This is a genomic window from Frankia torreyi (assembly GCF_000948395.1).
GTDB lineage: Bacteria > Actinomycetota > Actinomycetes > Frankiales > Frankiaceae > Frankia > Frankia torreyi.
Genome location: NZ_JYFN01000053.1, coordinates 1 through 46,354, shown reverse-complemented (window position 1 = coordinate 46,354; position 46,354 = coordinate 1). Strand labels below are relative to the sequence as shown.

Annotated in this window: 32 protein-coding genes and 3 pseudogenes; 8 read left to right on the top strand and 27 right to left on the bottom strand. The window is 73.5% G+C overall.

Features of this window, described 5'->3' with window-relative positions:
* Both FF36_RS24405 and FF36_RS33280 read right to left on the bottom strand, forming a co-directional pair.
* Positions 1–195: pseudogene (locus FF36_RS24405) on the bottom strand (IS701 family transposase); the annotation flags it as partial.
* 140 nt (positions 196–335) lie between these two features.
* On the bottom strand, positions 336–1,811 hold the full coding sequence (locus FF36_RS33280) for a DUF262 domain-containing protein (RefSeq protein WP_157871737.1): 1,476 nt from the start codon (positions 1,809–1,811) through the stop codon (positions 336–338).
* Positions 1,812–2,044: 233 nt separating this feature from the next.
* Here FF36_RS33280 and FF36_RS24400 point away from each other — a divergent pair, with 233 nt between their 5' ends.
* Both FF36_RS24400 and FF36_RS24395 read left to right on the top strand, forming a co-directional pair.
* A complete protein-coding gene (locus FF36_RS24400) occupies positions 2,045–2,668 on the top strand; it encodes a TetR/AcrR family transcriptional regulator (protein WP_339325621.1) in 624 nt (207 codons plus the stop codon).
* A gap of 124 nt (positions 2,669–2,792) precedes the next feature.
* Positions 2,793–4,388 (top strand): DHA2 family efflux MFS transporter permease subunit, encoded by a 1,596-nt coding sequence (locus FF36_RS24395; RefSeq protein WP_044887500.1) that lies wholly within the window; start codon positions 2,793–2,795, stop codon positions 4,386–4,388.
* A 156-nt stretch (positions 4,389–4,544) separates the two neighbouring features.
* Here the strand turns inward: FF36_RS24395 and FF36_RS24390 are convergent.
* From FF36_RS24390 to FF36_RS24370, 5 genes and pseudogenes are all read right to left on the bottom strand, one after another.
* Positions 4,545–5,108 (bottom strand): annotated as a pseudogene (locus FF36_RS24390) (hypothetical protein); the annotation flags it as partial.
* 551 nt (positions 5,109–5,659) lie between these two features.
* On the bottom strand, positions 5,660–6,727 hold the full coding sequence (locus tag FF36_RS24385; protein WP_044887498.1) for a lysylphosphatidylglycerol synthase transmembrane domain-containing protein: 1,068 nt from the start codon (positions 6,725–6,727) through the stop codon (positions 5,660–5,662).
* Positions 6,728–6,873: 146 nt separating this feature from the next.
* A complete protein-coding gene (gene dxs, locus FF36_RS24380; RefSeq protein WP_044887497.1) occupies positions 6,874–8,844 on the bottom strand; it encodes a 1-deoxy-D-xylulose-5-phosphate synthase in 1,971 nt (656 codons plus the stop codon).
* A gap of 157 nt (positions 8,845–9,001) precedes the next feature.
* Entirely contained in the window at positions 9,002–10,675 is a 1,674-nt protein-coding gene (locus FF36_RS24375) for a class I SAM-dependent RNA methyltransferase (RefSeq protein ID WP_082122194.1), read from the bottom strand.
* Positions 10,672–12,771 (bottom strand): APC family permease, encoded by a 2,100-nt coding sequence (locus FF36_RS24370; RefSeq protein ID WP_044887496.1) that lies wholly within the window; start codon positions 12,769–12,771, stop codon positions 10,672–10,674. Before FF36_RS24370 ends, FF36_RS24375 begins: the two co-directional genes overlap by 4 nt.
* A 119-nt stretch (positions 12,772–12,890) precedes the next feature.
* On the opposite strand from FF36_RS24370, the gene FF36_RS24365 reads away from it, so the two are divergent.
* Both FF36_RS24365 and FF36_RS24360 read left to right on the top strand, forming a co-directional pair.
* A complete protein-coding gene (locus FF36_RS24365; RefSeq protein ID WP_082122193.1) occupies positions 12,891–13,598 on the top strand; it encodes a potassium channel family protein in 708 nt (235 codons plus the stop codon).
* 2 nt (positions 13,599–13,600) lie between these two features.
* The gene (locus FF36_RS24360) at positions 13,601–14,296 is read left to right on the top strand and encodes a potassium channel family protein (protein ID WP_044887507.1); all 696 of its coding nucleotides are present in this window, start codon (positions 13,601–13,603) and stop codon (positions 14,294–14,296) included.
* A 21-nt stretch (positions 14,297–14,317) separates the two neighbouring features.
* On the opposite strand, the gene FF36_RS24355 is transcribed toward FF36_RS24360, so the two are convergent.
* The 4 genes from FF36_RS24355 to dut all read right to left on the bottom strand — a co-directional run bounded on the left by FF36_RS24355 (position 14,318) and on the right by dut (position 17,011).
* Entirely contained in the window at positions 14,318–15,055 is a 738-nt protein-coding gene (locus FF36_RS24355) for a DUF3159 domain-containing protein (protein WP_044887495.1), read from the bottom strand.
* Between the two features lie 46 nt (positions 15,056–15,101).
* Complete coding sequence (locus FF36_RS24350) at positions 15,102–15,488, bottom strand: OB-fold nucleic acid binding domain-containing protein (protein ID WP_044887494.1); 387 nt, start codon at positions 15,486–15,488, stop codon at positions 15,102–15,104.
* 163 nt (positions 15,489–15,651) lie between these two features.
* Positions 15,652–16,365, bottom strand: a complete 714-nt coding sequence (locus FF36_RS24345) for a DUF3710 domain-containing protein (RefSeq protein ID WP_044887506.1) — start codon at positions 16,363–16,365, stop codon at positions 15,652–15,654.
* Entirely contained in the window at positions 16,346–17,011 is a 666-nt protein-coding gene (gene dut / locus FF36_RS24340; protein WP_044887493.1) for a dUTP diphosphatase, read from the bottom strand. The genes FF36_RS24345 and dut overlap by 20 nt, the downstream gene beginning before the upstream one ends.
* Before the next feature lie 295 nt (positions 17,012–17,306).
* Between dut and FF36_RS24335 the strand changes: the two genes are divergently transcribed.
* Both FF36_RS24335 and FF36_RS24330 read left to right on the top strand, forming a co-directional pair.
* The gene (locus FF36_RS24335) at positions 17,307–17,615 is read left to right on the top strand and encodes a DUF4235 domain-containing protein (protein ID WP_044887492.1); all 309 of its coding nucleotides are present in this window, start codon (positions 17,307–17,309) and stop codon (positions 17,613–17,615) included.
* Between the two features lie 72 nt (positions 17,616–17,687).
* Positions 17,688–18,206 (top strand): gamma carbonic anhydrase family protein, encoded by a 519-nt coding sequence (locus FF36_RS24330; protein WP_044887491.1) that lies wholly within the window; start codon positions 17,688–17,690, stop codon positions 18,204–18,206.
* On the opposite strand, the gene FF36_RS24325 is transcribed toward FF36_RS24330, so the two are convergent.
* Positions 18,189–19,391, bottom strand: coding sequence for a sigma-70 family RNA polymerase sigma factor (locus tag FF36_RS24325; RefSeq protein ID WP_242419509.1), 1,203 nt, complete (start codon positions 19,389–19,391; stop codon positions 18,189–18,191). The two genes, FF36_RS24330 and FF36_RS24325, sit on opposite strands and share 18 nt — an antisense overlap.
* A 435-nt stretch (positions 19,392–19,826) precedes the next feature.
* On the opposite strand from FF36_RS24325, the gene FF36_RS24320 reads away from it, so the two are divergent.
* A partial coding sequence (locus FF36_RS24320) for an MFS transporter (protein WP_242422805.1) occupies positions 19,827–21,095 on the top strand: 1,269 nt, incomplete at its 5' end.
* A gap of 28 nt (positions 21,096–21,123) precedes the next feature.
* On the opposite strand, the gene valS is transcribed toward FF36_RS24320, so the two are convergent.
* Complete coding sequence (valS, locus tag FF36_RS24315; RefSeq protein WP_044887489.1) at positions 21,124–23,760, bottom strand: valine--tRNA ligase; 2,637 nt, start codon at positions 23,758–23,760, stop codon at positions 21,124–21,126.
* A gap of 180 nt (positions 23,761–23,940) precedes the next feature.
* Between valS and FF36_RS24310 the strand changes: the two genes are divergently transcribed.
* Positions 23,941–24,747 (top strand): inositol monophosphatase family protein, encoded by an 807-nt coding sequence (locus FF36_RS24310; RefSeq protein ID WP_044887488.1) that lies wholly within the window; start codon positions 23,941–23,943, stop codon positions 24,745–24,747.
* A 63-nt stretch (positions 24,748–24,810) separates the two neighbouring features.
* Here the strand turns inward: FF36_RS24310 and FF36_RS24305 are convergent, their stop codons facing one another.
* The 14 genes and pseudogenes from FF36_RS24305 to FF36_RS38905 form a co-directional block, all read right to left on the bottom strand.
* Entirely contained in the window at positions 24,811–27,741 is a 2,931-nt protein-coding gene (locus FF36_RS24305; protein WP_044887487.1) for a helix-turn-helix transcriptional regulator, read from the bottom strand.
* Positions 27,742–28,550: 809 nt separating this feature from the next.
* Entirely contained in the window at positions 28,551–28,958 is a 408-nt protein-coding gene (locus FF36_RS24300) for a hypothetical protein (RefSeq protein ID WP_044887486.1), read from the bottom strand.
* Between the two features lie 117 nt (positions 28,959–29,075).
* Positions 29,076–30,365, bottom strand: coding sequence for a non-hydrolyzing UDP-N-acetylglucosamine 2-epimerase (gene wecB, locus FF36_RS24295; protein WP_236705548.1), 1,290 nt, complete (start codon positions 30,363–30,365; stop codon positions 29,076–29,078).
* Positions 30,366–30,629: 264 nt separating this feature from the next.
* Entirely contained in the window at positions 30,630–30,809 is a 180-nt protein-coding gene (locus FF36_RS24290) for a hypothetical protein (RefSeq protein ID WP_044887484.1), read from the bottom strand.
* 32 nt (positions 30,810–30,841) lie between these two features.
* The gene (locus FF36_RS24285; RefSeq protein WP_044887483.1) at positions 30,842–31,048 is read right to left on the bottom strand and encodes a hypothetical protein; all 207 of its coding nucleotides are present in this window, start codon (positions 31,046–31,048) and stop codon (positions 30,842–30,844) included.
* Between the two features lie 213 nt (positions 31,049–31,261).
* Positions 31,262–34,045 carry an aconitate hydratase gene (gene acnA / locus FF36_RS24280; protein WP_044887482.1) on the bottom strand — a complete coding sequence of 928 codons (2,784 nt, stop codon included), beginning with the start codon at positions 34,043–34,045 and terminating at the stop codon, positions 31,262–31,264.
* A gap of 308 nt (positions 34,046–34,353) precedes the next feature.
* Entirely contained in the window at positions 34,354–36,273 is a 1,920-nt protein-coding gene (locus tag FF36_RS24275; RefSeq protein WP_044887504.1) for a glycosyltransferase, read from the bottom strand.
* A complete protein-coding gene (locus tag FF36_RS31725) occupies positions 36,270–37,202 on the bottom strand; it encodes a class I SAM-dependent methyltransferase (protein WP_052681391.1) in 933 nt (310 codons plus the stop codon). Before FF36_RS31725 ends, FF36_RS24275 begins: the two co-directional genes overlap by 4 nt.
* Positions 37,202–40,186: an O-antigen polysaccharide polymerase Wzy gene (gene wzy / locus FF36_RS40125; RefSeq protein WP_199865486.1), complete on the bottom strand. Its 2,985-nt coding sequence runs from the start codon at positions 40,184–40,186 to the stop codon at positions 37,202–37,204. The genes FF36_RS31725 and wzy overlap by 1 nt, the downstream gene beginning before the upstream one ends.
* A gap of 171 nt (positions 40,187–40,357) precedes the next feature.
* Positions 40,358–41,656, bottom strand: a complete 1,299-nt coding sequence (locus FF36_RS24260) for a glycosyltransferase (RefSeq protein WP_044887480.1) — start codon at positions 41,654–41,656, stop codon at positions 40,358–40,360.
* The gene (locus FF36_RS24255; RefSeq protein ID WP_044887479.1) at positions 41,653–43,101 is read right to left on the bottom strand and encodes a glycosyltransferase; all 1,449 of its coding nucleotides are present in this window, start codon (positions 43,099–43,101) and stop codon (positions 41,653–41,655) included. The genes FF36_RS24260 and FF36_RS24255 overlap by 4 nt, the downstream gene beginning before the upstream one ends.
* Positions 43,102–43,375: 274 nt before the next feature.
* Positions 43,376–44,713 carry a nucleotide sugar dehydrogenase gene (locus FF36_RS24250; RefSeq protein WP_044887502.1) on the bottom strand — a complete coding sequence of 446 codons (1,338 nt, stop codon included), beginning with the start codon at positions 44,711–44,713 and terminating at the stop codon, positions 43,376–43,378.
* A gap of 55 nt (positions 44,714–44,768) precedes the next feature.
* Positions 44,769–45,905, bottom strand: coding sequence for a non-hydrolyzing UDP-N-acetylglucosamine 2-epimerase (gene wecB, locus FF36_RS24245; protein ID WP_044887478.1), 1,137 nt, complete (start codon positions 45,903–45,905; stop codon positions 44,769–44,771).
* Positions 45,906–46,000: 95 nt separating this feature from the next.
* Positions 46,001–46,354 (bottom strand): annotated as a pseudogene (locus FF36_RS38905) (hypothetical protein); the annotation flags it as partial.

Here is a 46,354-nt window from a genome sequence, read left to right as displayed (position 1 = left end):
GTCGGCGTCCCACGCGTACTCGTTCAACAACCGCTGCATCTTCTGCGGCCCGGACTCACGGCTGAACTCCGCCAGCGTCCACCCGTTCTTCCGCTCGGTCCGAGACAACAACCCCGCCACATACGCCCGCGCCTGCGCCCGGGGCTGATCAGACCGGAAACAGCCTTCCACCCGGCCGAACAGCTCCTCCAGCCCNGCCTCCCACATCGCNACATCCACCTCGGATACACTCTGAGCCGCGGCCACCGCGGTCTCTCCCTTTGTTCTCACAAAACATGGAGAAACACACGGTGGCCGCTCTTCCGTCCACACCACGCCGCACTCGAAGCAAGAGATCACACACCGACCACTGTCGCTGTAGTACTAGGAAGCTTTCGAGGGACTCCGTCGGGCTCGGAATGAAGAGCCGGGCCGCAGCCCATAGCTGCTGGACGTTCCGGGCTCCGCGCGGGAAAAGACGGTGCACCGCGAGCGCCGCCGTCGACTGTTCGACGAGCAGCTCCGAAAGATCGTTTTTTTGTACCGTTTACCAGTAAAAGCGGAGATCTGGGCTGTAGCCACCACCAGGAGCATAGAATGATCTTCCCGACCGCCTCGTTCGTGCGGAATCGCACGGCGCTCGGAATCTCCCTCACCGATCGATCCATCGACTTGACAAGTTCCTGCACCGACGTTTCTTCATGACCCGGCCGGACCAGAGCACAGAGAATGCGGCTCACCTGGGTGAAGCTGCCCTTGAACACCGTTGGACCACCCACAGCCGCACGCCAGTAGAAACGGCGGAGCAGGATCCGATTCCGTTCGGTAGGTTCGGGAAAGTGCGCAAAGAATCGAACAAGTACGACGAGCAGGGCCTTGTATGTCAGCAGGGAGAGATGCGGCACACCGGCGTCCCGCTGCAGAAATGCGACAGCTCGCACAAGCGCCGCCTCGCTCTCGGCATAAGCCGATTCCTGCGACTCGCCGGGGAAATCCGATGTAACCCGCCGGTCACCATCAGCAAACTCGCCACGTATATCACGCATAGGATCAGGGCCACGCCTGGCGCGTATCGAGTGCAGTACCGTGTTTGCATCAATTAGGCCGAACCCGGTCTGCGCGTCAACGCGCTCAGCGATCCGCGACAGCGAGAGGCGTTGGGCCGAGCCCTCTTCTGGACCGGCAAACAGAGCGGAGAATATCTCGGCCCGACTCAACCTTTTGCCGAAGTTGTTCATTCGGTCAAAGATGTCGGTAAGGACTTCCTCGTCGTCCTGGCGGACCAGGTAGGCTGGGATCTTGTACTGGCGAAGCATCGTTGCAATACGTTGCGCCACAGGAAAATACTCTCGGGCACCCCGACCCGAATCAGAGAACCAGCCAATCAGCTCTACGAGATCAAACAAAATCGGTAGGGGTATGTAATAATCGTCCATCACCCTGGGGCGATCAACAAATTTCTGAGCCTTGAGGTCGTAGTGCACAGAGAACGGGCTGTGCCTGTTCCCCTCGGGATGCAGCGCGTTGGCAATACTCGTGATGCGCTGCTGACCATCGACGACCCAGAAGGTGTTTTCACCTTCTGGGGCTGCAATCCGCAACTCCCCCAGCGTGACAGACTCGACACCAGAATGCCGAACCCAAAGCAGCAAGCTGCCGATTGGATATCCCTTGATGATGCTGTCGAAAAGCCGGACGACATCCTGGCTTCCCCAGCGGAAGTCACGCTGGAAATGAGGGACCCGGACCCGACCCTGCCAGGCCTGGGCGACGAGATCCTCCAACTCGTACGTCGTAGCACTGGGTTGGGTGCCGAGTCCGTCGGTCGACATGGCAACCATCCTTCACGTTACGAGCGAACGGCCGCCCCGCGCCCGACACTGCCCTACGAGGACTCGTCTCGACCCAACGACGCAGCGAGTGATGATCACCTTACTGGCCTGCCGAGACGCCGAGGCCCGGGCCGATGCTGTGGGCCAACGACGAGTGGCTCATGCTAGACAAAGTAGTGAGTGGCCACTACCTTGCCAGTGTGAGGACACGGACTGAGGGTGGCAGTGGGCGGATGAGCGCCGAGCAGCGGCGGGCGAGCGTGCTCGCCGCGGCCGTCGTGGAGTTCGCCCACGGCGGGCTGACCGGCACGTCCACGGAGTCGATCGCGGCGCGGGCCGGCATCTCCCAGCCGTACCTGTTCCGGCTGTACCCGACGAAGAAGGCGCTGTTCCTCGCCGTCATCGAGGACACCTTTCGCCGGACCGCCACCCACTTCGAGCGGGCCGTCGGCGAGCTGACCGGCGAGGCCGCGCTGGACGCCATGAAGGAGTCCTACCAGGAACTGCTGGCGGACCCGACGTATCTGCTGAATCAGTTGCAGGCCTACTCCGGCTGCTACGACCCGGACGTCCAGGTCGCGACCCGCACCGGCTTCCACCGGCTGTGGGACGACGTCGTCCGCATCACCGGCCTGCCGACCGACGAGATCCGGCTGTTCTTCGCCTACGGCATGCTGTTCAACATCATCGCGGCGATGGACCTCGCCGTCCTCGACGAACAGTGGGCGCAGATGATCTGCATGGTGGCACCGCCGGGCTCGACCGCCGCCAGCGCCCTGAGACCCGACGCGCCGAGCCCCGACCTTCCGGGCCCCGACCTTCCGGGGCCCGGCGCCCTGGAGCCCCACCCCACCTGATCCGGATCGACCGCGGCACGCCGGCTCCCGGCGGGCCATAGCCCGGCGCGCACGTCCAAGGTAGTGACTGGTTACTACCTGACAAAGATAGTGAGTGCTCACAAGAAACGGAAGGAGAACCGCCATGCCCCGACGCCCCAGCACCGCTTGGACCCTCGTCGTGACGTCGCTGGCCGCGTTCATGGTGTCCCTGGACAACCTGGTGGTCACCACGGCGCTCCCGCGGATCCGCGAGGATCTCGGTGCTGGTCTGGAAGGCCTGGAATGGACGGTGAACGCCTACACCCTGCCGTTTGCCGTCCTGCTGCTCACCGGGGCGGCCCTGGGTGACCGACTCGGGCGCCGGCGGGTGTTCCTCGCCGGTCTCGCCGTGTTCACCCTGGGCAGCGCGGGTGCCGCGCTCGCCCCGTCGATCGGCGTCCTCATCACCGCCCGCGCCGTGCAGGGTGTCGGCGCCGCCTTCGTGCTGCCGCTGACCCTCACGCTGCTCGCCGCGGCCGTGCCCGAGGAGCGCCGGGGCGCCGCCCTCGGCATCTGGGGGGCGATGACGGGGCTGGCCGTGGCGGTCGGCCCGCTCATCGGCGGCGCGGTCACCGAGGGCGCGAGCTGGCAGTGGATCTTCTGGGTCAACGTGCCGATCGGCCTCGTCGCGCTGCCCGTCGGGCTGCGCGCGCTCACCGAGTCGCGGGTCCGCTCGTCCCGGCTCGACCTCACGGGCGCCGCGCTGATCAGCGCCGGGCTGTTGGGCGTCACCTTCGGCCTCGTCCGCGGGGAGGGGCACGGCTGGACGAGCACCCCGGTGCTCGGCGCGCTGGTACTCGGCGGCCTCGGCATCGCCGCGTTCGTCGCCTGGGAGCTTCGGGTCGCCCGCCGGGGCGGGACGCCGATGCTGCCGATGGGGTTGTTCCGCGTCCGCGGCTTCGCGGCCGTGAACGCCACCGCGCTGCTGTTCTCGATGGGTATGTTCGGCTCGATCTTCCTGCTGGCCCAGGCGCTGCAGAACGTCTACGGCTACTCGCCGCTGCAGGCCGGCGTGCGGACCCTGCCGTGGACGGCGATGCCGCTGCTCATCGCGCCGCTCGCCGGGCCGGTGTCGGACCGCATCGGTGGCCGGCCGCTGCTGGTCGGCGGGCTGGCGCTCAACGCCGCCGGACTCGCCTGGATCGCGCTGGTGCTCACCACGCACATGTCGTACTCGGCACTGATCGGGCCGTTCATCCTCTCCGGTGTCGGCATGGCACTGTTCTTCGTGCCGATCGCGACCGTCGCGCTCGGGGTCGTGCCCGCCCGGATGCAGGGCATCGCGTCGGGCACCAACAACGCCCTGCGCGAGCTCGGTGGAGTGCTCGGCATCGCGGTGCTGTCGTCGGTCTTCACCGCCCGCGGCGGCTATGACACGCCGGCGGCGTTCGTCGACGGGACGCGGCCCGCGCTGTGGCTGGGCGTGATCGCCGTCGCCCTCGCCCTGCTCTGCGCCCTGTCCATCCCCAGGCGTGGCGGCCTCGCCGCCGGGACCGCCGACGAGGCGTCCGAGGACGCAGGGCCGGCCGAGACGGCGCAGCCGGCCGCGGGAGTAGGCAGCGGCGCGGCGATCGGTGCCACCGACCTCCCCGCGTCGGCGGACGGCGGATCAGGCGGCGCGGGCCGGCGGGTTCCCGTCGCCCAGGCCACCGCGGCCGGAGCCACCACCCGAGTCACCACCGCCCGAACCACCACCTGAACCGCCACCGCCTGAACCATCGCCGCCCGAACCGCCACCCAGGCCACCGCTCGAGCCACCGCTCCCAGGGATGTCCGGCAACCCACCGAACGGTCCCGGCGGCTGCCCGTCCGCGGTGCCGCCGCCGGCACCGGCGGTGAAGGGCGCGCCCGGGGNGAGCAGACAGTAGCCGCCGGACTCCCTGCCCACCTGGTAGGACTCCCGGCTGGCCGAGTCGTCACCGCGCCGGATGTCGACCTGGACCTCCCGGATCGTCTGGGCGGCGGCGGGATGGCGAGTCTGCACGCCCCGCACGGCGAACGACGCGATGCCCCCGCTGATCCCGTCGAGCGCCCGCATGAGGATCGTGTACTCGACGGCCGACCGGTTGCCCCGGACCGAGCTGCACAGCCGGTCGTAGGCGGCGTCGTAGTGGCCGGCGCGGACGTCGCCGAGATAGGACCGCACGGCCTCGGCGGGGCCGTTGTCGGACCGGGTGAGCAGAACGATGCCGGTGCCGCCCGCGCCGACGGCCACGGCGAGCACGAGGACGAGCGGGATCAGCCAGCGGGCCGGCCCGCGGCGCGGCGGTGCCCCCGGTGGCCTGGCCGGTGGCCCGGCCGGCCCGCCCGGCCAGACCGGGCCGCCCCAGCCGTGGGGCGGGGACCCGGGCCCGCTGGGTGGTCCGGCGGGAGCCACCATGTTCGGTGGCCCGCCCACGCCGACGGGGATCGGCCGCATGGGCGGTCCGACGCCGGCGGGACCGACGGGGACCGGGCCCACCGGAGCGGGACCTGTGGGGGCTGGGCCATGGGGCACCGCGCCAGGAGGGGCCGCGCCCACGGGGGCGGAGGGGGGCGAGGACCAGGCGGTCCCGGTGCCGCGTTCGGTGCCCGGCCGCCGCGGTGCCGGCTGCGGGCGGGGGATCTGCGCAGCCAGGAGCGGGTGTGGGCCGGCAGGCCGATCCGCGGGCGCCGGGCTCCAGCCCGGTCCGGATGCGGTCGCGGCGAAGGGAGCGGCGGGCGGCGCGGGCGGGGCCCAGGGGCCCAGGGGCCCGGTCGTGTCCGCCAGGTCAGCGTCCTCGGCGCCCGGCTCCCGCCGACCGGACGGGTTCTCGCTGCCCTGGCCGTTCATACGTCTCCCTCGTGGCCGGTCGAACCGTCGGTTCTCGATCCGGTCGCCCCGCCGCCCATCACATCATCCTGCCCGTATGGGCAGCGTGGGCGGGGGCGAGGAGATCCCACGGGGGCGGACGGGGCACCGGCGGCTCGACGCAGGCGCCGCCTGCTCCGCTAGCGGCGCGTCGCCGGGTCCGGCAGAGGGTCGGCGGCACGCTCCCCCGGCGGCGCCCCGGGCCCGGGCCCGGCATCCGGACCAGGTTCCGGGGACGCGGCGGGAATCGGCGCGCCCCGCCCGCGCAGGGCCACGCCGACGCCGGCCCACACCAGGTCGGCCACGGTGGCCAACAGCCGGGCAACCAGGGCGACGAGCGTGGCGGGACCGCCCGCGACGGCGGGCGCGAGCGCGAGCACGAGCACCGCCTCGCGGACCCCCGCGCCGGCCGGAACCACCAGCACCAGGAAGCCGGCGGTCCAGGCCAGGGCGTAGGCGCCGACCGAGAGCAGCAGCAGCCGCCCTCCGCCGACCTCGGGATCGAGATCGCGCACGAGCAGCCAGGTCGCCAGGCCGTACCAGCAGAAGCTGACCAGCAGCCAGCCGGCGCCGGCGGCGATGGGGCGCAGCGTCAGCGGCTCGTCGAGCGGCGCGCGGCGCAGCAGCCGGAATCCCAGCGCCAGCAGCCGGGACAGCACCGACGGGTAGAGCACGACGGCGAACACCGGGACGGCGGCCAGCGCCCACCAGTAGCGCGCGAGCGCGTCGGCGGAGACGAACGGGAGGGTGACCGCGGCGGCGAGACCCCCGCTGGGAACGGCGAGGGCCAGCACGACCAGGCTCGCCGAGGCCGCCTTCGGCCGGGAGATGCCGTAGTCGCGGGAAAGCTCCATCTGAGCGAGGACCGGCCACACGCTGCCCGGGATGTACTTCCCGATCTGACCCACGAAGAAAATCCGTACCGCCGCCCGCAGCGGCAGTTCGGCGCCGAGCCCGGCCAGCAACGCCCGCCAGGACAGCACCGTCGTCCCGACGGCGAGGACGGTCGCGACCCCCGAGGCGACGACGCTGCCGACGGTGAGCAGGCGGAACGAGTCCCGCACGTCGTTCCACTGGCTGACCAGGGCCACCGCCAGCAGGCCGAGGGCCACCAGCAGCGCGCCGCGCACGAGCCACCAGCGCGGGCCGCGCCCGGACCGGCGCGCGGAGACGGCCGCCGGCTCGGCCGACGCGGTGTGCTGACCCACCGGGCCAGCCTAGGCCGGGATCCCGGCCGTCGGTGCGCCGACCCCCGGGACCGGCCCCGTCGGGCGGCGCGCAGACGGCGGCGCCCCACCGCCGGGGGTGCCGGTGGTGGGGCGCCGAATCCGCGAGACGCGGTGGGCAGCGACGATCAGTGCTGGTCGGCGACCTGCTCGCCGGTACGCTGCGCGCCCGGGGAGGCCTGGTCGGCGTCCGCGGCCGGGTCGCCCTCCAGCGCGGGCTGACGCTTCGCGATGGCCTCGACGACCTTGCGGGCGAGGTCCTGGGGGGCGAGGCCGACCTCGGCGATGATCTCGTCGCGCTTGGCGTGGTCGAGGAAGCGCTGGGCGATGCCGAAGTCACGCAGTGGGACGTCGACGTCGGCGTCGCGCAGGAGCTGGGCCAGCGACGACCCGACCCCGCCGACCCGGCCGTTGTCCTCGACGGTGACGACCAGGTCGTGGTCCCGGGCCAGGTCCACCAGCACGGTGGGCAGCGGCTTGACCCACCGGGGGTCGACGACGGTGATGCCGATGCCCTGGCTGGCGACCAGCCGCGCCACCTCCAGGCAGGTGGCGGCCATCGCGCCCACCGAGACGAGCAGCACCTCGCGGCGCTGGGCCACCGCCGGCGAGCGGAACAGCACGTCCACCCCGCCGATGGTGTCGATCGCCGGCACGTCCGCGGCCACCTTGCCCTTGGGGAAGCGGACCACGGTCGGCTTGTCGGTGGTCTCGACGGCCTCCCGCAGCTCGGCGCGCAGGGTCGGCGCGTCCCGGGGGGCGGCGATCGCGAGGCCGGGGACGACCTGCAGGAACGACATGTCCCACATGCCGTTGTGCGACGCGCCGTCCTCACCGGTCACCCCGGCCCGGTCGAGCACGAACGTCACCGGCTGGTTGTGCAGGGCGACGTCCATCAGGACCTGGTCGAAGGCACGGTTGAGGAACGTCGCGTACAGACACACGACCGGCTTGAGCCCGCCCATGGCGAGCCCGGCGGCCGAGGTGACGGCGTGCTGCTCGGCGATGCCGACGTCGAACACCCGGTCCGGGTACGCCTTGGCGAACGGGCCGAGGCCGACCGGCTGGAGCATCGCGGCCGTCAGGGTGACCACGTCGGGCCGCTCGGCGCCGAGCTGAACGATCTCCTCGGAGAAGATGTTCGTCCAGCTCGTGGTCTTCGACGTGGACACCGGCTTGCCGGTGACCGGGTCGATGACGCCGACGCCGTGGAAGTTGTCGGCGTCGTCCTGCTCGGCCGGCGGGTAGCCGAAGCCCTTGCGGGTGACGCAGTGGACGATGACCGGCCCGCCGAAGTCGCGGGCGCGGCGCAGGGCGGACTCGACCGCGACGACGTCATGACCGTCGACCGGGCCGACGTACTTCAGCCCGAGGTCCTCGAACATCCCCTGCGGCTGGACGACGTCCTTGATGCCCTTCTTGATGCCGTGCAGCGCGTCGAACAGCGGCGCGCCGACCAGCGGCGTGCGGCCGAGGACCTGCTTGACGACGTCGAGGACCTGCTCGTACTCGGGGGCCAGGCGCAGGGCGGCCAGATGGTCGGCGAGGCCGCCGATCGTCGGCGCGTAGGACCGGCCGTTGTCGTTGACGACGACGACGACGGGGCGGTCATCCGCCGCGATGTTGTTCAGGGCCTCCCAGCACATGCCGCCGGTCAGCGCGCCGTCACCGACGACCGCGACGACGGCCCGGTCCTCCCCGCGCAGCGCGTAGGCGCGCGAGAGCCCGTCGGCGTAGGACAGGGCGGTCGAGGCGTGCGAGTTCTCGATGATGTCGTGCTCGGACTCGGCCCGGCTGGGGTAGCCCGAAAGGCCGCCCCGCTGGCGCAGCCCGTCGAAATCACCCGACCGACCGGTGAGAATCTTGTGGACATACGACTGGTGGCCGGTGTCCCAGAGGATGCGGTCAAACGGCGAATCAAACACTCGGTGTATCGCCAGCGTCAGCTCGACGGCACCGAGATTGGGTCCGAGGTGGCCTCCGGTACGCGCGACGGCGTGAATGAGGAAATCACGGATCTCGGCCGCCAGGGTGCCGAGCTCCTCATGGTCGAGGCGCTTGACGTCCTGGGGACAGCTGATCGTGGACAGAAGCGACACGGCGTGAACTCCCTCTCCCGAAAGGGGATCGGTCCGGGTCCGGCAAAGTCTACGCAGCTCCCCTGCGCGCTCGCAGACGGGCTGACGACATGTGAGTTCCTCGTGGATGAGGAGGCAATAGACCTGCTCGGGGTAAAATGCACCCCCGACTCGCACACTATTGGTCGGGATGCGGGTACGCAGACGTACCGCGCGCCCCGGCGTGGCGCGCGGACGACACGCCGGGGCGACCGGGCGGCGGCGGAGCCGAGCGATCGGTCCCGGTGGCGGCGATGCGTCCCACCTGCCGTACGGTTTCGGTTACAGCGGGTTCGGTGACGCGCGGCTTCAGCAGGGCCACGCATTCGACGTGCGCGGTCATCGGAAACAGGTCGAACGCACGCAGCGAGACCAGCTCGTAACCAAGCTCGGATGCGGCGGCCAGGTCCCGGCCCAAGGCCACCGGGTCGCATGCGACGTACGCGACGGCACGCGGGTGGTGGGCGAGCAGCGCGGCCATCACGGCGGGCCCCGCCCCCGTGCGCGGCGGGTCCAGCACGGCGATGTCCACGCGGCCGGCCGTCGGTCCGCTGCCGATCACCCCGCGCACCGTCGCCGGGGTGACCCGCACCGAGCGCAGCGAGACCTCGGGCAGGTCGGCGAGGCTGCGGGCGGCGGCGGCGACCGCCGCGGCGTCGGACTCCATCGCGACGACGCGGCCGCCGGGGCCGACGTCGACGGCGAGGAACGCGGCGAACAGGCCCGCCCCCGAATACAGGTCGAGCGCGGTCTCGCCAGGACCGGGCCGCAACGCGTCGCGCACGGCGGCGACCAGCACCCGCGGGGCCCCCGGGTGGACCTGCCAGAACACGTCCGGCCCGAGCTGGAACCGCCGCTGCTCCACCGTCTCGACGACCTCGCCCGGCGCCGGCGCCGCCCCGGCCGGATGTACCGCGACGGCCACCTGACCGGTGGAGGGACTCGCGGCGACCTCGACCGCGTCGGCGCCGGGGAACCGGCGCCCGGCCAGCGCCGCGGCCACGAGCGGGTGGGCGATGCGGCAGTCCGGGGTGGCGACCACCTCGTGGGAACGGCTGGCCCGCAGTCCGATCTCGCCCTGCGCGGTGACGGCGAAGCGCATCCGGGTCCGCCAGCCCAGGCCGTCGTCCGCACCGCTCCCCGCCTGGTCACTCCCCCCCTGGTCGCTCCCCGCCTGGTCACTCCCCGCCTGGTCACTCCCGCCGTCAACGGACACCGCCTCGACGATCACTCGCACGGGCCCGCGTCGGGTACTGGCCTCCCCCGGTCGGTCCGCAGGCACAGCGGCCGCACGAGGCGCGGCGGGCGGGACGGGTGCGGCGGGCGAGCCGGGTGCGGCGGGCGAGCCGGGTGCGGGGTGGGCCTCGGGGTCTGCCTCGGCGTCCAGGCCGCCGAACCGGCGCAGGGCCTCCGCGATCACCTCGGCCTTGCCCCGGCGCTGCGCCGCGAGGTCGGCGTGCTGCCAGTCGCAGCCCCCGCAGGCGCCGGGACCGGCATGCGGGCAGGGAGCCGCCACCCGCTGCGGAGCAGGGGTGAGGACGTCGACGGCGTCGGCGCGCCAGTAGCGGTCGTGGGAGTCGTCGGTGACCCGGGCCCGGACCCGCTCCCCGGGCAGCGCGTGCCGCACGAACACGACCCGCCCGCCCGCGCGCGCCACGCAGAACCCGCCGTGGGCCACCTGCCCCACCACCAGCTCGATGATCGACCCCACCGCGGTCGCAGCCTCGGCGACGCCCCTCGTCGAGCCGGCGGACTTCCCCGCCGAGCCGGCGGCGGGGGCGGCGACGGCCGGCCGGCGGCGAGCGGGGCTCACTCCCGCTCCGCCGGCGGCGACCCGACATCGGCGGGGCCGACCGCGCCGGTGGAGCCCGCCGCGCCCGTCGACCCGCGGGTCGGCTCCAGGGTGGGCGGGCCGCCAACGGGTCCAGGCAGGGCGGCCCGGCCGCGGCGCACGGCGCCCGCGCCGGTCCGCTCCACCCGCCGCTCCGCGCCGCTGGACGAGGCGAGCTGCCACGGCACGCTGGTGACCATCACACCGGGCTGGAACAGCAGCCGGGCCTTGAGCCGCAGCGCGCTCTGGTTGTGCAGCAGGTGCTCCCACCAGTGACCGACGACGTACTCCGGGACGTAGACGGCCACGACGTCGCGGGGGCTTTCCCGCCGGATCCGAGCGACGTAGTCCAGCACCGGCCGGGTGACCTCCCGGTAGGGGGAGGCGAGCACCACCAGATCGATGCTGATGCCGCGTTCCGCCCACGCGTCGCGCAGCCGGTCGGCGTCGGCCTGGTCCACGGCGACGGTGAGCGCGACGAGGCTGTGCGGCCGGGACGCCTTGGCGTAGGCCAGCGCCCGCAGCGTCGGTGCGTGGATCTTGCTGACGAGGACCACGGCCCGGATCCTCGAGGGCAGGGTCGGGGGGCCCGGCTCCGGGGTGAGCTCGACGGCGACCCGGTCGTAGTGGCCCCGGATCCCCCGCATGCCGAGAAAGATGATCGGGATGGCCAGGCAGACGATCCAGGCGCCGTGGGTGAACTTCGTGACGAGCACGAGAACCAGCACGGTGCCGGTGAGGCAGGCGCCGATGAAGTTGATCGTCTGGGAACGGCGGATCCGTCGGCGGCCGGCGGGGTCGGGTGCCGACGGGCCGGTCGAGCGCAGGATGCGCGCCCAGTGCCGCACCATCCCCGTCTGGCTCAGGGTGAACGAGATGAACACCCCGAGGATGTAGAGCTGGATCAGGGCGGTGACCTGCGCGTGGTACGTGACGATCAGCACGACCGCGAAGCCGGCCAGCAGGACGATCCCGTTGGAATAGGCCAGCCGGTCGCCGCGGGTGTGGAGCTGGCGAGGCAGGTAGCCGTCACGCGCGAGGATCGAGCCCAGCACCGGGAAGCCGTTGAAGGCGGTGTTCGCGGCGAGCATGAGGATGAGCGTGGTGACCGTGGCGATGTAGACGAAGCCGGGCGAGCCGTCGCCGAAGACGGCGGCGGCGACCTGGGCGATGACCGTCGGCTGCTCGCCGCTGGCCCCGACGAGGTCCTTGGTGTGCTCGGCGACGTGCACGTCCGAGATCAGGGCCAGGGCGGTGACGCCGGCGAACATGGCGACCGCGATGACGCCCATGAGCAGCAGGGTGGTCGCGGCGTTGCGGCTCTTGGGCTTCCGGAACGCGGGCACGCCGTTGCTGATCGCCTCGACCCCGGTCAGCGCCGTGCAGCCCGAGGCGAACGCCCGCAGCACCAGGAACGCCAGGGCGAACCCGGCGTAGTCGTGCTCGGCGACCACGTGGTAGCCCGCGCTCTCGGCCCGCGGGGTGTGGCCGAAGGCCGTCTTGATCAGGCCGGTTACGATCATCACGGCGATGCCGGCCACGAAGCCGTAGGTCGGGATGGCGAAGGCGGTCCCGGACTCGCGCACGCCCCGCAGGTTCATCATCGTCAGCACGATGACGATGACGACGGCGATGATGACCTTGTGCGGAGCCAGCCCGGTGACCGCCGATGTCAGGTTCGCGACACCCGCCGACACCGACACGGCGACCGTCAGGACGTAGTCGACGAGCAGGGCGCTGCCGACGAGCAGGCCGGCGCGGGGGCCGAGGTTGGTCGAGACGACCTCGTAGTCGCCGCCGCCGCTCGGGTAGGCGTGCACGTTCTGCCGATAGGAGGCGACCACCGTCAGCATGAGCACGATGACGGCGCCGGCCAGCCAGGGCGAGAGGTGGTAGAAGGCCAACCCGCCCAGCGACAGGACGAGCAGGATCTCCTCTGTTGCGTAGGAGACCGACGACAGGGCGTCACTCGCGAAAACGGGCAACGCGACGCGTTTGGAGAGCAATGTCTCCCCGAGCCGGTCGCTCCCGATCGGTCGACCGACGAAACCGCGCTTCAGGCGGTCCGTGAGCGCCACGCGGCGATGCTACCGATGTCGGCTACCGCTACACGCAACTGTGATGTGGCGCACACAAACCCGTGCCGGTCGGGGTCACGCGCCCGGGGGTGGCGGATCTCCGTATACAGAGCACTCCGGTGACGATCCGCGCCGCGCGGGCCGGATCCGACTACGCTCCCCTCGTGCATGTCGTGATCCTCGGTTGTGGCCGGGTCGGCTCCGCCCTCGCCCGCGGTGTCGAGCGGCTCGGCCACTCGGTAGCGATCATCGACCAGAACGCGGCCGCGTTCGGCCGGCTGGACGCGACCTTCGCCGGCCAGCGCGTCACCGGGATGGGCTTCGACCGCGACACCCTCGTCGAGGCGGGCATCGAGCGGGCCGCCGCGTTCGCCGCCGTGTCCAGCGGGGACAACTCGAACATCATCGCTGCCCGGGTCGCCCGGGAGATGTTCGGGGTCGAGCGGGTCGTGGCGCGGATCTACGACCCCCGCCGCGCCGAGGTCTACGAGCGGCTCGGCATCCCCACCGTCGCGACCGTGCGCTGGACCCGCGACCAGATCCTCGGCCGGCTGCTCCCGGATGCCGTCACCGCGCAGTGGTCCGATCCGTCCGGTTCGGTGCTGCTGACCGCGATCCCGCCCGGGGCCGCCTGGGTGGGCCGCAAGCTGCGCGAGCTGGAGGAGGCTGCGGGGGTACGGGTCGTCTGCGTCACCCGGTTCGGCGAGGGCGTGCTGCCCGACGCCCGCACCCTCGTTCAGGACGGCGACGTGCTGCACGTGGCCGTGACGAAGGCCCGTGCCACCGAGGCCGACACGGTGCTGCGCACTGGTCCGGAGGAGAAGTGACGGTGAACGTGCGCCGGGTGGTGATCGCGGGTGCGGGCAAGGTGGGCCGCTCCATCGCCGCCGAACTGCTGGAGAACGGCTCCGAGGTGCTCATCATCGAGCGGGACCCGCAGAAGATCCGCACCGACGCGCTGCCCGACGCCAGGTGGCTGCTCGCCGACGCCTGCGAGCTGTCCCAGCTCGACGCCGCGGGGCTGAACGAATGCACCGTCCTCGTGGCGGCGACCGGGGACGACAAGGTCAACCTGGTTGTGTCGCTGCTGGCGAAGACCGAGTTCGGTGTGCCGCGGGTGGTCGCCCGGGTCAACCATCCCAAGAACGAGTGGCTGTTCACCGAGTCGTGGGGGGTCGACGTCGCCGTCTCCGCCCCGCGGCTGCTCACCGCGCTGGTCGAGGAGGCCGTCAGCGTCGGCGACCTGGTGCGGCTCATGCGTTTCCGGCAGAGCGACGCCTCCCTCGTCGAGCTCACCCTCGCCGAGGACGCGCCCGTGGTCGGTCGGCGCATCGGCGAGATCACCCTGCCGCCGGACACCGCCCTCGTGGTGATCCTGCGCAACGGGCGGGCGGTCATCCCGTCCCCGGACGCGACGTTGGAGCACGGCGACGAGGTGCTCGCGGTCGCGACCAGCTCGGAGGCCGAGGAGCAGCTCGCCGCCCTGCTCGGCCCGGTGCCCGAGCAGACTCTCACCGGAGGCTGATCCGTCCGGACGACCCCGGGCTCAACGCGGCGGGCGGAGCGGATCGACGACCGGTGCCTCGGGGGACGGCGGGTCGGCCCGCACCACCTCGCCCTCGACCACCTCGCCCTCGACCACGGCCGCGCCCGACGCGGCGGGCGGCTCGGGCGGCAGCGGGGCGAGCCGGCGCACGATGGCGAAGCTGGCGAGGACGGCGAGGCCGAACAGCGGCAGGCCGAGCGCGATGTTCGCCGCCGCCAACCAGCCGGACTCGTCGGCGAGGTAGAGCACGCCCTGCACGCCGAAGCGCAGGGCGAACACGGCGCCCCAGACCAGGGTCGCCCACACCGCGGCCCGCCGCTGGCGGGGATCGTCCTTCCAGCCCACGTAGCGGGCGTCCAGGCCGGCCATGAGATAGCCGGCGATCGGCCGGCGCAGCACCACGGACAGCAGCGCCACGACGACGCCGAGGGCGTTCTTCGCGATGCCGGGGAGGAAGAACCCCTTCGCGTCGCCGGTGCGCGAGGCGACGAACGCGGCGACCGCGACGGCGAACAGGCCGGAGAACGTCTGCTGCGTCGGCTCGCGCCGCACGATGCGCAGGACGAGCAGGCCAAGCGCGGCGGCGATGGCGACGGCGATGCCGGCGGTCAGCCCGGCCTCGGCGTTCACCGTCACGAACGCCACGGTCGGGATGGAGCTGTCGATGATTCCCCGGGGCCCGCCGATGGCCTCGGACATCGTCATCGGCGGCGCGTCGGGGGTGGGCAGTCGTGGCATCGTCGGTGGGGATCCTGTCGGTGAGGGGCCGGTTCCCCGCCCGAACCTAGGCGCTCGCGGAGGGGACCGGCAGGAGTTCGTACCGCGGGTTGAAGATGCTCGGGCGACCCTCCTGCACAGTGACGCGACCGGACGCCTTCACCGAGGCACCGGCCCGCAGGCCCGGGATGTCCCGGCGGCCCAGGAACACCAGCGTCACGGTGCCGCTGCCGTCGTAGATGTCGACCTCCAGGGTCGGCGCGCCGGCCCGCGCGCGCACCGTCACCGCCTGGATGGTACCCGCGACGCAGGTCTCGTCCCGGTCACGACAACCGCTCATCGGAACGGCGCCCGCCGCCGCGGAGGCGGCCTGGAGATCCTCGGCGTCGAGCTCGTTCGTTCCCGCCGTCAGCCTGTGGAGCTTGCGCCCCCACCAACCGTGTGGCTCGCCCACGGCTCCTCCGTTCCCGCGCGAGCAACCCTGCCCGAACACGTCTGATGCAACGAATGACCGAGGCTCAGTGTGCCCGCGGCAAGCCGCACGATCGAGCGATCCACGTGCGGATACGTACCGTGTGCGGTACAGGGCGGCGCGTTGCGAACCGCTGCGCCCCGGGTCAGCGGAGCTCGGCGGTGCGGACGCCGGGCGCCGGCATCTCGGGCCGCCCGCTCGTCGCCGCGGTCGCCGAGCCGCCGGGGCCGTCAGGATGGTCGGCGACCTCCCGGGGCAGGGTCAGCGGCAGGGGATCCCGCACCGGCATCGCGCCGTCCCCGCGGGACACCACAAGCTGACGCAGCGTCTCGTCGAGCAGCGGGGCGGCCCCCGGCTCGCCCCCGGCCACGCCGGTCACCACAGCACGCAGGAACCAGCGCGGGCCGTCGACGCCCATCATCCGGCCGGGAACGGTCTCGCCCGGGCGGCCGGTGGGCAGCAGCATCCGCAGCTCGGGCCCGAACGCGCCGTTCGTCTCGCGACCGCCGGCCGCCTCGATCGTCGTCAGGATCTCGGCGCGCACCTCGTCCCACAGGCCGCGGCTCTTGGGCGCGGCGAAGACCGACAGCTCCATCGCGCTGCGCCCGTCGGTGACGAGCACCGTCAACGGCTGGCCGGTCGCCTCCTCCACCTGGAACTGCACCTGCACGCCCGGCAGCGCCGGGATCCGCAACGAACCGAGGTCGAGCCGGTGAAGATCGTCCTCCGGCACCTCGGTGACGTCGTAGGGACCGTCCAACACCACCGATGCCGCCTTGGCGACCGGCGCGCGCCGCTCGGGCGCCTGGGGCCGGGACGCCTCGTGCTGATCGGATTCCCTACGCCCGCGGCCGAACACCACCGGACTCCCTTCCCGCCCCCCCGGGCGTCCCCGCGCCGACCCCGGCGCCGGGACCCTCCGTCGAGCCGAAGCCACCCGTCGAACCGAACCCACCGCTGCCGCGCACCGAGGCGGGCAGCTCGTCCACGTCGCGGAAGACGGCATGCTCCACACGCTGCACCACGAGCTGGGCGATCCGGTCGCCCCTACGCAACGTGATCGGATCGGATCGATCGGTATTGATGAGAACTACTTTGATTTCACCACGGTAACCGGCGTCGACCGTGCCGGGCGCGTTGACCACCGTCACGCCGTGCCGGGCGGCCAGGCCACTGCGCGGATGCACGAACGCCGCGTAGCCCACCGGCAGCGCGATCGCCAGGCCCGTGCCGACGACGGCGCGCTCGCCCGGCGCGAGGGTCACATCCTGCGTGGTCACCAGATCCGCGCCCGCGTCGGACGGCTGGGCGTACGCCGGCGGCACCGACTCGCGGTCCAGCCGCCGCACGAGGACCTCTACCCGACCCGCCGCCGCGGCCCCGGTGTCCGACGCCACAGCCCCGGCCACCGTTTCGGGCGCGGCCGGTCCGGGCGGTGCCGCGGGAGCCTCTGGGGCAACGGAAGCCACGGGGGCAGCGGGGATCGTCTGATCGGGGGCGGTCATGGGTCTGCTCTCCTGCCTGGACGGGCCGAACGGGGAGGTGGATGGTCGCCGCCGACGGCCGTCGCCGGCGCCCGCTGCGCCGCGCCGGATGTCCGCGATCCGCGAGATGAACCTTAGGCCATCCCCAGCGCGGCACCGGCGGTGCGCCCCGCGTGGCGGCGGGACCGCCCGGCCGTGATCGGATAGGGACCACCGGCGGCCCACCCAGGCCAGCTGGGGGTAAGCGGTGCCACCGGGGTAGGGACAACACACGGGCGGGCCAGTGCGGCCCGCGGCGCAGAACGAGAGGTGCGGGGTGGCGAAAGCGGCATCGAAGCTGGGATGGAAGGTCGTCGGCGGGGCGGCGACGGCGCTCGCGGGCACGGCGGCCAGCCGCGGGGTCACGGCCGTGTACCGCAAGGTGCGCAAGTCCGACCCGCCGGTCAACCCGGCCGACCCGGACACCGCCTGGGCGGAGGCGATCGCCTGGGCGGCGATCTCCGGGCTGGCGATCGGGCTCGGCCGGCTCGCGGCGGAGCGGACGGTTGCCCGCGGCTGGGCCAGGGCGACGGGCTCCCCGCCGCCCGGCATGGTCCGTCCGGAGGTCTCCACCTCGACGGACTGATCCGCACACCCGGCGGTCTCGGCGGGGCACGATGGAGGCCACAGTCGCGCACGACGACCCGCGGGAGGCCGGATGGCCGTGTACGCCCTGGGAGACGCCGTCCCCGTCATCGACCCGACGGCCTACGTCCACCCGGACGCCATCGTCATCGGCACGGTGACGATCGGCCCCGAGTCGACCGTGTGGCCGGGGGCGGTGCTGCGCGGCGACTACGGGTCGATCGTGATCGGCGCCCGCACCTCCGTCCAGGACGGCACGGTGATCCACGCGACCGAGGAGCTGGCGACCGTCGTCGGCGACGACTGCACGATCGGGCACCTCGCGCACCTGGAGGGCTGCGTGGTCGAGGACGGCTCGCTGATCGGGTCCGGCTCGGTGGTCCTGCACCGGGTCCGGGTCGGGCGCGGCGGGCTGGTCGGGGCCGGGGCCGTCGTCGTGGGCGGCACGGTCGTGCCGCCGGGCGGGCGGGCGCTCGGGATCCCGGCCAAGGTGCTGCCCGGCGGCGCGGACCAGGCAGATCTCGCCGCCGGCGCCGCCGTCTACGTGGCGAACGGCAAGCGCTACCGCGAGCAGCTACGCCGGATCGACTGAACCCGCCCCGGCCCCGTCACCCGGCCCCACCGTGCGCCCCGGCAAGGCTGGGACCCCCGGTGGGGCCGCGGCCTTGGATGGGGCCGCGGCCGGTAGGTGCCGCATCTTCTCCGGGTTCGCCATGATGTTGATCTCGACGATCCGGCCGCCCGCGACGTGCAGGCCGGCGATGTAGCGCAGGACGTCGCCCTCGAAGTTCGCGAAGCCGGGTTCGCCGTTGACCTCGATCGGCTGGATCCGCACCCGCCCGTCGGCGCGCCGGGCCGCCTTCGCGAGGATGCCGAGCACAAACCGGGCGACCCGGTCGGCGCCCACCACCGGCCGGCGGGCGGCCTGCGCGAGTCCCCCACCGTCGGAGCGCAGGACGGCGTCCGGATCGAGCAGGGACAGCAGCCCGTCGAGCTCGCCGCCGGCCGCCGCGGCGAAGAAGGCCTCGGCAACGCGGCGACGCGACGCCGGATCCGGGTCGAAGCGGACCGACCGGTCACGGACGTGGCGCCGCGCCCGGCTGGCGAGCTGGCGGGCCGCGGCCGGGGTGCGCCCGGTGGCCGCGGCGATCTCGGTGAAGTCGTAGCCGAACACGTCGTGGAGGATGAAGGCGGTGCGTTCGGCCGGGCTGAGCGTTTCGAGCACGACCATCATCGCCATGCTCACCGACTCGGCGAGCGTCACCCGGTCGGCCGGGTCCGGCGCCCGGCCCCCGCTGGCGGGGTCAGGACCGACCGGCACCGCCGCACCGGCGACGAACGCGGCGTCCAGCACAGGCGAGCCGGCATCGGCGCCGCCCCCGGCGCCGTCGCCGCCGGCGAGCCCGGCGACGAACGGTTCGGGCAGCCAGGGCCCGACGTACCCCTCCCGGCGCCCGCGGGCCGAGCGGAGCTGGTCCAGGCACAGCCGGCTGACCACCACGGTCAGCCAGGCGCGCAGGTCGGAGATCCGGTCGGCGTCGACCCGGCCGAGGCGCAGCCAGGCCTCCTGCACCGCGTCCTCGGCGTCGGCGAAGGAGCCGAGCAGGCGGTAGGCCACCCCCCGCAGGTGGGGACGCTCGGCCTCGAACGCCGCGGCCAGCGCCGCGGGACCGGCCGCGCCGGACACGCCGCCCGGCACAGACTCCCCGTCAGGACGCGGTGCCTCGGCAGGGACGGCGTCGGGGGTCTCCGCGACGCGGTGCGGGACTGTCCTCATCGGCTCCTCCGCAAGCTTCCGGGCGCCACGGACCGGACGTCACCGGCCCCGACCGTCGGGCGTGGCACGCCCCCTCCCCCACCTGGACGGGATATCCGGCATCGGGGTGACATCCTCCGGCGGCCGGGTGGCCGGGTGGCCGGGTGGCCGGGTGGCCGGGCGACGATCTCACGGGCGGCCGGCGGCCCGCGACCGCATGTCTCACCGCGCGGCTCCCGGCCGGGTGAGCGGATGTCTCAGAGAGTGTCACAGCTCGCGCGTCGCCGCGTAACGGTGCGTTCCTACGGTCGTGGCATCACCCGCACCCCGGAGGATCATCACATGAGTGCCACGCTGGAAGGCGTCCCGACCACCGACCTCGCGCCGGCCGCGTCCCGCCGGGGCCGGTGGATCGACGACTGGCGGCCCGACGACCCGACCTTCTGGGACGGCGGNGGGTCCCGCATCGCCCGCCGCAACCTGATCTTCTCGATCCTGGCCGAGCATGTCGGCTTCTCGATCTGGTCGCTGTGGTCGGTGATGGTCCTGTTCCTCGGGCCGAAGTACCACATCGATCCCGCCGGAAAGTTCCTGCTGACGTCGTTGCCGACGCTGGTCGGCAGCGTGCTGCGCATCCCGTACACGTTCGCCGTCGCCCGCTTCGGCGGGCGCAACTGGACGATCTTCAGCGCGCTGCTGCTGCTCGTCCCCACGATCCTCGCCGCGATCGTCCTCGAACCCGGCGTCTCGTACACCACCCTGCTGATCGTCGCCGCGGTCGCGGGCGTCGGCGGCGGCAACTTCGCCTCGTCGATGACGAACATCAACGCCTACTACCCGGACCGGCTCAAGGGCCGGGCGCTCGGGCTCAACGCCGGCGGCGGGAACCTGGGCGTGGCCGCGATCCAGCTCGTCGCCCTGCTCGTGCTCGCCACGGCGGGCAAGGGCCACCCGCGGGTCGTCCTGGCGATCTACATTCCGCTGATCGTGCTGGTCTCGCTCGGCGCGGCGCTGTTCATGGACAACCTCTCCACGGCGCGCAACGACCGGGGCGCGATGCGCGAGGTCGCCCGCGACGGCCACACGTGGGTGATGTCGCTGCTCTACATCGGCACGTTCGGCTCGTTCATCGGCTTTGGCTTCGCCTTCGGGCAGGTGCTGCAGGTGCAGTTCGCCGACCGGTTCGACACCCCGATCAAGGCCGCCTACCTGACGTTCCTCGGGCCGCTGCTCGGCTCGCTGATCCGCCCGCTCGGCGGCCTCATGGCCGACCGGTTCGGCGGCGCCCGCATCACGTTCGCGAACTTCGTGGCGATGGCCGCAGCGGCTGCGGTCGTGCTCGTCGCCTCGCTGACGGACTCGCTGGCCCTGTTCCTCGTCGGGTTCATCGCCCTGTTCGTCTTCAGCGGCGTCGGCAACGGGTCGACGTACAAGATGATCCCTGCGATCTTCCGGGCGAAGTCGCGCCTCGCCGTCGACGCCGGCGCCGATCCGCTGGCGGCCCAGCACCTCGCCCGGCGCCGCTCCGGCGCGCTGATCGGCCTGGCCGGCGCGATCGGCGCGTTCGGCGGGGTGCTGGTGAACCTGGCCTTCCGGCAGTCGTTCCTGAGCTACAAGTCCGGCGACGCGGCGTACATCTCCTTCATCGCCTACTACGCGCTGTGCTTCGTCGTCACCTGGTTCGTCTACCTGCGGCCCTCAGCCCAGCGGCTGCGCGGCATCTGAGCTCCGCCGCCGATCTCCGCACCCGGGATCAGGCGAGGTCGACGGCGACGGCGATCTCGCCGCCGGAGGGGCCGAACGCAAGCTCGCGGATGCTGCCGGCGCTGCGCAGGTCGGCGGCCGCCGCTTCGACGAGGGCGACGAGGTCGGCCTCCCCACTGATCCGGGCGCTCGCGACCTCGGCCTTCATCGACGCCTTCGCCGCGGACTTGGCGCGGCGCACGCCGGTCAGCGCCGCGCCGACGGCGTCGAGCAGTTCGGGACGCCCGCCGTCGGCGAGCTTGCGGATCTCCGCCGGGTCCGGCCAGCTCGCCCGGTGCACCGAGCCCGGCCGCCACCAGGACCAGACCTCCTCGGTGACGAACGGCAGGACCGGGGCGAACAGCCGCAGCAGCACGGACAGGGCCACCGCGAGGGTGGTGTGCGCGGAGGCGGCGCCGGCGGCCCCGAACGAGCCGTAGGCACGGCCCTTGACCAGCTCGACGTAGTCGTCGCAGAACCGCCAGAAGAACGACTCGGTGACCTCCAGGGCCCGCGCGTAGTCGTAGGTGTCGAGCGCGGCGGTCGCGGCGTCGACGACGTCGGCGAGCGCGGCGAGCAGCGCCCGGTCCAGCGGCTCGCCGACCGGCACGGCACCACCGACCGGCACCGGGGTGCCCGCGGGCGTCTCCTCGGCGCCGAGGCCCAGCGCGAAGCGGCTGGCATTGAGGATCTTGATGGCAAGCCGGCGGCCGTTCTTCATCTGGCCGACGTCGAAGGCCGTGTCGGTGCCCGGCCGCCCGGACGCCGCCCAGTAGCGGACCGCGTCCGAACCGTGCTCCTCCAGCAGGCCCATCGGGGTGACGACGTTGCCCTTGGACTTCGACATCTTCTTGCGGTCCGGATCGAGGATCCAGCCGGAGATCGCCGCGTTCGACCAGGGCAGCACGCCGAACTCGGCATGGGTGCGGACCACGGTGGAAAACAGCCAGGTCCGGATGATCTCGTGGGCCTGGGGCCGCAGGTCCATCGGGAACACCCGGGCGAACAGGTCGGCGTCGCTCTCCCAGCCGCTGGCGATCAGCGGGGTGAGCGAGGACGTCGCCCAGGTGTCCATCACGTCCGGATCGGCGGCGAACCCGCCGGGCACCCCGCGCTGGGAGTCGGTGTAGCCCGGCGGCACGTCGCTGGACGGGTCGACGGGCAGGGCCGCCTCGGCCGGCACGATCGGCGCGTCGTAACGCGGCGCGCCGGCGTCGTCGAGGGGGTACCACACCGGGAACGGCACACCGAAGAACCGCTGCCGGCTGATCAACCAGTCCCCGTTGAGGCCGTCGACCCAGTTCTCGTAGCGGACCTTCATGTACTCCGGGTGCCAGCGCAGCTCCTGGCCGCGGGCCCGCAGCGCGGCGCGCAGCGGCTCGTCCCGCCCACCGTTGCGGAGGTACCACTGGCGGGTGGTGACGATCTCCAGCGGCCGGTCGCCCTTCTCGTAGAACTTGACCGGGTGGGCGATCGGCCGCGGCTCGCCGAGCAGGGCACCGGCCCCGGTGAGCAGCTCCACGATGCGCGTGCGGGCACTGTGCACGGTCTTGCCGGCGAGCTCGGCGTAGTGCGCGCGGCCCGCCGGCGAGGTGATCGCGGCCGGCGGCTCCGGGACGAGCCGGCCGTCGCGACCGATCACGGCGCGGGCCGGCAGGCGCAGTTCCCGCCACCAGATGACGTCGGTCAGATCACCGAAGGTGCAGATCATCGCGATGCCGGATCCCTTGTCGGGATCGGCGAGCCGGTGGGCGACGACCGGGACCTCGACGTCGAACAGCGGGGTGCGCACGGTGGACCCGAACAGCGGCTGGTAGCGCGGGTCGTCGGGGTGGGCGACCAGGGCCACGCAGGCGGGCAGCAGTTCCGGACGGGTCGTCTCGATCACCACCGGCTCCGCCGCGGCCGAGCCGGCCGGGTCGGTACCACCGTGGGAGTCGGCGCCGCGGGGGAAGGCGAGGGTGTGGAAGGCGCCGGGACGCTCCCGGTCCTCCAGCTCCGCCTGGGCGACCGCGGTGCGGAAGGTGACGTCCCACAGCGTCGGTGCCTCGGCCAGGTAGGCCTCGCCGCGGGCGAGGTTGCGCAGGAACGCCCGCTGGGCGACGGCGCGCGAGCGGGTGTCGATGGTGGCGTAGGTGTGCGACCAGTCGACGGACAGCCCCAGCCGGCGCCAGAGCTCCTCGAAGCCCTTCTCGTCCTCCAGCGTCAGCCGCTCGCACAGGTCGACGAAGTTGCGCCGCGAGATCGGCACCTGCTCCTTGCCCGGCTTCGCCGGCGGGGCGAAGTCCGGGTCGTAGGGCAGCGACGGGTCGCAGCGCACCCCGAAGTAGTTCTGCACCCGGCGCTCGGTGGGCAGCCCGTTGTCGTCGAAGCCCATCGGGTAGAACACCTCACGGCCGCGCATCCGCTGGTAGCGGGCGATGAGGTCGGTGTGCGTGTACGAGAACACGTGGCCGACATGCAGCGAGCCGCTTACGGTCGGTGGCGGGGTGTCGATGGAGTACACCCGCCCCCGGTCGACCGTGCGGTCGAAGGTGTAGGTGCCCTCGTCCTGCCATGCCGCCGACCACCGCGCCTCGATGCCATCGAGGCTGGGCTTCGCGGGAACCGCGCGAGCGGAGCGATCAGTGCCGTCTGTGCCAACCACAGCGACGATCCTACGGGCGCGCCGATCGTGACCGCCGTGCCCGGCCCCCCGAGACCCCCCGAGACCCCGCGCGTCCGCCTGGCGTGACCGCTTTCACCGGCCGGGACGCTCGCGTGCGAGGCCACCTTGGCAGGATGAGCCCGAAGCCGAACCAGAGCCCGAGCCCCGGAGCGCCGACCGATGAGCGACCTGCCAGACCCGGACATCCTGCTCGACGTCGCGCTGACGATCGCCCGCGAGGCCGGCGAGCTGCTCGCTCGGGGCCGCGAGGGCGCGGTCGCCGCGGAGACGACGAAGTCCTCCCCCACCGACGTGGTCACCGCCCTGGACCGCGCCTCCGAGGCCCTGGTGGCCCGCCGGCTCGGCGAGCTGCGTCCGGGCGACGGCCTGCTCGGCGAGGAGGGATCCGACTCCGCCGGGTCGACCGGCGTGCGCTGGATCGTCGATCCGCTCGACGGCACGGTGAACTTCCTCTATCGGCTGCCGAACTGGGCGGTGTCGATCGCCGCGGAGGTCGACGGCGAGGTCGTCGCCGGGGTGGTGCACGCCCCGGCGATGGGCGCGACCTACACGGCCGTCCGCGGCGGCGGCGCCTTCCGTGACGGCACGGCGCTGACCGGGTCGACGGTGACGACCCTGGCCGGCGCCCTCGTCGCGACCGGTTTCGGCTACCTGGAGTCCCGCCGCGCCGCCCAGGCCGCGGTGCTCACCAGGGTGGTGCCCCGGGTCCGCGACATCCGCCGGATGGGCGCGGCGTCGCTGGATCTGTGCGCCGCCGCCGGCGGCCTCGTCGACGCCTACTACGAGCGCGGCCTCAAGCCCTGGGACCATGCCGCCGGCGGGCTGGTCGCGGCCGAGGCGGGCCTGCGGGTCGGCGGGCTGCACGGCCGGCCGGCGACCGAGGACCTCACCGTCGCCGCCCCGCCGGCGCTGTTCGGCCCGCTCACGGACCTGCTCGCCGAGGACCCCCCGGCCGACCGCGACTGATCCGGTTCGCGGGCCGCCGACCGGCCGCCTCGCCCGCGCCGCGGGCGGCCTGGGGCGAGCTGGTCACTGCTGCGGCAGTCCGTCGTCGATGCCCGCGTCGAGCAGCGCTCGGGCCAGCTCGCTGCGGGAACGGATCCCGAGCTTGCGATACACCCGGGTCAGGTGGGTCTCGACCGTCTTACGGGAGACGAACAGAGCGGCGGCGGCCTCCAGGTTGTTCATCCCCGCGCCGACCAGCCGGGCGATCTGCAGCTCGGCCGGGGTCAGCTCCGCCAGCCGGGCGGGCGCCGCCCGGCTGGCCCGGCTGGCCCGGTTGGCCCGGTCCCCGGTCGCGATGAGCTCGGCGCTCGCGCGCCGGGCCCAGGGGCGCGCCCCCAGCGACTCGAAGGCCACTTGCGCCTCCCGCAACGGCACCCGGGCCGCGGAGGGGCGGCGCAGGCGGCGCAGTACCTCGCCGTGACACAGCCGGGTACGGGCCTCCTCGAAGGGCATCCACCGGCGGCGGTGCGCCTGCTCGGCGTCGGCGAACGCCGCCTCGGCCGCTGCCAGTCCCTCGGCCATCAGCCCCTGGCAGCGGGCCGCGACTGCGGCCGGCCAGGCGAGCCCGGTCGCTCGCGCCCGGTCGACGAGCCAGGCCACGACCGCGGCGGCCCGCTCATGCTCCCCGGCGCGGATGTGGGCCTCGGCGAGGTCGCCGGCGATCGGGATCGCGTTGGGGTTGCCGAGCCCCCGCTCGCGCGCCCGGTCCCAGGCCTCGGCGAGGGTCAGCGTGGCCACGTCGTACTCGCCGTGACCGACCGCGTCGAGGCCGAGTGCCCCGTCGGCGTGCATGTCGAGCATGCCGATCCCGTACGGCCCGATCTCCGTGCGCAGCCGGTCGATGCGCTGCTCGCACCGCGCGCGATCCCCCCGGGCGGCGTCGATGCGGGCGAGCATGACCAGGCTGAAGCCCAGCGCGCCCACCTGGCCGAACTCCTCCGCCCACCGCACGGCCTCGACGCCGTCGGCATAGCCGGCCGCCCACAGTCCGCGCCAGCCCTCCAGCTCGCAGCGCACCGCGAGGGCGTAGGGCAGCATCGCCGGGGCCTCCGCGCGCCGGGCGGCGTCCACCACCGCGGACAGCAGCCGCACGGCGTCCCGGTCCTCCTCGACGTCGAGCAGCGTCTGTCCCGCGAGGGTCAACGCCTGCTGATCGGCCACGTCGTCGGCGGCGCCCAGCGGGCCGGCGGCGGACTGAAGGCAGGCGTTCGCCTCGCCGATCATGCCGGCGAGGGTGAAGGCGCGGCCGCGGTGCACCGCCTGGGGCAGGGCGTGCCCGGACCGGCCAGCGCCGAGCCGCCGGCTGCGCTGGGCGGCCCGCAACGCGATCGTGATGCGACCGTCCATCAGGGCGGGCAGGACGGCCTCGGCCAGCAGTGCGCCGGCCCGGTCGGGGGCGACGTCGATCACCGACTCGGCCGCGCGGACGAGCTGTTCGTGCGCCCGGGTGGGGTGGCCGGACCAGGTCAGGACCCGGCCGCGCAGCAGCTCCACATCGGCCCGCAGGGCGGCGTCACCGGCGAGCCGGGCCGCCTCCTCGGCCCAGGAACCGGCCTCGAGTGCCAGGCCGCCGAGGTGCGCGTCGGCGGCGGCGCGCAGAAGCCGGTCGACGCGGACCTCGCGGGGGCGGGTCAGCTCAGCGGCGCGGTGCCAGGCCCGGGCCGCCGCTCCGTAGCCGACGTGTCGACGGGTGCGGACCGCGACGTCGGCGAGCGCGGTGGCGACCCGGTCGTCCGGGCCCTCGGCCCCCGCGGCGGCGTACCACACGGCCGCGTCGCCGTCGCAGACCTCGGCGAGCGCCCGGTAGGCCCGCAGCCGGGCGGCGGGGGTGGCCCGGCGCAGCACGACCGCACGCAGCAGCGGATGGGCGAACGCCAGCCCCGACCCGCCTTCGGCGGGCGGGGTGTCCACCGCTGCCCGCGCAGGCCGGCACTCCGGGTCGCCGACCACAGTGGTCGCGGGGGTCGCGGGGGTCGCGGGGATCGCGGGGATCGCGGGGATCGTTGTGCGGACCAGGCCGGCGTCGTGCGCCGCGTCCAGGTCGGCCAGCGAGCCGCACGCCGCGGTCAGGGCGCGTTCCAGCGTCACGACCGGCACCGCGTTGCCCGCCGCGAGGACCACCAGGGCGGCGCGGGTGGCCTCGGGCAGGGCGTCGAGTCGCTGCGACCAGCCCCGTTCCCAGCTTCGGCCGGGCAGGGGCAGCTCGTCGACGGGCACCTGCCCGCTGAGCTGGGCCGCCCGCAGGGACGCCACCGCGTCGAGCAGCGCGGACGGGTTCCCGCCGACTCGACCAACCAGGTCGGCGAGCACGTGCCGGGCAATCCGCACGCCATGGGCGGCAAGCAGGTCGACGCAGTCCGGGATCGACAGCCCGGTGACCTCCACCGCGGGCAATCCGCTCTCCTCTCCCACCGAGGCGGGCTGCGAGCAGACGGTCAGCAGCATCGCCACCCGCTCCGAGGCGAGCCGGCGGGCGACGAACAGCAACGCCTGTCGCGACGCCGGGTCGACCCACTGCAGGTCGTCGACGAGCAGCACCAGCGGGCGGTCCTCCCCCGCCGCGGCCAGCAGGCTCAGTGTCCCCGCGCAGGCGGCGTATGGGCCGGCCGGCGAACCCTCGCTGAGCGCGACGCAGATCTCCAATGCGGCCCGCTGCGCGTCGGGGAGCTCCCGCAGGTTCTCCCGCAGGGGCAACACGAGATCGGCCAACGCGGCGAACGGGAGCGCGGACTCCGACTCGACCCCGCGCAGCCACAGCACGCGAGCGGCGGATCGCCACTCGGCGTACCGCAGCAGAGTGCTCCTGCCGACCCCGGGCTCGCCTCGCAGAAGGAGGGCACCACCGCGCTGCGTCACCGCCGCCAGCAGTCCGTCGATGAGGCGGCGTTCCCGCTGCCGACCGACCAGCAGGCGTCGGCCGGAGGCATCCCCGGCCGCGGTCTCCACGACCTCCATCACGGCCGTCCTCCCCCCGCGACGTCCTGTCCGCAGCCACCATCCTGCCGTGCCCGGGAATGCCGGAAAGGGCTTTTCGGATAGCCGGTGACGGCCATCCGGATGCCATTTCGGAAACTCCCCGACACGCGCCCGGAAATCCGGGTGTTGACCTGGGAGGAAGGGGTAGCAGCGTTAGGGCATGCCCGCCGACTCGGCCGTCGTGGGAGCGCGGAGTTCCTCTCCTGTGTTGCCCGCGGATGACCGCGGTCGACGAACACGGCCGACAACCCGTCGAGAGCAGTGATGGATCCTCGCCACCACCTGGACTGCGTCCAGGCCAAGGTGACCCTGACAGGGTCCCGAGCCGCCGCCCGGCGGGCGCTGATCCTGCCCACCACCTCGGGCGCGCGGCGCCACGTTTTCTTCTGCGTGGATCCCGTCGCCACCGAGGAATGCGACGGAATAGCACCGTTCGACGACGGCATCATCCTACGAATACGTCAGTATGGCGGATTTGAGCGGGACCGCGACGATTCGACTGTCAAACTGCGGCCAGCGCGCCGGTCCCGGTTGAGTCCGGAATGGCTCGGCACGCACCGCCGCGGCGGGGAGACGTTCCGCCTGGAAGCCGACTGGGCGGGGGAACGGCGGGCGTGCGCGGCCTGGCCATCGAGACGGAGGCCGACACGAAGACGCATCGGGTGCTCGCCCGCCTGCTGGAGAGGTCCTGACACACGGCGGTGGCCCCGACGGGATCACCCGCCGGGGCCACCAGGCAGTGCCGGCCGTGTCCCCGGGCCGGTTCGAGCCCGGGGACACGGCCGCGGTCAGGACGTGGTGAGGAACGCCGAACCCGTGACCGTCGTGATGTTGACGAAGTTCCCCGAGGTGACCTTGAAGGTCGCGAGGACGTCGAGCACGTCCCCGTCGTCGGCGTTCCACGGGCCCGGGACCTGCAGCCGCAGTTGCTCATTGACCGTCTGCGAGGTCTGCCCCTTCGTGATCGGCAGGTGAGCCCCTGTGCTGGCGGTGAAGACCACCGAGAACGTGCTCTGGTTGCGGATGACCACGCTCAGCAGGTAGTCGGCCCCGCCGAACGAGATGATGCCGCCGCCGACCTCGACATCGGCGACGACGTCGAACGCCTTACCGATGTCGATGACATTGATGGTGTCGTTGGTGCCGCTGTCGGCCGCGTAGACGGCCTTGATGGTGGCGTCCCAGAATCCGGGCATGCCGGTCGACCTCCCCGATCGGTTCCAGTAGCTGCGCTCGCAGTCTGCGAACCGAAGGCCGGTCGGCGCGTCGGGGAGATCCCTGACGGTGATCCCTGATCTGTGTCTGAGCTGTGGTCAGCGGCTGTCCGCGGTCGCGGCGGGGGCGGCGGGGTTCGGCCCGGCGCTGGAGCCGGTGTCGCCGTACCAGACGGTCCGCCGGACGTGGTCGACGTAGCTGACGATGATGTGCACCACCCGGCGGGAGACGTCGTCGGCGTCGTAGTCGGGGACGACCCGCGGACGGCGGTCGCTCTCGGCCTCCCGCACGATCAGCTCGACGGCATCGAGGATCCGCTCCGGGCGCAGCACACTGGCGACGAGCACCCCGCGGTCCATGCCCTCCGGCCGCTCGTGCGCCTCGCGGACGAGCACGGCGGGGAAGCCGACGAGGGAGGCCTCCTCCGTCAGGGTGGCGCTGTCGGAGAGCACGCACAGGGCGGCCCGCTGCAGCGCGATGTAGTCGCAGAAGCCGAAGGGCCGGCAGAAGCGGACCCGCTCGTCGAGCAGGGGCGCCCGCCCGGAGCGGCGCAGCGACCCGAGCCGGTCGCGGGTCCGGGGATGGGTCGACACGATCACCGGCAGCCGGTAGCGGGCCGCCAGCCGGTTGAGGGTCTCCAGCAGGGCCGACAGCGCCTCGGGTCGGTCGACGTTCTCCTCGCGGTGGACGCTGGCGAGCAGATAGCGCCCCGCCTGCACGCCGAGGGTGGTCAGCACCGCCGAGGTGTCGATGAGCGGGGCGTAGTGGGTGAGCACCTCCTTGACCGGGGAGCCGACGACGAAGATCCGCTGGACGGGCAGTCCCTCGGCGAGCAGGTGCCCGCGGGCCCGTTCGGTCAGGGCCAGGTGGACGTCGCTGAGCTGGTCGGCGACCCGCCGGTTGATCTCCTCCGGGACCCGCTGGTCGAAGCAGCGGTTGCCGGCCTCCAGGTGGAACACGGGGATCCGGCGACGCTTGGCGGCGATCGCGGCGTAGCAGGTGTTCGTGTCGCCGTAGAGGAGCACGGCGTCGGGGGCCTCGGCGGCGAGGATCGGGTCCAGCCGGGAGATCAGCCGGCTGATCGTCTCGGCGGGGGTGGGCCCGGCGGCGTCGAGGACGTGGTCCGGCCGGCGGATGCCGAGCTCGTCGAAGAAGACCTGGTTGAGGTCGTGGTCGTAGTTCTGCCCGGTGTGGACCAGGCGCAGGTCGACGGCCCGGTCGAGGGCGGCGACGACCCGGCTGAGCTTGACCACCTCCGGTCGGGTGCCCACCACCACCAGCACCCGCAGGCGGCGCTCGGTCGGGCCGGCCGCCCGCGACACGGCGGACGCCGGCCGGGAGGCAGTCAGCGACGGGCGGCGGGGCTGCGGCCCGCTGGGCTGTGGCACCAGCGGTGTGACCCGCTCGCCTGGCAACCCCGACGGAACCGTCGGTACGGAGGGCCCGCTCTGCTCCGGAGTACCACGCGGCATCGGATTCCCCCTGGCGCAACGCGTCGTCACCAGCGGCCGGGGGCCCGCCCGGACGATCGCCGGGCGGCCCGGGGCTGCCTCACAAGGGGAAGGTATCACCGTCTGTAGTTTTCAGGTAACCGAGAACGCATCACGATCCGGGCCCGACCCAAGGGGACAGCCCGTACCGTACGCAGCCCGTCAGCCAGACCGGGTGCTCTGGCCTGGCAGCTTTGCGGCGAGGATGTCGGCGGGTTCGATCGTCGGAGCGGCGACGCAGAGCTCCGCCGCGGCGGCCTGGAGCGCGCCGAGGTTTCTCGACAGGTGAGCCTGCCGCGCGGCGTCATCCGGAAAGGCGCCACCCACGCCGAACTCGATCACGTCGTCACCGCCGCGCTGGCGGCGTGGCCCGGCTAGTTTCTTGGGATCCCTCTGGGCGCGGTCGCAGCTTGGCGCAGCGCCGGCGCGAGCTCGCGCCGCTGCTGGTCAGGCAGTGCGGTCGGGTCGGTGGTGAGGACCTGGATGCAGACGTGGTCCGCGCCTGCCTCGAAGTGCCGACGTACCCGATCATGGATCGTCTCGACGTCGCCGTACGCGACGATGGCCTGCTGGATCAGCACCGCCCAGGACCACCGGCGCGCTGAAGGAGCAGAAGGTACGACGTAGCAGAACCCCGGCGCGCACTGCCGCGACGACGCGGGATGAGCCTCGCGGTCCCGGCCGGAGCACGCTGGCCGGGACCGCGAGGCCCCGGCCGGCACATGCTCCGACCGGGGCCGGACGCTCGTCGACTCGAACTCGTCGACTCGAGCAGGTCGACTCGAGCAGGTCGACTAGAGCAGCGAGCGCAGGACGTAGAGCAGGATGCCGCCGTGGCGGTAGTACTCCGCCTCGCCGGGGGTGTCGATGCGCACGACCGCCTCGAACGTCTTGTCGCCCGCGCGCACGGTGATCGACGGCGTCTTCTCGTCGACGTCGGCGAGACCGGTGATGGTGAACGACTCCTCGCCGGTCAGGCCGAGCGACTCCACCGACTCACCCGCCGGGAACTGCAGGGGCAGCACGCCCATGCCGATCAGGTTCGAGCGGTGGATCCGCTCGTACGACTGAGCGATCACCGCGCGCACGCCCAGCAGCGAGGTGCCCTTGGCCGCCCAGTCACGCGACGAGCCCGAGCCGTACTCCTTGCCGGCGAGCACGACCAGCGGCACGCCCTCGGCGGCGTACTTCTGCGCCGCGTCGTAGATCGCCAGCTGCTCGCCGTCGGGCAGGTGCCGGGTGACGCCGCCCTCGGTGCCGGGCGCCAGCCGGTTACGCAGCCGGATGTTGGCGAACGTGCCGCGGATCATCACCTCGTGGTTACCGCGCCGCGACCCGTAGGAGTTGAAGTCACCGGGCGCGACGCCGTGCTCGGCGAGGTAGCGGCCGGCCGGCGAGTCCTTCTTGATCGAACCGGCCGGGGAGATGTGGTCGGTGGTGACCGAGTCCCCCAGCACCGCGAGCACGCGGGCGTCGATGATGTCCGTGCGCGCCTCGGGCTTGGTCGCCATGCCCTCGAAGTACGGAGGGTGACGGACGTAGGTGGAGTCGTCGGCCCAGGCGAACGTCCGCGACACCTCGCCGCCGTCGCCGACCGGCAGCGAGCGCCAGCGCTCGTCACCGGACAGGTCGGCGTAGTCCGACTCGAACATCTCCGACTGGATCGCGTCGGCGACGACCGCGGACACCTCGGCCTCGGTCGGCCAGATGTCGCGCAGGTACACCGGCTGGCCGTCGCTGCCGTGGCCGAGCGGGTCGGTGTCGAGGTTGATGTCCATCGTCCCGGCCAGCGCGTAGGCGACGACCAGCGGCGGGGATGCCAGGTAGTTCATCTTGATGTCCGGGCTGATCCGGCCCTCGAAGTTGCGGTTGCCGGACAGCACGCTGACGACCGCGAGGTCGGCGTCGTTCACCGCGGTGCTGATCTCCTCCGGCAGCGGGCCGGAGTTGCCGATGCAGGTCATGCAGCCGAAGCCGGTCAGGTTGAAGCCGACCTTGTCCAGATACGGCACGAGCCCGGCCCGCTCGTAGTAGTCCATGACGACCTTGGAGCCCGGGGACAGTGTCGTCTTGACCCAGGGCTTGCGGGTCAGCCCCTTCTCCACGGCGTTGCGGGCGAGCAGCGCCGCGCCGATCATGACCTGCGGGTTCGAGGTGTTGGTGCAGGAGGTGATCGCGGCGACCGCGACGGCCCCGTGGTCGATCTCCACCGAGGTGCCGTCCGCGAGGGTGACCGAGGTCGGCCTGGCCGGGCGGCTCGTGATGTCGCCGGCGACGGCGTTCACCGAGATCGGCGCGTCCGACGGCTTGTCCTCGAACGCCGCCGCCGAATCGGAGGCGGGGAACGACTCGGCGTCGGCCTCGTCCGCGCCACCGTTGGTGAACGCCGAGGGCTGGGCGTAGTCGGCCAGCGCGGCGCGGAACGCCTGCTTCGCGTTCGACAGCGGCACCCGGTCCTGCGGCCGCTTCGGGCCGGCCAGCGACGGCACGACCGTCGACAGGTCCAGCTCCAGGGTGGTGGTGTAGGCGGCCTCGCGGCTCGGGTCGTGCCAGAGACCCTGCTCCTTGGCGTAGGCCTCGACCAGCGCCACCTGCTCCGCCGGGCGGCCGGTCAGGCGCAGGTAGTTCAGCGTCTCGCCGTCGATCGGGAAGATCGCGCAGGTGGAGCCGTACTCGGGGCTCATGTTGCCCAGCGTCGCCCGGTTGGCCAGCGGCACGTTGCCGACACCCTCGCCGTAGAACTCGACGAACCGGCCGACGACGCCGTGCCGGCGCAGCTGCTCGGTGATCACGAGAACCATGTCGGTGGCCGTCGTGCCGGCGGGCAGCTCACCGGTCAGCTTGAAGCCGACGACGGTCGGGATGAGCATGCTCACGGGCTGGCCGAGCATCGCGGCCTCGGCCTCGATGCCGCCGACGCCCCAGCCGAGCACACCCAGACCGTTGATCATGGTGGTGTGGCTGTCCGTACCCACCAGGGTGTCCGGGTAGGCCAGCGTGCCCTCGGGGGTGTCCTTGGTGAACACGACCCGGGCCAGGTGCTCCAGGTTGACCTGGTGCACGATGCCGGTGTTCGGCGGGACGACGGTGAAGTTGTCGAACGCCGCCTGGCCCCAGCGCAGGAACTGGTAGCGCTCCCGGTTCCGGCTGAACTCCAGCGCGGCGTTGAGCTCGAAGGCGTCCGGCCGGCCGAAGTTGTCGGCGATGATCGAGTGGTCGATCACGAGCTCGGCCGGTGCCAGCGGGTTGATCTTCGCCGGGTCGCCCCCGAGGGCGGCCATCGCCTCGCGCATGGCGGCGAGGTCGACCACACAGGGAACGCCGGTGAAGTCCTGCATGATCACGCGGGCGGGGGTGAACTGGATCTCCTGGCTCGGTGCCGCTGCCGGGTCCCAGTTCGCCAGCGCCCGGACGTGGTCCGCGGTGATGTTGGCGCCGTCCTCGGTGCGCAGAAGGTTCTCCAGCAGCACCTTCAGGCTGTAGGGGAGTCGATCGGCCCCGGGCACCGCGTCCAGCCGCCTGATCGTGTAGGTGCGATCACCCACCGCGAGCGATCCGGTACTGCCGAAGCTGTCCATCGTTCTCCTCCTCGTGACCCGCCGTCCGTCACCCGCGGACGGCGGGGCTTGCCACCATGGTCGCGCCCCTGCGGCTACGCCATGGCGACGCCGCCGACGGCGGCTGGCGTAGGCGCAGGGCCGCCCGCGGCGTCGGCCATCCTCGACCGGCTCGTGTCCATCCTGGCATTTCCCGCCTTGCGGGACCGCGCCCGAGGGGTTGTGACACAGCCGACGCGACTGCGCCCACCGAGGCTCGAGCGGTCCCACCCGCCGCGGCGGGGACGCCGGATCCCACCGTACGGCGCCCCGGGGGGACGTGCGGCCATTTAATTAGCAGTGCTAACGATATTAGCAGTGCTAACGATATCAGACGGATCCGCCGCGAGCTCCGCCGCGAACCGGTCGAGGAACACCTCCCGCTTACGCTGCGGACTCATCGCGCCGGTGCCCACCGACCGGGCGAGCATCCGCCGCTCCCACTGCTCGACGTCGGTCACCACCCGGGCCGGCGCCCCGGCGACCAGGGACCGCGCCGGAACGTCGCGCATCACCACGGAGCCGGCGGCGATCACCACGTCGGAACCGATCGTGACGCCCGGCATGATGATCGCGTTCAGTCCGATCGCCGTGTCGTTGCCGACCCTGATGGGCGCGACCACGTCGATGTCGGGATGCTGCCGGCGCATCCGGGTGACCGCACCGTCGTGCGTGACGAACCGGACGCCGCCGGCGATCGCGACCCGGTCGCCCAGCCTGATCAGGTAGGGCTCGGTGCCGAAGGTGGCGGCGGTGACCTCGATAAGCCGGCAGTCCACGCCGAGCCGCACTCCGATGCTGCGGGCGTAGCCCACCGGGTCGGTGCGCAGCAGGTAGGTGCGGAAGGCCGCCCGCAACGCCCGGCCGGGCAATGCCGCCAGCGGCGCCAGGCGGACCCGGCCGACCAGCGCCCCCGCGCCCGGCCGATCCGGCCCGGACCGGCGGGCCGACGGGCCGACGGGAAGCGACGAGGACGGCTGGACCGCGGAGGGCTTCGGGGACGACGGGGACGAAGCCCGGTGCAGCCCCCGACGCGGCGTGTGCCGCACGCGGGCGGCGTGGTGCAGCGCCGCCACCACATCGTGGCTGAGCGCCCGGCGGTCGAGCAGCTTCTCCGCCCGCAACCGGGCCGCCTCACCGCGGCGGCGGGCCGCGGGCGTGCGTCGGCCGGCCGCCGCCTCCTGCAGGGCGGCGGCCATCGCCACGGCGTCGCCGAGCCCGACAAGCCAGCCGGTCTCCTCGTCGACCAGTTCCGGCAGCCCGCCGGCCGCGGTGGCGACGGAGGGAACCCCGCACGCAGACGCCTCGCCCCCGGCACCGTAGCTCTCCGACCACGACGACACGACGTTGACGTCCGCGGCGGCGTAGAACGGCCGGACGTCGGTGACGCTGTCGACCCAGCGGACCCGGTCGGCGCCGGGCAGCCGGGCGGCCCACGCCCGGACCTGCTCGCGGTAGCTCTCGCCGGCCTCGCCGTAGCCCCCACCGAGCAGGATCAGCGTCCCGCGGCCGCCCCGCTCGGCGAAGCGGGCCCACGCCGCGAGGAGCACCTCGTGGCCCTTGACGCCCTGGCCCGGATGGACCAGCCGCTTCGGTGGGTAGAAGTAGGCGACGCAGACCGCGACGAACTCGTCCTCACCGAGGCCGAGCTCCGCCCGCGCCGCCCGCCGCCGCTCGTCGTCGGCCGGGCTGAAGCGCTCCAGGTCGACGCCGTAGGACAGCGTGCGCATCCGGTGCGCTGGCAGGCCGAGCGCGGCGTATCGCCGGCGAATGTCCGCGCTGGACGCGATGAGCAGGTGGTCGAGCCGGCACAGCACCCGCTCGGCCCGCCGGATCAGCGTGTTGTCCAGGTAGAGAGGGCCCGCGACCATGTACACCCGGGTGATCCGGGTACCCAGGGTGGCGAGCCGGACCGCCAGCGCCGACGCGTACAGGTGGTAGTGCACGATGTCGACGCCGAGCTCGCGCAGCCTCGCCCGCAGCCGGAGGATCCCGACGAGCTGCGCGGCCGGCGACGCGCCGCGCCGGGGAGCCGGGCTCTCGACAACCTCGATCCCCAGCGCCGTCAGCTCCCGCGCCACCCGGCTGTCGATGTGGTCGGGCGCGGGCAGCAGCACGACCACCTGGTCGCCGGACTCCCGCGCGGCGAGCACGTGCGGGATGATCCACAACGGCCCGTCCCCGGTCTTGACCAATGTGGCGATCTTCATGCGGAGCGGTCCTTCCGGGTCGTGGACGGGCGGGCGACGGGCACCGCCGCGGGTCGCGGAACGCGAGGCGTGGCCGGCCGGCGGGCCACCCACAGGCAGGCCCGGCCGGACAGGTGGGCCGCGCCGAGCAGGTCGAGGGCGGCCTCCAGCGGCCGCAGGTGCGGGCGGGGAACGCGGGCGGACACGGCCCGACCGGCCGCGGTGAACTCCAGCGCCGTGGCGAGCGCGCCGTAGGGATGCGCCCGTACCTGCTCGAAGCCGACGGCGCGCAGCACCGTGGACAGCTCCGCCGGGGTGAAGGCGTACTGGTAGAACGCCCCCGCCCCCGGCAGCGGCAGCCAGACCGGCCCCCCGCCGGAGCCCGCGCCACCGACCCCGGCGCGGCCGACCCGGCCGCCACGGCCCAGGGTGCGCAGCAGCGGGCTGAAGCATGGTGTGGAGACCAGCGCGATCCCGCCCGGTCGCAGCACGCGCAGGGTCTCGCGCAGCACCTCCTGCGGGCCGTCCTCGAAGTGCTCGCACACGCCGGGCGAGTAGACGGCGTCGTACCAGCCGTCGGGCACGTCGAGCCGGCGGACGTCGCCCTGCCAGACGCGGATCTCGGGCGCGGCCGCGCGCAGCCGCTCCACGGTGCGCGGCGCCCAGTCCACCGCCTCGGCGGCGAATCCCCGCGCCGCCATCGCGACGCTGAACTGCCCCGGCCCGCACCCGGCCTCCAGGACCCGGCCGCCCGGCCGCAGGTGGCGACGGACCGCCCGGCGCAGATGGAGCGGGAGATGGCCCGCGCGGGCTCGGCGGTAGTCCGCGGGCTGGGCGTCCCACAGCTCGTCCCAGTAGGCGGCGTCGGCCGCCTGGCGGTAGAACACCAGCCGCCCGCCGTGGACGGTCGGCTCGACGACGAGGGTGTCGCACGCCGGGTGTGGTGCCATCAGGGCATCCCCTTTCCGAGGACGGGCAGCGGCTCGGCACCGCCCGGCTCGCGCGAATCGTCTGGTCCGAACGGGCGGGATGCGGTCAGCGGCACGGTCGGCGGCGGGGAGGGGAGAGCGAGCGGGGCGTCGAGCTCCCCCCGCAACGCGCGGCGGGCCAGCGCCGTCATGAGCGCATAGGCGAGCATGCTGCCGATCGCGGCGCCAGCGGGTCCCCGCCAGGGCACGAGCACCGGGTAGGTCGCCAGCGACACGACCAGGCCGAGCAGCCCGGCGCCACCGGCCGCGCCGGTGCGGCCGAGGCCGGTCAGCGCCCGACATTCGACCAGGAACGGGGCCAGCAGGAGCTCGGCGACCAGCAGCAGGCGCATCGGGGTGATCGCCGCGGCATAGCCCGGCCCGAACAGGGTCCGCACCAGCCACGGCGCGGCGAGCGCGAGGGCGGCCGCGGCGACCAGCAGGATGGCGAGCAGGCTGCGGGTCACCGCCCGCAGCGCCGCACGGGACAGAACGCCCCGCGCGGTGCGGTGAAAGACCACCTGGCCGACCGAACCGGGCAGCAGGCGCAGTGCCTCGCAGGTGGCGGCGGCGATCGAGTACACGGCGGCGGCGGCGGCGCCGCCGAAGGCCGCGACCAGCAGGCGGTCGAACCGGAACGCCATCGTCGCGCCCACGTTGAGGCCGAGCGCGGGCACACCCTTGACGACCAGCAGCCGCCAGGCCCGCGGGTCGGCCCGCGGCCGCACGGACAGCCCCCTCCGGGCCAGCGCCGCCACCCCCGTCACCGCCTGCGCGGCCCAGCACAGCGCGAGGATCACCAGGATGTGTGACAGGGACGGATGGCGCGGGCCGGCCAGCAGCAGCCCGAGCTGGGCGAGCCCGGTGGCGGCGACGAGCTCGGCGGCGAGGACGATCAAACCGGCGGCGTTGAGCGCGTCGAGCACCTGCACGGCGAGCAGGTTCGCGGCGGCGAGGACGGCGATCGCGAGCACCAGACCGGCGTCCACCCGCGCCCCGCCGGACAGGTGGATCACCTGCAGCGACGCCGCGGTGATCAGGACGGTGGCGGATGGGGTCGCGGCAAGGGACAGCCCCAGGTAGTCACCGAGGGACACCCGGGGGTCGCCGCGGCCGAAGTAGTGCCGGAACGCGACGTTGGTGCCGAGCCCGCCGACGAGCGAGCCCAGCGCGGAGACCGTCAGCAGGACCACCAGCGCCCCGCGACCGCCCAGGGGCAGCATCCGCGCGGTGACCACCGCCTGGCCCAGGCTGGCGACGGCGGACAGCCCCAGCCACCCGGTGACCACCGCACCGACCCGGCCGATCCCGCGGTAGGGATGCATCACGCCCACCCTCCGCCCCGGCGGGGGCAGTGCGGGGTCCACCCTCGTCCACGATCCCCCGGCCGGCGGACCCGGCGCCATCGCCGCCTCGGCCCACGCCGGCAGGGACTGCTGCCCTGCCCGCCCGGGCCGTCGCACCGCCTGCGCCGGCGTCTGCCCGAGCTGACGCGGCGGGTGCGGGTGGACCGGACTGGGCCGCGACGGATCCCGCTGCGGACGTGCGGGGACGGTGCGGGGGGCCACGGTCTCGGCGGCCCGGATCAGGCCGAGCACGCCCAGTCCGAGTATCACCTGAACCGGCACCGCCGCGAAGGCGTTGCGCACCTCGGTGATCAACGGGACGAGCAGGACGAGGCAGGCCGTGTCCGTCCCGCGCACGGACCGGCCATGGTCCATCCAGGCCACGACGAGACCGGTCAGCAGCAGGAAGCCGACGACGCCGCGAGCGCCGAAGTTGTAATAGGCCTCGGCGATCGGCGACCCCCCGATCGGACCCTCCCGATCGAGCATCAGCACGTTGAACAGCCGTTCATCGCTGAACTGGGAGGGCTGGGGATGGCCGAGCAGCCGCCCGGACACCAGCCGGTCGATCTGGCCGTAGAAGGTCGAGCCGGCGGGCGGGCGCTCGCCGAACTCGTCGCGCCATTCGAGCACCGAGCCGATCGGGCGGATCGAGGCCCCGAGCTCGGCGATCCCGTCGACGGGGCTGAAGGTGACGGCGCTGAGCCGGGTGGCGGCGAGACCGGACTGGCGGATCTCCCGCAGCCCACCGATCAATGCCAACAGGATGACCGCGCCGAGCAGAACGACGACCCCGCGCACCACGATGCGCCGGCGGGCGGCCACCGCCGCCGCCGCGACGGCCGGGAACATCACCTCGCCCCGCAGCCCGAGCGGCAGCGCCACGACCGCGAACAGGGCGAAGACCACCAGAGTCGCCGTACGCCACCGGCTCGGCCCGCCGATGACCGCGAGCACGAGGCCCAGGCCCGTCCCGAGCAGCACGTAGGGCACCAGCGGGCCACGCAACGCCGTCTCGCCGACCGCGGCGTACGACCCGAACAGCAGCCCGGTCCCGCCGGCGGCGAGCACGATCGTGACGAGCCCGAGGACCGACACCGCGAGCAGGACGAAGCCGACGGGCGCGCGCAGGTCCGGCCGCTCCGCGACGACCGGCCGCTCCGCGACGGCAGCCGGCCGGTTGGTCGCGGCGGGCTCGGGCCTCTCGCTTCCGGCGCGCATGGCCCGCAGGCACGTCATCGCCGCCACGCCCACCGCGGCGCTGACGACCCCCAGCGTGGCCACGGCGAACAGCCGGCTCATCGGGTAGACGCCCAGCCAGCGGAAGTCGTACTGACCGCGGATCCGGTCGAAGGAGGTGCTGGTGGCGAACAGCGCCGCCACCCCGAAGTGGAACACCGACAGGGTGATCAGGTAGACCGACGAGCAGGCCCACACCCCACGCGGCTGGGCCCGGACGCACAGCAGCACGCAGCCGGCGACCACCGCGACGCTGAGCCGGGCGGCGGAGTGCTCCGTCAGCTCGGCGAACGACGACGACCAGGCCGCTACCGCGAACAGGGCCAGCAGGCAGCCGGCGAGCGCCACCCCGCTCGCCCGGCGGGACGGCGCCGCGCCCACCCGACGCCGTCGATCGGTTTGAGTGGGCTGGGCGGTCCGAGTGGACTGGGCGGTCCGAGTGGGCTGGGCGGTCCGAGTGGGCTGGGCGGTCGGGACGGGGGCCACGGCGATGGATGGGTACGGCCACCGGGACTGGCACGGTCCGGCGCCGCGGCTGGGGACGGCCATCGCCTAGGACCACACCGCCGTGATGTCGCGCTGCCAGGTGTCCATCGTGAACGGGGAGCGGCGCAGCAGCCGCATCGCCTCGCGGCGCTGATCGATGGTCGGCGGGAGGGCGGTGAGCATGTCGGCGGTGTCCGCCCAGACGGCGTCCGACGTGGCCAGCGGCAGCGTCGCCACCCCGGGCAGCAGGCGGCCGATCTCGACGACCCCCGGCAGGTCCGCCGAGAGCACCGGGGTGCCCACCGCGAGCGCCTCCAGCACGACCGTGGGCATCCCCTCGTGCAGCGAGGTGACCAGCAGCAGCGAGGACGCCACGAGCAGCCGGGGGATCTCGCGGACCTCGCCGGTGAACTCCACGTGCTCGGCGACGCCGAGCCGGTCGGCGAGCGCGCTCAGGCTGGCGGTCTCGGCGTCGTCCTGGCGGCCGACGATGCGCAGTCGCGCATGGACCGACCGGGCCCGCAGCGCGGCGAGGATCTCGATGGCGCGGGCCCGGTTCTTCAGCGGGTCCGGGCGGGCGATGTGGACGAGGGTGACCACGTCGTGGTCGTCCTCGGCCAGGTCCTCGGCGCGGCGCCGCGCGGCGATGGCGACCCCGGACGGCTCCAGTTCGACGCCGTTGTAGACGACGCGGCAGCGCGGATCGAGCCGCCAGTCCTCCCGCCACAACCCCCGCATCGCCGCCTCGCTCACCGCGACGAGGTCGGTGGCGAACCGGTCGAGCAGCAGGCGCCCGAACGCCCGCTGCACCCGGCCGCGCAGGCTGTCGCCGTGCCGGTCGGCGCTGCTGACGAAGTAGGCCACCCGCCGGCGCACCCCGCCGAGGCGGGCCAGCGCGAGCACCACCCCGGAGAAGGTCGCCACGGCGGAATGGACCACGTCGGGGCGGACCTGGCGCAGCAGTCGCAGGAACCGCCAGCCGAACCGCCAGTCGGCCCGGCAGTAGTACACCTCGCTACCGAGGTCGCGGATCTCGGCGTCCAGCGAACCCGAGGCACCGGAGGTGACGGCGAACTCCAGGCGGAACTCCTCCGGATCCAGCCGACGCAGCAGGTTCACCGCGCGCAGCTCCACCCCGGCGCGATCCATCCGGCCCAGCACCTCCAGCACCCGCACCGGGCGGCGGGGCCGGCCGGCGTCGCCGGGCCCCGGCCGGGTGGCCATGGTGGCCTCGCCGGCCGCCGGGGCGACGGGGCGAGATTCGATCACGGGCCCGGTCGGGGCCTGCGGCCGCCGATCGACGCGGGTGTCCCCGGGCGCCGTCCGTCCGGTGGTCTCCAGGGCGGACGTGGGGTCCGGGGTCATGATCGTCGCCCCGTCGGCTGGGGGGTCCGCACGGGTGGCGATGCGGCCGGCGTCGCGACCGCCGGCACCGCCCGCTCGGGGGGCGGCGCCGCAGCGCCGTCCGCCGGCGGGTTCCCGGCGAGGGCCGCGTAGAAGGCCGACGCCCGCGCGGCCAGCCGGTCGCCGCGGTAGTCCTCGGCGGCGGCGCGGTTCCGCGCGGACATGGCGGCGAGCATGCCGGGTGAGGCGAGGACCTCGGCGATCCGCAGGGCGAGCCGTTCGGGATCCTCGGGCGGGACGAGGTCCTGCGGCGCGAGCAGCTCGACGTTCCCGCCGACCGCGGTGGCGATCGAGGGCACCCCACGGGCCATCGCCTCGATGAGCACCCGGGGCAGGCCCTCCGTCCGGGACGGCAGGACGAACAGGTCGGCGGCGTCGAGCACGGCGCGCACGCCGGCACGGTCGAGCGCCGGCACGAACTCGACGACGTCGGTGAGCCCCGCACGCCCGGCGGCGCGGACGAGGGCGGGGTGATGGCGGCCGGTGCCGACGATGACGACGCGCAGCCGGTACCCCCACGCGTCGAGCAGGCCGACGGCGGCCAGCAGGATGTCGTGGCCCTTGTACCGGCGGTCCTGCGAGCCGATCGTCACCAGTGTCGCCGGCACCGGGGGCCGGGCGGCCCGCGGCCGGGCCGCGGTGAAGTCCTGGGCGCTCAGGCGACCGTAGGCATAGTGGGCCGTCAACGCTCCGGCCGCCGGTGGGTAGCGGCGTTGCAGCGTCTCGCGGGTGACGTAGCCGACCGCCTGGGCTCCCGCGGCCCGCCGGGCCAACCAGCGCCGCGCCGGCCTGCGCGCCCAGCGGCCGAACATCCCGCCGGCCACCGCTTCGGCGTCGCCGATGATCTCCATGGCGTAGGGCAGCCCGCGGGCGCTCAGCTCGGTGATGAGCGCCGCCCCGACCATGCCGGGCATCACCGCCAGGTAGCGGGTGTCCACAACGTGGGACGGGCGGGCGGGCAGCGCCCCGGGACGGGGGGTGGCGGGCGACCGGGGCGCCGGGATCGGCCCGGGCGGCGACGATCGGCGCGCCGCACCCGCGGCCGCGGCGCGCTGCCAGGAGGTGGGAGCAAGCTGGCCGCCCGGGTCGAGCCCCATGGCGATCACGGAGCGTAGCGATCGCACGGCGCGCAGATAGCCGGCCGGCCCCTGGTAGGACGGCAGCGCGACGACCCGGACCCGCTTGCCCTCGACCGGGAAGGATGCCCTCGCGGCCGGGCCGAGGGACGCCGGGTCGGGGGACGCCGGGTCGGGGGACGCCGGGCCGACCCGGGCGAGCACCACGACCTCGTCGAAGACGCCGAGGTAACCGCACCAGTGTGGGTGGGCCTCAGCGGGCGTGGGGGCCAGCACCCTGTCGTCGCCTCCCCGATGGAACCGTGCCTCCGTCGCGACGACAACTCGCATGGCGCCCGCCCTTCGCCGGTACTCCCTCCACGACGTGCTCAACCTACAGCCATGACTTGACTACAGAGAGATACAGCACTCACGGAGAGTTCGGGCGCCAGCGCGCGACATCCGGCGCCGGACGCACGAGCGGGCGGGTGGGGCAAAGCGCCCCACCCGCCCGCTTCCCCTGGTCCCCAGGCCCGCCTGGATGGTGCAGGAGATCCCGGTCAGGAACGTCGGCCCCGACGTCACCGTGCTGCCCAGCGCGACCTGTCCCGTAGGCGCACTGCGCTCAGAGGGACTCCACGGCGAGTCCGGCGTCTTCGTGCCGGGTCGCCTGGGCCGGTATCCGTACGACGGCGGGGCCCGATCGCCGGGCGTCGGCGGGGCCGGGCAGCCAGCGGCGGGTGTCGAGCACGAGCCGGGCGTGCCGGGCCACCTCGTCGCGGTCGAAGGCGTCGTGGTCGACGAGCACGACGACGAGATCCGCCGCCGCGAGCTCCGCCGCGCCCGCCTCGACGAGGGTCACCCGAGCCGGCAGCCGGGCCGGATCGACGTGCGGGTCCGCGGCGCGCACCTCGGCGCCGAGATCGGCCAGCAGGCCGGCGATGCGAGTCGCCGGTGCCTCGCGGGCGTCGCCGGTGTTGCGCTTGTACGCCAGCCCCAGCAGCAGGATGCGGCTGCCCGCGACGGGCAGGTGACGGGCGTTGAGCATCTCGGTCACCCGGCGTACGACATGGTCGGGCATGTGGTCGTTGACGTCGTTGGCCAGTTCGACGAACCGGAAGCTGCGCCCCAGGCTGCGGCGCACCCGCCACGACAGGTACGACGGGTCGATGGGCAGGCAGTGGCCGCCGACGCCGGGACCGGGGGTGAAGCGCAGGTAGCCGAACGGCTTCGTCGACGCGGCGTCGATCGCCTCCCAGACGTCGACGCCGAGCTCGTGGGCGAACATCGCCAGCTCGTTCACCAGCGCGATGTTGACGTGGCGGAAGGTGTTCTCCAGCAGCTTGGTCAGCTCCGCGGTGCGGGTCGAGGCGACCGGGACCGTCCGCTCGATCAGACTGTCGTAGAAGGCGGTGACGGCGGCCAGCGACGCCGGACCCGTGCCGGAGACCACCTTGGGCGTGTTCACCAGGTTCCACGTCCGGTTCCCCGGGTCGATGCGCTCCGGGGAGTAGCCGAGGTGGAAGTCCACCCCGGGACGCAGCCCGGAGCCCTCGGCGAGCAGCGGGGCGAGCAGCTCCTCGGTCGTCCCGGGATAGGTGGTCGACTCCAGGATCACCGTGGCTCCCGCGGTGACCAGCGACGCCAGGCTGCGGGCCGAGTCGACGATGTAGGACAGGTCGGGGGCGCCCTCGCGCAGCGGGGTCGGCACCGTGATCACCGCGACATCGAACCCCCCGGCCCGCGCGTAGTCTCCGGTCGGCTCGTACCGGCCGCTGCGCAGGGCCGCGGCGAGCTCGAGGTCCGGGATGTCCTCGACGTAGGAGCGCCCGGCCGCGAGCCGCGCGGCTCGGTCGGGATCCACCTCCACCCCGACGACGTGCCAGCCCATGGCGACGGCCCGCATCGCCACCGGGAGACCGACATAGCCCTGCCCGACCACCACCAGCTTGTTCGATGACATGAGCAGAGTGTTGCCCATTAATCACATAGAGAGACGCAACCGATTCATCGTGTCCTCATCGCGCGGCGGCCACCGGGCCGGCGGACACGCCGCCGGCCGACGGATGCGCCACCGCCTGCGCCAGCACCTGGGCGATCCGCCGGCCGGCCTGCCCGTCCCACAGCGCCGGACGGCGCGGAGGCGGCGGATGTTCCAGGGTGTCGAGCGCCGCGGTGACGACCACCCGGCGGTCGCGCCCGACCACCCGGTTTGTGCCCTCGGTGACCGTCAGTGGGCGCTCGGTGGACTCCCGCAGCGTCAGGCACGGCACGCCGAGCACCGTCGACTCCTCCTGGATCCCGCCCGAGTCGGTGAGGACGATCCGGGCGCCGGCCTGCAGGGCCACCGAGTCGAGGTACCCGACCGGCCCGAGCAGGCGGACCCCCGCGGGCAGTCGGCCGCCCACCCGGGCCGCGGTGCGCGGGTGCGCCGGGAAGACCAGCGGGCAGCGCGTCGCGATCTCACCAAGTGCCCCGAGCAGGCCGTCGAGCGCCGCGGCGTCGTCGACGTTGGCCGGCCGGTGCAGGGTGACCAGCCCGTAGCCGCCGGGACGCAGCCCGAGCTCGGCGAGGGTCGGCCGAGCGAGCGCCTCGTCGCGGCGGGCCAGCAGGGTGTCCACCATGACGTTGCCGACAAGGTGCACCGACCGCGGCGCGGCGCCCTCCCGCAGCAGGTTCTCCACCGCGTCCGGCGAGGTGGCGAACAGGTCGGCGCAGAGATGGTCCGCGACGATCCGATTGATCTCCTCGGGCATCGACCGGTCACCGCTGCGCAGGCCCGCCTCGACGTGCGCCGCCCGCACCCCCGCCTTCGCCGCCACAAGCGCGCAGGCCAGCGTCGAGTTCACATCCCCGAACACGACGACGACGTCGGGGGCCAGCCGCTCCAGCAGCGGCTCGAAGGCGGTCATCACCGCGGCCGTCTGCACGGCGTGGGAACCCGAGCCCGCCGCCAGGTGATGGTCGGGGCGGCGCAGGTCGAGCTCGGCGAAGAACACCCCGCTCATCGCCTCGTCGTAGTGCTGGCCCGTATGCACGAGCGTGGTGCGGAACCCACCGGCTGCCAGGGCGTCCAGGACCGGCTTGGCCTTGACGAAGTTGGGCCGGGCACCCGCGACGACCACCGCGTGTGGCCCCGGGGCCACCTGCGGCATCGGCCGTGCCGGTCTGGGAATCCGCTGGCCGGGCGGCCGCGCCACCCGACCCCCGCCCGACCCGGCTGACCCGGCTGACCCGGCTGACCCTTCGGTCATGGCCTGACCTCGGGTGACGCCCCTTGGACCGGCAGGCCCGCGGATGGTGCGCGGGCGGCCGGCGGAGTAGGGCGGGATGGCGGGGTGGTACGAGGCGGCGGAGCAGGGCGGGGCGACGAGGTCGGGCGGGGCGACGCGACGAACAGGGGCGACGTGACGAACAGGGGCGACGCGCCGGACAGAGGCGACGCGACGGGCGGCGGTGGCGCGGTGGCGGTCAGGCGCTCGCGGGCGGCCACCTCGGCCTCGGTGACGAGGTCGGCGTCGACCATCATCGCGATCAACTCCTCGAACCCGACCCGCGGCGTCCACCCCAACACCTCGCGCGCCTTCGACGGATCACCCACCAG

What these genes read in the sequence shown, in the direction of transcription:
- FF36_RS33280 (WP_157871737.1), bottom strand. Translation starts at nt 1,811, where the DNA reads ATGTCGACCGACGGACTCGGCACCCAACCCAGTGCTACGACGTACGAG.
- FF36_RS24400 (WP_339325621.1), top strand. Translation starts at nt 2,045, where the DNA reads ATGAGCGCCGAGCAGCGGCGGGCGAGCGTGCTCGCCGCGGCCGTCGTG.
- FF36_RS24395 (WP_044887500.1), top strand. Translation starts at nt 2,793, where the DNA reads ATGCCCCGACGCCCCAGCACCGCTTGGACCCTCGTCGTGACGTCGCTG.
- FF36_RS24355 (WP_044887495.1), bottom strand. Translation starts at nt 15,055, where the DNA reads ATGCCACGACTGCCCACCCCCGACGCGCCGCCGATGACGATGTCCGAG.
- dut (WP_044887493.1), bottom strand. Translation starts at nt 17,011, where the DNA reads ATGACCGCCCCCGATCAGACGATCCCCGCTGCCCCCGTGGCTTCCGTT.
- FF36_RS24330 (WP_044887491.1), top strand. Translation starts at nt 17,688, where the DNA reads ATGGCCGTGTACGCCCTGGGAGACGCCGTCCCCGTCATCGACCCGACG.
- FF36_RS24325 (WP_242419509.1), bottom strand. Translation starts at nt 19,391, where the DNA reads ATGAGGACAGTCCCGCACCGCGTCGCGGAGACCCCCGACGCCGTCCCT.
- FF36_RS24310 (WP_044887488.1), top strand. Translation starts at nt 23,941, where the DNA reads ATGAGCGACCTGCCAGACCCGGACATCCTGCTCGACGTCGCGCTGACG.
- FF36_RS24305 (WP_044887487.1), bottom strand. Translation starts at nt 27,741, where the DNA reads ATGGAGGTCGTGGAGACCGCGGCCGGGGATGCCTCCGGCCGACGCCTG.
- FF36_RS24300 (WP_044887486.1), bottom strand. Translation starts at nt 28,958, where the DNA reads ATGCCCGGATTCTGGGACGCCACCATCAAGGCCGTCTACGCGGCCGAC.
- acnA (WP_044887482.1), bottom strand. Translation starts at nt 34,045, where the DNA reads ATGGACAGCTTCGGCAGTACCGGATCGCTCGCGGTGGGTGATCGCACC.
- FF36_RS24275 (WP_044887504.1), bottom strand. Translation starts at nt 36,273, where the DNA reads ATGAAGATCGCCACATTGGTCAAGACCGGGGACGGGCCGTTGTGGATC.
- FF36_RS31725 (WP_052681391.1), bottom strand. Translation starts at nt 37,202, where the DNA reads ATGGCACCACACCCGGCGTGCGACACCCTCGTCGTCGAGCCGACCGTC.
- FF36_RS24260 (WP_044887480.1), bottom strand. Translation starts at nt 41,656, where the DNA reads ATGACCCCGGACCCCACGTCCGCCCTGGAGACCACCGGACGGACGGCG.
- FF36_RS24255 (WP_044887479.1), bottom strand. Translation starts at nt 43,101, where the DNA reads ATGCGAGTTGTCGTCGCGACGGAGGCACGGTTCCATCGGGGAGGCGAC.
- FF36_RS24250 (WP_044887502.1), bottom strand. Translation starts at nt 44,713, where the DNA reads ATGTCATCGAACAAGCTGGTGGTGGTCGGGCAGGGCTATGTCGGTCTC.
- wecB (WP_044887478.1), bottom strand. Translation starts at nt 45,905, where the DNA reads ATGCCGCAGGTGGCCCCGGGGCCACACGCGGTGGTCGTCGCGGGTGCC.